General features: G+C 67.5%; 48 protein-coding genes and 2 pseudogenes. 31 read left to right on the top strand and 19 right to left on the bottom strand.

Features of this window, described 5'->3' with window-relative positions:
- Positions 1 to 76: 76 nt before the first annotated feature.
- The 8 genes from STRIP9103_RS16625 to STRIP9103_RS16655 all read left to right on the top strand — a co-directional run bounded on the left by STRIP9103_RS16625 (position 77) and on the right by STRIP9103_RS16655 (position 11,763).
- Positions 77 to 1,087, top strand: coding sequence for an SEC-C domain-containing protein (locus tag STRIP9103_RS16625; protein ID WP_048820412.1), 1,011 nt, complete (start codon positions 77 to 79; stop codon positions 1,085 to 1,087).
- Between the two features lie 318 nt (positions 1,088 to 1,405).
- Positions 1,406 to 2,968 carry an IS4 family transposase gene (locus tag STRIP9103_RS16630; RefSeq protein ID WP_009307315.1) on the top strand — a complete coding sequence of 521 codons (1,563 nt, stop codon included), beginning with the start codon at positions 1,406 to 1,408 and terminating at the stop codon, positions 2,966 to 2,968.
- A 309-nt stretch (positions 2,969 to 3,277) separates the two neighbouring features.
- A complete protein-coding gene (locus tag STRIP9103_RS16635) occupies positions 3,278 to 3,724 on the top strand; it encodes a very short patch repair endonuclease (RefSeq protein WP_408995642.1) in 447 nt (148 codons plus the stop codon).
- Between the two features lie 112 nt (positions 3,725 to 3,836).
- Positions 3,837 to 5,369 carry an ATP-binding protein gene (locus tag STRIP9103_RS16640; protein WP_009313237.1) on the top strand — a complete coding sequence of 511 codons (1,533 nt, stop codon included), beginning with the start codon at positions 3,837 to 3,839 and terminating at the stop codon, positions 5,367 to 5,369.
- Positions 5,362 to 6,336 carry a PD-(D/E)XK motif protein gene (locus STRIP9103_RS46545; RefSeq protein ID WP_078613934.1) on the top strand — a complete coding sequence of 325 codons (975 nt, stop codon included), beginning with the start codon at positions 5,362 to 5,364 and terminating at the stop codon, positions 6,334 to 6,336. Before STRIP9103_RS16640 ends, STRIP9103_RS46545 begins: the two co-directional genes overlap by 8 nt.
- Positions 6,337 to 6,354: 18 nt before the next feature.
- Entirely contained in the window at positions 6,355 to 9,300 is a 2,946-nt protein-coding gene (locus STRIP9103_RS16645; protein WP_009313265.1) for a Z1 domain-containing protein, read from the top strand.
- Between the two features lie 140 nt (positions 9,301 to 9,440).
- The gene (locus STRIP9103_RS16650; protein WP_009313244.1) at positions 9,441 to 10,439 is read left to right on the top strand and encodes a DNA cytosine methyltransferase; all 999 of its coding nucleotides are present in this window, start codon (positions 9,441 to 9,443) and stop codon (positions 10,437 to 10,439) included.
- Between the two features lie 82 nt (positions 10,440 to 10,521).
- The gene (locus STRIP9103_RS16655) at positions 10,522 to 11,763 is read left to right on the top strand and encodes a DNA cytosine methyltransferase (protein ID WP_009313230.1); all 1,242 of its coding nucleotides are present in this window, start codon (positions 10,522 to 10,524) and stop codon (positions 11,761 to 11,763) included.
- Here STRIP9103_RS16655 and STRIP9103_RS16660 read toward each other — a convergent pair.
- The 5 genes from STRIP9103_RS16660 to STRIP9103_RS16680 all read right to left on the bottom strand — a co-directional run bounded on the left by STRIP9103_RS16660 (position 11,752) and on the right by STRIP9103_RS16680 (position 18,213).
- A complete protein-coding gene (locus tag STRIP9103_RS16660; protein WP_048820414.1) occupies positions 11,752 to 12,675 on the bottom strand; it encodes a DUF6339 family protein in 924 nt (307 codons plus the stop codon). The two genes, STRIP9103_RS16655 and STRIP9103_RS16660, sit on opposite strands and share 12 nt — an antisense overlap.
- Positions 12,676 to 12,684: 9 nt before the next feature.
- A complete protein-coding gene (locus STRIP9103_RS16665) occupies positions 12,685 to 13,644 on the bottom strand; it encodes a hypothetical protein (RefSeq protein WP_009313229.1) in 960 nt (319 codons plus the stop codon).
- Complete coding sequence (locus STRIP9103_RS16670) at positions 13,641 to 15,743, bottom strand: helix-turn-helix domain-containing protein (protein ID WP_009313225.1); 2,103 nt, start codon at positions 15,741 to 15,743, stop codon at positions 13,641 to 13,643. The genes STRIP9103_RS16665 and STRIP9103_RS16670 overlap by 4 nt, the downstream gene beginning before the upstream one ends.
- A 324-nt stretch (positions 15,744 to 16,067) precedes the next feature.
- Complete coding sequence (locus tag STRIP9103_RS16675; protein ID WP_009302281.1) at positions 16,068 to 17,444, bottom strand: IS1380 family transposase; 1,377 nt, start codon at positions 17,442 to 17,444, stop codon at positions 16,068 to 16,070.
- 85 nt (positions 17,445 to 17,529) lie between these two features.
- Positions 17,530 to 18,213, bottom strand: coding sequence for an ATP-binding protein (locus STRIP9103_RS16680; RefSeq protein ID WP_009313239.1), 684 nt, complete (start codon positions 18,211 to 18,213; stop codon positions 17,530 to 17,532).
- 238 nt (positions 18,214 to 18,451) lie between these two features.
- Here STRIP9103_RS16680 and STRIP9103_RS16685 point away from each other — a divergent pair, with 238 nt between their 5' ends.
- The 5 genes from STRIP9103_RS16685 (at position 18,452) to STRIP9103_RS16700 (ending at position 21,437) form a co-directional block, all read left to right on the top strand.
- Entirely contained in the window at positions 18,452 to 19,300 is an 849-nt protein-coding gene (locus tag STRIP9103_RS16685; RefSeq protein WP_009313249.1) for a helix-turn-helix domain-containing protein, read from the top strand.
- A gap of 5 nt (positions 19,301 to 19,305) precedes the next feature.
- On the top strand, positions 19,306 to 19,515 hold the full coding sequence (locus tag STRIP9103_RS46550) for a DUF397 domain-containing protein (protein WP_086019276.1): 210 nt from the start codon (positions 19,306 to 19,308) through the stop codon (positions 19,513 to 19,515).
- Positions 19,516 to 19,840: 325 nt separating this feature from the next.
- Positions 19,841 to 20,068: a hypothetical protein gene (locus tag STRIP9103_RS16690; RefSeq protein ID WP_009313263.1), complete on the top strand. Its 228-nt coding sequence runs from the start codon at positions 19,841 to 19,843 to the stop codon at positions 20,066 to 20,068.
- Positions 20,046 to 20,558 (top strand): DUF6879 family protein, encoded by a 513-nt coding sequence (locus STRIP9103_RS16695; protein WP_009313223.1) that lies wholly within the window; start codon positions 20,046 to 20,048, stop codon positions 20,556 to 20,558. Before STRIP9103_RS16690 ends, STRIP9103_RS16695 begins: the two co-directional genes overlap by 23 nt.
- Before the next feature lie 30 nt (positions 20,559 to 20,588).
- Positions 20,589 to 21,437 carry a DUF5753 domain-containing protein gene (locus tag STRIP9103_RS16700; RefSeq protein ID WP_009313276.1) on the top strand — a complete coding sequence of 283 codons (849 nt, stop codon included), beginning with the start codon at positions 20,589 to 20,591 and terminating at the stop codon, positions 21,435 to 21,437.
- Positions 21,438 to 21,541: 104 nt separating this feature from the next.
- On the opposite strand, the pseudogene STRIP9103_RS16705 reads toward STRIP9103_RS16700, so the two are convergent.
- Positions 21,542 to 21,940, bottom strand: a pseudogene (locus STRIP9103_RS16705) (transposase); the annotation flags it as partial.
- A gap of 398 nt (positions 21,941 to 22,338) precedes the next feature.
- Here STRIP9103_RS16705 and STRIP9103_RS16710 point away from each other — a divergent pair.
- Positions 22,339 to 23,574, top strand: a complete 1,236-nt coding sequence (locus tag STRIP9103_RS16710) for an IS110 family RNA-guided transposase (protein ID WP_009313242.1) — start codon at positions 22,339 to 22,341, stop codon at positions 23,572 to 23,574.
- A gap of 33 nt (positions 23,575 to 23,607) precedes the next feature.
- Here STRIP9103_RS16710 and STRIP9103_RS16715 read toward each other — a convergent pair.
- A pseudogene (locus tag STRIP9103_RS16715) lies at positions 23,608 to 23,979 on the bottom strand (transposase family protein); the annotation flags it as partial.
- A gap of 318 nt (positions 23,980 to 24,297) precedes the next feature.
- Here STRIP9103_RS16715 and STRIP9103_RS49930 point away from each other — a divergent pair.
- The 5 genes from STRIP9103_RS49930 (at position 24,298) to STRIP9103_RS16730 (ending at position 27,704) form a co-directional block, all read left to right on the top strand.
- Positions 24,298 to 24,483 (top strand): hypothetical protein, encoded by a 186-nt coding sequence (locus tag STRIP9103_RS49930; protein WP_158696883.1) that lies wholly within the window; start codon positions 24,298 to 24,300, stop codon positions 24,481 to 24,483.
- A gap of 200 nt (positions 24,484 to 24,683) precedes the next feature.
- Positions 24,684 to 24,818, top strand: coding sequence for a hypothetical protein (locus STRIP9103_RS52780; RefSeq protein WP_267950628.1), 135 nt, complete (start codon positions 24,684 to 24,686; stop codon positions 24,816 to 24,818).
- Positions 24,819 to 24,833: 15 nt separating this feature from the next.
- A complete protein-coding gene (locus tag STRIP9103_RS16720) occupies positions 24,834 to 26,003 on the top strand; it encodes a cupin domain-containing protein (RefSeq protein WP_009313273.1) in 1,170 nt (389 codons plus the stop codon).
- Positions 26,000 to 26,884, top strand: a complete 885-nt coding sequence (locus STRIP9103_RS16725) for an aldo/keto reductase (protein ID WP_009313257.1) — start codon at positions 26,000 to 26,002, stop codon at positions 26,882 to 26,884. The genes STRIP9103_RS16720 and STRIP9103_RS16725 overlap by 4 nt, the downstream gene beginning before the upstream one ends.
- Positions 26,868 to 27,704 (top strand): hypothetical protein, encoded by an 837-nt coding sequence (locus tag STRIP9103_RS16730; RefSeq protein ID WP_009313226.1) that lies wholly within the window; start codon positions 26,868 to 26,870, stop codon positions 27,702 to 27,704. The genes STRIP9103_RS16725 and STRIP9103_RS16730 overlap by 17 nt, the downstream gene beginning before the upstream one ends.
- Positions 27,705 to 27,764: 60 nt before the next feature.
- On the opposite strand, the gene STRIP9103_RS16735 is transcribed toward STRIP9103_RS16730, so the two are convergent.
- The 3 genes from STRIP9103_RS16735 to STRIP9103_RS51530 form a co-directional block, all read right to left on the bottom strand.
- Positions 27,765 to 28,622: a hypothetical protein gene (locus STRIP9103_RS16735; RefSeq protein ID WP_009313258.1), complete on the bottom strand. Its 858-nt coding sequence runs from the start codon at positions 28,620 to 28,622 to the stop codon at positions 27,765 to 27,767.
- A 707-nt stretch (positions 28,623 to 29,329) separates the two neighbouring features.
- Positions 29,330 to 29,782 carry a hypothetical protein gene (locus STRIP9103_RS16740; protein WP_009313234.1) on the bottom strand — a complete coding sequence of 151 codons (453 nt, stop codon included), beginning with the start codon at positions 29,780 to 29,782 and terminating at the stop codon, positions 29,330 to 29,332.
- A 77-nt stretch (positions 29,783 to 29,859) separates the two neighbouring features.
- Positions 29,860 to 31,395 carry a restriction endonuclease fold toxin-2 domain-containing protein gene (locus tag STRIP9103_RS51530; RefSeq protein ID WP_234022220.1) on the bottom strand — a complete coding sequence of 512 codons (1,536 nt, stop codon included), beginning with the start codon at positions 31,393 to 31,395 and terminating at the stop codon, positions 29,860 to 29,862.
- A gap of 524 nt (positions 31,396 to 31,919) precedes the next feature.
- On the opposite strand from STRIP9103_RS51530, the gene STRIP9103_RS16750 reads away from it, so the two are divergent.
- From STRIP9103_RS16750 to STRIP9103_RS16770, 5 genes are all read left to right on the top strand, one after another.
- Positions 31,920 to 32,711, top strand: coding sequence for a class I SAM-dependent methyltransferase (locus STRIP9103_RS16750; protein WP_009313246.1), 792 nt, complete (start codon positions 31,920 to 31,922; stop codon positions 32,709 to 32,711).
- Positions 32,708 to 35,404, top strand: coding sequence for an SUMF1/EgtB/PvdO family nonheme iron enzyme (locus STRIP9103_RS16755; protein WP_048820416.1), 2,697 nt, complete (start codon positions 32,708 to 32,710; stop codon positions 35,402 to 35,404). The genes STRIP9103_RS16750 and STRIP9103_RS16755 overlap by 4 nt, the downstream gene beginning before the upstream one ends.
- A complete protein-coding gene (locus tag STRIP9103_RS16760) occupies positions 35,401 to 35,667 on the top strand; it encodes a hypothetical protein (RefSeq protein ID WP_009313259.1) in 267 nt (88 codons plus the stop codon). Before STRIP9103_RS16755 ends, STRIP9103_RS16760 begins: the two co-directional genes overlap by 4 nt.
- Positions 35,664 to 36,947 (top strand): hypothetical protein, encoded by a 1,284-nt coding sequence (locus tag STRIP9103_RS16765; protein WP_009313254.1) that lies wholly within the window; start codon positions 35,664 to 35,666, stop codon positions 36,945 to 36,947. The genes STRIP9103_RS16760 and STRIP9103_RS16765 overlap by 4 nt, the downstream gene beginning before the upstream one ends.
- Before the next feature lie 257 nt (positions 36,948 to 37,204).
- Complete coding sequence (locus tag STRIP9103_RS16770; RefSeq protein ID WP_009313227.1) at positions 37,205 to 38,230, top strand: PASTA domain-containing protein; 1,026 nt, start codon at positions 37,205 to 37,207, stop codon at positions 38,228 to 38,230.
- Positions 38,231 to 38,348: 118 nt separating this feature from the next.
- On the opposite strand, the gene STRIP9103_RS16775 is transcribed toward STRIP9103_RS16770, so the two are convergent.
- A complete protein-coding gene (locus STRIP9103_RS16775; protein WP_009313261.1) occupies positions 38,349 to 39,533 on the bottom strand; it encodes a winged helix DNA-binding domain-containing protein in 1,185 nt (394 codons plus the stop codon).
- Positions 39,534 to 39,762: 229 nt separating this feature from the next.
- Between STRIP9103_RS16775 and STRIP9103_RS16780 the strand changes: the two genes are divergently transcribed.
- A complete protein-coding gene (locus tag STRIP9103_RS16780) occupies positions 39,763 to 40,404 on the top strand; it encodes a S1 family peptidase (RefSeq protein ID WP_100243929.1) in 642 nt (213 codons plus the stop codon).
- A gap of 189 nt (positions 40,405 to 40,593) precedes the next feature.
- On the opposite strand, the gene STRIP9103_RS16785 is transcribed toward STRIP9103_RS16780, so the two are convergent.
- Positions 40,594 to 41,019 carry an Hsp20/alpha crystallin family protein gene (locus tag STRIP9103_RS16785; protein WP_048820417.1) on the bottom strand — a complete coding sequence of 142 codons (426 nt, stop codon included), beginning with the start codon at positions 41,017 to 41,019 and terminating at the stop codon, positions 40,594 to 40,596.
- Positions 41,020 to 41,270: 251 nt separating this feature from the next.
- Here STRIP9103_RS16785 and STRIP9103_RS16790 point away from each other — a divergent pair, with 251 nt between their 5' ends.
- Complete coding sequence (locus STRIP9103_RS16790) at positions 41,271 to 41,573, top strand: hypothetical protein (protein WP_009313236.1); 303 nt, start codon at positions 41,271 to 41,273, stop codon at positions 41,571 to 41,573.
- 96 nt (positions 41,574 to 41,669) lie between these two features.
- On the opposite strand, the gene STRIP9103_RS16795 is transcribed toward STRIP9103_RS16790, so the two are convergent.
- Positions 41,670 to 42,620: a GlxA family transcriptional regulator gene (locus STRIP9103_RS16795; protein ID WP_009313250.1), complete on the bottom strand. Its 951-nt coding sequence runs from the start codon at positions 42,618 to 42,620 to the stop codon at positions 41,670 to 41,672.
- Positions 42,621 to 42,850: 230 nt separating this feature from the next.
- Here STRIP9103_RS16795 and STRIP9103_RS16800 point away from each other — a divergent pair, with 230 nt between their 5' ends.
- The 3 genes from STRIP9103_RS16800 to STRIP9103_RS16810 all read left to right on the top strand — a co-directional run bounded on the left by STRIP9103_RS16800 (position 42,851) and on the right by STRIP9103_RS16810 (position 44,953).
- Positions 42,851 to 43,399 (top strand): hypothetical protein, encoded by a 549-nt coding sequence (locus STRIP9103_RS16800; RefSeq protein ID WP_009313253.1) that lies wholly within the window; start codon positions 42,851 to 42,853, stop codon positions 43,397 to 43,399.
- Positions 43,400 to 43,457: 58 nt separating this feature from the next.
- On the top strand, positions 43,458 to 43,976 hold the full coding sequence (locus STRIP9103_RS16805) for a hypothetical protein (protein WP_009313240.1): 519 nt from the start codon (positions 43,458 to 43,460) through the stop codon (positions 43,974 to 43,976).
- A gap of 182 nt (positions 43,977 to 44,158) precedes the next feature.
- Positions 44,159 to 44,953 carry a hypothetical protein gene (locus STRIP9103_RS16810; RefSeq protein WP_009313245.1) on the top strand — a complete coding sequence of 265 codons (795 nt, stop codon included), beginning with the start codon at positions 44,159 to 44,161 and terminating at the stop codon, positions 44,951 to 44,953.
- Between the two features lie 106 nt (positions 44,954 to 45,059).
- Here the strand turns inward: STRIP9103_RS16810 and STRIP9103_RS16815 are convergent, their stop codons facing one another.
- Together STRIP9103_RS16815 and STRIP9103_RS16820 are read right to left on the bottom strand one after the other, a co-directional pair.
- Entirely contained in the window at positions 45,060 to 46,529 is a 1,470-nt protein-coding gene (locus tag STRIP9103_RS16815; protein ID WP_009313235.1) for an MFS transporter, read from the bottom strand.
- A gap of 158 nt (positions 46,530 to 46,687) precedes the next feature.
- On the bottom strand, positions 46,688 to 48,028 hold the full coding sequence (locus STRIP9103_RS16820; RefSeq protein WP_078613936.1) for a DUF445 domain-containing protein: 1,341 nt from the start codon (positions 48,026 to 48,028) through the stop codon (positions 46,688 to 46,690).
- A 215-nt stretch (positions 48,029 to 48,243) separates the two neighbouring features.
- On the opposite strand from STRIP9103_RS16820, the gene STRIP9103_RS16825 reads away from it, so the two are divergent.
- The gene (locus STRIP9103_RS16825; protein WP_009313232.1) at positions 48,244 to 49,569 is read left to right on the top strand and encodes an SGNH/GDSL hydrolase family protein; all 1,326 of its coding nucleotides are present in this window, start codon (positions 48,244 to 48,246) and stop codon (positions 49,567 to 49,569) included.
- Between the two features lie 134 nt (positions 49,570 to 49,703).
- Here the strand turns inward: STRIP9103_RS16825 and STRIP9103_RS16830 are convergent, their stop codons facing one another.
- The 4 genes from STRIP9103_RS16830 to STRIP9103_RS16845 form a co-directional block, all read right to left on the bottom strand.
- On the bottom strand, positions 49,704 to 50,537 hold the full coding sequence (locus tag STRIP9103_RS16830; protein WP_009313241.1) for a DUF1707 SHOCT-like domain-containing protein: 834 nt from the start codon (positions 50,535 to 50,537) through the stop codon (positions 49,704 to 49,706).
- A gap of 112 nt (positions 50,538 to 50,649) precedes the next feature.
- Entirely contained in the window at positions 50,650 to 51,678 is a 1,029-nt protein-coding gene (locus tag STRIP9103_RS16835; RefSeq protein ID WP_009313274.1) for an ABC transporter ATP-binding protein, read from the bottom strand.
- Between the two features lie 6 nt (positions 51,679 to 51,684).
- Positions 51,685 to 52,500 (bottom strand): ABC transporter permease, encoded by an 816-nt coding sequence (locus STRIP9103_RS16840; protein ID WP_048820424.1) that lies wholly within the window; start codon positions 52,498 to 52,500, stop codon positions 51,685 to 51,687.
- 220 nt (positions 52,501 to 52,720) lie between these two features.
- Complete coding sequence (locus STRIP9103_RS16845) at positions 52,721 to 53,521, bottom strand: ABC transporter permease (protein WP_009313262.1); 801 nt, start codon at positions 53,519 to 53,521, stop codon at positions 52,721 to 52,723.
- Between the two features lie 1,092 nt (positions 53,522 to 54,613).
- Between STRIP9103_RS16845 and STRIP9103_RS16850 the strand changes: the two genes are divergently transcribed.
- On the top strand, positions 54,614 to 57,253 hold the full coding sequence (locus STRIP9103_RS16850) for a transglycosylase domain-containing protein (RefSeq protein ID WP_411572416.1): 2,640 nt from the start codon (positions 54,614 to 54,616) through the stop codon (positions 57,251 to 57,253).
- Positions 57,254 to 57,282 lie beyond the last annotated feature (29 nt).

Consider the following 57,282-nt stretch of genomic DNA (forward strand, 5'->3'; position numbering starts at 1 on the left):
CTCACAACCGGCACGAAGCGCAGCACGGCGAAAGCCCTCTCTCCCCCGCTCCCCCCTGGGCAGTACGGTGTCGTCCATGCGCCCCGACACTCCTGCCGAGAACGTCGACCACACCTCCGAAGCGGCCCGCCTGGAGCGGACCGCGGCCCTCTACCCGGAGGACGCCGAACACCTCCTCCTCCAGGCCGCCGCCCACCGGGAACTGTCCGGCGACCGCCCCACCGCGACGGCCCTCTACGACAGCCTCCTGTCGTCCTCCATCCCCCTGGAGAACCCCCACCTGGTACGAGCCCTGAAAGCCGCGAACCTCTGGGAGTACGGCCACGAGGCGGAGGCAAGGGCGATCATCGACGGAGTCCGCGCGGCGATCCCGAGGGACCCGGCCCCCTGGGTGATCGTCGCGGAGGCGTTGGAGGCCCACGACGAGCTGGAAGCAGCCCAGGACACCTTCACGACGGCCGTGACGTTGCTGCTGGCAGACGTCGAGGAACCCCCCTACGCCACCCGCCCCCTGCTCTTCGGCCGCCACCGGGTCCGCCGCATGCTGGGCGCCCCCCACGACAACTGGGACGCCCTGGCGGACACCCTCCACTCGTCCTCGATCTCCCTGGACGAACTCCACGACCCGAAACGCGTCTGGTCCCTGGGCTCGGACAACCCGGCGGAACTCCAGGCAGAAATCACCCGCCTACGAGCCGAACTGAACACCTACCGAGAGGCCCTCTCCCGCCCGTTCCCGGTAGCGGTCCTGCACTGGCCGGCGTCGGAACTGACGGAACTGCTGGGCACGTACCCGGGCCTGACCCCGGAATACCCGACCCACGAGGAACACCTGGCGACCATAGAGTCCTCCCTGAGGGAACTGGCCTCTTCAGGCACCCCGAACCTAGGCATCGTGACAGGCACGGTCCCCTCCTACGAGGCCTTCGCGGCGTCGGAGAGCTCGTCCCCGAACGACGCGACGCTGCTCCCCCAGTACGCGACGACGCTGGCCGCGCGGGGGCTGGCCGTGGCGTGGCCGCCGCAGAGGGGGAACGCATGCTGGTGCGGATCGGAGCAGCCGTACGAGTCCTGTCACGGCGCGTAGCGGCCCCTCAGTAGGGGCGGCACCGTCCCCCACCCCAAGCCGCTAAACCAACCCAGCGTGCCGGCGAGGCGAGACCGCGCCCCGCATCCCCGCCCCACAACCCAGCCGACCTCACCCCGCCCCCGGCCGGGCCACCCACCCTCCCGGGCCGCTCGCTCGCTTCTCTCCCGTCCTGGAGCGGCCCGGGTCAAGGGTCAATGCCGCGTAGTTAAGGGTCGGGAGGATGTGTCAAGCGGTTCGAGGAAAGTGGGGGCAAGGGGACGGGGCTCCGCGTAGGACAGGTGGTCTGCCAAGAACAGCCTGTCTCGGGGAGCCCCGTTGAGTGACGAGTCTGCCATCGTGTGTGCCCGGCGTGAGCGGGATCGGTTATTTGCCCCGGGTCATCTGGGAGAGCTGACCCGGTATGTGCCGGTGGAGCTGGTGGACGCGGTACTGGCAGAGCACGGCGGGGTGCAGAAGCGGCTGCGTCTGTTGCCCTCGCGGGTCGGGGTGTATCTGCTGCTGGCGATGGGACTGTTCGCGTCGCTGAGTGTGGTGGGTGTGTGGCACAGGCTGTGCGCGAACCTGCCCGGGAGACGGTGGGAGCCGTCGGAGAAGGCATTGCGTGATCTGCGGCGCCGGATCGGGCCCGCGCCGTTGAAGGCATTGTTCGAGGTGGTGGCAGGGCCCCTTGGATGGCCCACGGGGCCGGGGATGGGCTACGGCCGATGGCGGACGGTCGCCTTCGACGGCTGTTCGTCGATCAAGGTGGCGGACACAGCGGCGAACCGCGCCTGGCTGGGCAAGTCGGGGCACGTGCGAGGCGGACAGGCGGGATATCCCCAGCTGGGGCTGATGGCCCTGGTCGAGACCGGCACCCGTGCCCTGCTCGGGGCCTGCTTCGGCCGGATCCACCAGGGCGAGACCGTGCAGGCACGCAGCCTGTTGCACCTGCTCACACCCGACATGCTCGTGCTGGCCGACCGTGCCTTCGACGGCGCCGCGTTCCTCGCCGAGGTCGAAGCGACCGGGGCTCAGTTCCTTGTGCGGGTCAGCGCCGCGCGCCGCCGGCCGCAGCAGGCGGTGCTGTCCGACGGCGGCAGGCTGTGCCGGGCCGGGACACGGACCGTGCGGATGATCGACGCCGACCTGCACGTCCACCTGGCCGACGGCACCCGACTGCGGGAGCACTACCAGCTGGCCACCACTCTGACCGACCCCCGCCTGCACCGGGCAGAAGATCTCGTCCGGCTCTATCACGAACGCTGGGAAGCCGAGAGTGCCTTCCTTGCCCTGCGTCACACCCTGCTGGGCGGACGCGTGCTGCGTTCCGGCGACCCGGCCGGCCTCGCCCAGGAGATGTGGGCCCCGCTCACCCTCTACCAGGTCCTGCGCATGGCCATGGCCGATGCCGCCGGGCACCGCCTCGCCGACCCGGACCGGGCCGGGTTCACCATCGCTCTGAACACCGCCCGCGACCAGGTCGTCCTCGCCGCCCAGGGCGATCCGGCAGACCTCAAAGGCACGATCGGCCGGGCCGTTCTGGCTCATCTCCTGCCGCCCCGCCGCGCCAGGGTCAGCGCCCGCAAGGTCAAATCACCCATCTCCCGCTACCACGCCAACACCGCACCACGGCCCACCCCCAGCACTCCCGTCACCGCCATTCACATCCGCCTGACGCAGCCGCCCGGCAGGCCGCCCACGCTGCCCCAACGCATCCTCGATCTCTTGCAGACGGCCCCGGATCGCCACTGGCACCGCAACGAGATAGCCCGCGCCCTCGGCATCGAACGCACCGACCACCTACGCCAGCGACTCGCCGCCGCCACCCGCCACGGCTGGATCCGAAAGATCAAAGACGCCACCTACACCCTCCCCTTGACAACACCCAACACCCCTTAACTACGAGGCATTGGGTCAAGGGTCGGCCGCAGGCCGATCGCCGAAGGCGACGCGCAGCGCCCTTGACGCGGGGCGCGGAAGCACGACACTGCCGAAGAAGCGGGCGGCCCAACGGCAACCACAGCTGCAAACGAATTTGCGGCTCAACATGCTTCAGGCCTGCTGCACCCCTCTTCATATCTGCTCGGTTGCCCGTGGCAAGTTGGGCGTCCTGCAGTCGGGGCCTATGTACGTCCTGGCCAAGGCTCCGCAACGAGCATGTCCGGCCGACCGACAGCGCGCACCCAGCACATTCGAAGCGCCGGCAGAATGCCTTTTGTGTCTGGTGCCGTACCGTCCTCCCCCGGAGTGTCCGCTCGCATGAGCCGCCAAGGCTCACGCGATACGACCCCTGAACTCTCGGTCCGCCGTCTTCTGCACGCCGCCGGTCTCCGTTATCGAGTCAACGCGCCCGTGCCGGGCATGCCCCGCCGCACGATCGACATCGTGTTCCCCAAGGCCAGAATCGCCGTCTTCCTGGACGGCTGCTTCTGGCACGGCTGCCCCGAGCATGCGACGCAACCGAAAGCGAACGCAGAGTGGTGGCGCAACAAGCTGGACAAGAACATGGCTCGCGATCGCGAGACCACTGCACATCTGGAACAGACAGGTTGGACCGTGCTGCGCTTCTGGGAACACCAGCACCCCACCGACATCGCCCGCGTCGTGGCCGAGGCCAGGAAGGCGGCGGACGGGCCTCATCACCGTCACACGTAATGCCCACGCCCTCAGCGCCTACCGAAACTTCGGGCTTCAAGTATGTTGTCCGACCTCTACGCTACCGTCACCATTGATCGTATTAGATGGCTGTGACCCGCAAGGCGAGGAAATGATCACCGACTGGCAGTTCGATGTGCCCACCGCAGGGAGCAAGCACCTTCCGCCGGACGCGCGGTACATGGAGGCGCTCAGCAGCCAGGGATACGGCTTCGAGGTAGCCATCGCCGACCTGGTGGACAACTCCATCGACGCCGGCGCCAAGGACGTGGTGATCCACTTCCTCCGAGATGGTGACCAACTCGTCAGCCTCCTTGTCGTGGATGACGGCAAGGGCATGAGCGACGAGGACCTGGACATCGCCATGACCGTGGGTGGTCGCCGCGATTACGGCGACAAGGCTTTGGGCATGTTCGGCACCGGCCTGAAATCCGCATCGCTCAGCCACGCCTCCGCCGTCACTCTCGTCAGCACCACGAAACGTACTCGGGCAGCCGGACGCCGCTGGCTGATGGAACGGGCTGTGTCCGGATTCCAGTGCGACATCGTCGCGCCCGGCTACGCGCAGAACCTCATCGACCGATATGCAGACCGGCCCATCGTGTGGCAGGGAACTGTAGTGCGCTGGGACGGCGTGAAGGACTTCCCCAAACATGGCGGAGGCGGCCAAACCGACCGCTATCTCCAACGCACGATCAATAAGCTCGGCCTCCACTTGGGCCTCTACCTCCATCGCTTCCTCGTGAAGGATGACTTCAACATCACGATCGCTGTAGAGGATGTCCGCACCGGAACTGTCTATCTGGACTTCGGCGTTGAGCCATTGGACCCCTTCGGCTATCCGGTCAGCGGCAACCACGAGTACCCTCGCAGAATCACTGCATCCGTTCCTTCCTTGGGCGATGTAATGCTCGACGCCCACATCTGGACCCCGAAGTCAAATGTCGACGAGTACAAGGCCGTTGGATCCGTCATCGACCGACAGGGCTTCTACTTCTACCGAAATGACCGTCTAGTACAGGCCGGCGGCTGGAACAACTTCCGACAGCCGGAACAGCATCTCTCCCTGGCTCGCGTAGCAGTTGACCTGCCTGCCGAATCCAGTGATGTGTTCCGCCTCACCGTCAAGAAGTCCGGCGTCGAAGCATCGCCAGAATTCACGACAGCGCTGGAAAAGGCTACCGACCCCGACGGGCACTCTTTCCTCCAGTATCTCAACGATGCCGATGCCGTTTATCGCGACTCACGCAAGAGGTCCAGCACCGCACGGAAGCCAGTCATTCCACCCGGAAAGGGAATGGCCCCCACTGTTCGGGAGACAGTGATAGAAGAACTTCCGACGATCCCCAACATGGACCCCATCTCGATCCGATGGCAGAAGCTCGACAACGAGCTGTTCTTTCAGATTGATCGCGAGGACAGCACCATTATCCTCAACCAGCATTATCGATCAGCGATCCTGGGCGGCCGCCGCGGCGGCCTCAACGATGCACCACTCCTTAAATCCCTGATGTACATACTGCTCCACCAGGTTTTCGAGAAGGAGTACAGCGGAAGCAGAGAAAAGGACAACCTGCAACTGTGGCAGGCAATCCTCGTATCAGCGGCCCGCGCAGAAATCAACGGGATGGCCGACAGTGAGTGAGAGTAAGCACGTCCGTTGGACCGAGGTTGAATACTTTCTCGGAAAGGGTCAGGCGACGACGTTTCCTCTCTCCGCTCCCTCTGCCCACCCTGAGGTTTCATATGTGGTCGGCCACGGCGGTCGGGACATAGCCTTGCACGTCGAACTCGACCGCCGACATCGTCCGCCGCACTCCTCCATGCCCACGATCCGCATAGAGCAAATAGCAGAGCGCGGTATGCGCATGGCTCGGATCCGCACCACTCAAGTAACCTTGATGCGCGACTTCCACGACTTCCTGTCAGCAATCGCCGACAGGATCGTGGCGCACGGTCGCACCCTGGATCAAGCTTTTGAAGAGACGATACGGGCGTGGAGCGCACTGCTGAACCAACCTCGTGGCTTCAGCACGGAGAAACGTATCGGCCTCATGGGCGAACTGGCAGTTCTCCGCTCCCTTGCCCAAGGGTACGGCTGGGCGACTGCGGTCGATTCGTGGACTGGCCCTGAAGATGAAGAGCACGACTTCGGCCTCCCGGACTTCGATCTCGAAGTGAAGACAACTGCGTCTGAGCAGCGCCGCCACACGATCCACGGAATCAGACAGCTCGACCCCACACCCGGCCGCCCTCTATGGTTCGCCTCCTTGCAACTCACCCGAGGCGGAACCCACGGTCGCACACTGACCGACTGTGTACATGCCGTGCGTTCTTCTGTAGCCGACCACGCCCCGGCATCCATGAGTCGCCTGAACAGCAAGCTTGCCGCGGTGGGCTGGTCGAACGACCTTCCCGACGACGAACGTTGGACACCTCGATCTCAACCCCTTCTGCTCGACTCCTCAGCAGTGCCACGGCTGGATCCCTCCGTTCTTCAAACGTCCGTCGCGGAACGGATATCGAGCGTCCAGTACACGATCGACGTCACCGGCTTGTCCTCAACCATCGAGGCTCCGTCCACCGCACTCTCTGAATTTCAACTCCCGTAACGCCTTAGGACTCTCGTCATGACCGATGCAGAAACTGTACGGCTCACTCTCCACAAGTCGGCTCTCGCAGGTATGCAGGCCAACCGGCCGAAGAACCTGCAGCGCGCGCTTGAGTACCAGGCAGAGGACGAGGGACCTCGGGCGCAAGCCCACGCCACTGAGTCAGACTTTCAGGACAAGCTCCACTCGTCTCATTCCACGGATCAGTTGGTGGAGCTGTGGCGCAAGCAACTCACTCAGTGGGATTATGCCGAGAATCCTGCTTGGTCGGACACCGAGTCACGCACGGATGAACGAAGGACCGCGGTATTCGATCTACTTGGCCTCCAGGATGAAACACGTAAACTCCTGAGTGCACTCATCCCCGTACCCAAGGCCGCCGGCGCCGTGGTCATCAGCGATGAGTTCACTCCCTGGTACACGCCTCAGTCACAGCAGGGACGCAGCTGGTACTGGCCCGCATACAGGCGACTACTGGCCGAGAAAGGTTGGCCGGAGACAGCAGTTGCCGATCTCGACACAGCCTCGGACCGAGTCGTCGAAAGGCTGGCAAACCCGACCGACCCTGCGGCCTATCAGTCAAAGGGATTGGTGGTTGGCTACGTTCAGTCGGGCAAGACCGCGAACTTCACCGGCGTCATCGCCAAAGCCGTGGACGCGGGGTATCGCTTGATCATTGTTCTCGGCGGTACCCTCAACCTGCTGCGGGCACAGACGCAACGTCGTCTCGACATGGAACTCGTCGGACGCGAGAATATTCTGCGTGGAGCGGCCGAGTACGAATCCGACTATGCCGATGACCCCGCCTGGTCCAAGGGAAAGTTCCTGTCCCACAATGGCCTGCCGTCGGCTCTCGGCGCTTTCGACATCGTCCGGATGACCACCAGGGACAACGACTACAAAAGCCTGTTGCAGGGCATTGTGGCACTTGAGTTCGAGAAGCAGGAGCCGGCACTCCCCCTCCACGACCCACGAAACTTGCACCGCTCCTCGGCGCGCCTCATGGTCGTCAAGAAGAACAAGACCGTGCTTTCCAAGCTCGTCAAAGACCTCAACAAGATCAAGACCCCACTATCCGAGATCCCAGTCCTGATCATCGACGACGAGTCGGATGAGGCTTCCGTCAACACGTCCAACCTCAGCAAGCCGGATGCCGAACGCACTGCCATCAATCAGAAGATCTCAGAACTTCTGCAGATGCTCCCTCGCGCCCAATACGTCGGGTACACGGCCACTCCGTTTGCCAACGTATTCATCGATCCGAGCGACACCGAAGACATTTTCCCCAAGGACTTCATCGTCTCCCTGCCCCGTCCTGACGGATACATGGGTGTCCAGGACTTCCATGACCTGGACTCGGTGATCCCGCACGAGGAGCGTACATTCGCCAACTCCAACGAGAAGGCCCATGTGCGGGACATCGTCCTCGCCGACGACGAGGACGATACGGCTCTCCAACGAGCCATGGACATGTTCGTACTGACAGCGGCAATGAAGCTGTACCGAGAGGAAAACGGCCTCGGCGATCGGTACTTCCAACACCACACTATGCTCATCCACGAATCGGTCCGCACCGCGGATCACCGTGAACTCCTGGGCCGAGTGACACAGCTGTGGTGGAACTCCGGCTACACCAGTGCCACCGGACATGAGCGGTTGCGCGAACTCTTCGAAACCGATCTCGCTCCGGTTTCCCACGTCCGAGCCGAGGGGCAGGCCGTCCCTGACTCTTACGCCGAGCTCGCCCGCTACATCGGTGCTGCCGCGATGCGCATCGGCGGCGACGACCAGCCCATCATCGTCGTCAACGGTGACAAAGACATCGAAACGGGCGAGGCCGACTTCGACAAACGCTCCATCTGGAAGATCCTGATCGGAGGGCAGAAGCTCGCTCGCGGCTTCACGGTCGAGGGTCTGACCGTCACCTACTATCGCCGCCGTACGAACAACGCCTCCACGTTGATGCAGATGGGCCGTTGGTTCGGCTTCCGCAAGGGCTATCGGGATCTCGTCCGGCTGTACTTGGGCCGTGAGGAGACCATGGGCGCCAAGGACATCGACCTGTACGAGGCATTCGAAGCGATCTGCCGTGACGAAGAGACCTTCCGTAGGGAACTCCAGCAGTACGCCGAGGTGATCGACGGCCAACCGCAGGTCACACCTGCTCAGGTGCCCCCGTTGGTGTCGCAGCACTTGTCCTGGTTGCCGCCGACCAGCGCCAACAAGATGTTCAACGCGCAGTTGGTGGAGAAGCGTTCACCGGGGCAATGGGAAGAGCCGACCGCCTACCCGGTGTCCGCACCGGCAATTCGTCACAACACCGGATTGTGGATGCCGGTACTTGAGTCGTTGACAACCACCGCGACGGAGTTCGCCTACCACTTCGGCGCTGTGACGCATCGATTCAGTGCCCTGACCGGGTTGGTCACATCGAACGACCTTCTGCCCCTGCTGCGCTCCCTGAAGTGGGGAGCTGAGGCGCAATTCGCGCCCCATCTCCGATACTTGGAAGAAATCACCAAGTCATCGCCGGCCAAGGTCGAGGACTGGCTCGTCCTCGCGCCTCAGCACGCGTCGGGGAACAAGCACGTCTTGCTCGGTACTGCAAATCGGCCGTTCTCCTGGTTCAGCCGTACGCGTCGCCGAGGCCCACTTTTCGGTGCGGTCAGGGATCCCAAGCATGTTGCCGTTGCGCTGCGCATCGCAGGAGCGCTTCCTTCCAGCGATGACCCTGCCACCGAGCATTACGTCAGCGCACGCCGCGGAGTCATTGTTCTGTACCCCATCGTGGAGCCGCAGCACAAGGGAGAGTTGGAAGCATCTGGTCAGATCGATCCGAGCAAGCTCGTCATGGCCTTCGGCTTCGTCGCACCGTCTTCAGCACGAAGCAGTGATGGAAGGGTCGTAACATTCACCACGATCGACTCATCGGACGCGGCGATCATCACCAAGGGCTCGGAGTGAACCTCCGCCTGTCCTGAATTCTTCGCTGCGGTGCACGGCACAGGCCGCGCTCGGCCGTGCACCGCACCTCGTGACGTCCCTCCCCTACTCTGGACCCTGCGTGGGTCGGCCCCCGCGCAGGTGGAGAGGGGGAGCCGCACTTGTCCGATCAGAAATTCACTGTGATTGAACTTTGCGCAGGCGTTGGGGGGCAGGCCCTTGGGCTGGAGCAAGCGGGGTTCGACATAAGAGCGGCTGTCGACATCGACCAGGACAGTTGCGGGACCCTCTCCCACAACAGGCCTCACTGGCACACGATCCACGACGACCTCAAACGCATCGATCCGATGGACCATGTTGCGTTGGACCATGCGGACGTCCTGAGCTGCGGACTTCCGCGCTCCCCCTACACAGTCGCCGGAAAGCAGCTGGCCACGGAGGACAAGCGCGACACCCTGCAGGCCGTCCTGGACATGGCTTCCTTCGTCAGGCCTCGAGTTCTCCTGCTCGAGAACATCCCTACGTTCCTCAACGCCGCGAAGTTCGAAGGCGAGCGTCAGAAGGTCCGCGAGGCTGTGGAGGACCTGGGCTACGAGATGGTGTCCTCGGTGCTCACAGCCACGGACTTTGGCGTACCTCAGCACCGAGCCCACGGGTTCATGGTCGCGATGCACCCCGAAGACTTGGCCCATTTCGAATGGCCCGAACCCGCTGGGGCCCCCTGCGCGAGTCTGGGGGCCACTCTGTTCGAGTCAATGTCTTCGAGAGGATGGCCGGAAGCCGCGGACTGGGCAGCCCACGCATCGGAGCCGGCCCCGCTGATCATGGGTGGGGCAACCGGCCGTGGTGGCGCGGACCTCGGCGCAAGCCGCGCGAAGGCGATGTGGGCCCGATGGGGCATCTACGGTGGAAGTATCGGCGATGCGGTACCTGGCCCCGACTTCCGGCTGAATCGTGAGATCGAGCCACGTTTCGGCCTTCCGCGGCTCACTGTGGATCAGGTGGCCCTCCTCCAGGGCTTCTCACCTGAGTGGAAGATCCTTGGCCGCAAGACGTCCGCATACCGGCAGATCAGTCAGACAACGCCACCACCGATCGCTGCGGCTCTCGGACGTCGGATCGCCACCGCCTTGCGGGGGTCGCCCCGCACGCTGCCGTAACCGCATCAGGGCTTGACCTGCGGGGAGCGAGATACTGGACTCCAGCATGACATCTCGTTGATCAGCATTAGACTGCATCATCATGACCACCACTTCGACCGATCCAGCCACCGGCGCAGCGCCGGACGACTCTTCGATCAAGGTGGTTGATCTTTTTTCAGGTGCGGGGGGCTTCTCAGCAGGGTTCCGCGCTTACGAACCGGCCGGGCCGGGATCTTCACCGTTCGAGTCCGTTGCAGCTGTCGAGTACGACGAGGCAGCGGCAGCCACGTACGCGGTGAACTTCGGTGCGTCCCATGTCGCCAACGTCGACATCGCAACATGGGACCCCGAGCCATACAGGGACAAGGTGGACGTCATCATGGGCGGTCCGCCTTGCCAGGGCTTCTCGGCGCTACACCGAAACAACCCCGAGAAGCCCAAGGTCGATGACCCACGCAATCGCCTCTGGGTCGAGTACGTCCGTGTTGTCAGGGCGATCAATCCCAAGATCTTCGTTCTGGAGAACGTGGACCGCTTCCTGAAGTCACAGGAATTCGAGAGCCTCCAGGCGGCCACGTCCGACGGCGGGCCGCTCGCCAACTACACCCTGCGATGGAAAATCCTCAACGCAGCCGACTACGGCGTGCCGCAAGCTCGCCGGCGGGCCATCGTGATCGCGACACGGAACGACCTCGGTGAGCCCATGGAACATCCTCGCCCCACGCATGCCCGTGATGCCGGGCCCCAGCAGCCGAGCCTCAATGGACTCGACGGCCCAGAGCAGCAGCTCCTTCCATGGGTTCCTGTGTGGCAAGAGGTGTTCTCTCGCACACCCGAGGCAGCCCCTGAACTGAACCTCCCCGAGCGCACCGACAAGCCGCTGGGAGTGACTCTGCCGGGCCCGTACAAGACAACAGAACTCCACATCGGCCGCAATCCGACACCTTTGTCCCGAGCGCGGTACAGAGCCATTCCTCCAGGTGGCAACCGTCATGATCTCCGCGACCGGTGGGCCGAGATCGAAGGCGTCAACACCTACCTTTCGACGAAGAGCTGGGACAGCCACAACAGCGGATCCGGCGACGTCATGGGACGCATGCACGCCAATCGACCTTCTGTCACGATCCGCACGGAGTTCTACAAGCCTGAAAAGGGCCGCTATCTCCACCCGAAGGAAGATCGCCCCATCACCCACTATGAAGCCGCTCTGATCCAGGGGTTCCCTCTCGACTTCAAGTGGTTCGGCACCAAGGTGGAGATCGCGCGTCAGATCGGCAACGCTGTCCCGATCGGTCTGGGCCGTGCCCTTGCCCAGGCGATCCATGAGCGCCTAGAAGGGTGAGTAGGGCTTGTCGAGGCTGACACCCATCCTTGGCAACGGCACTTCCCCACTCGGCTCCTTTCCCCGCACAGGGGCCTCGGCGAAAAGTTCCTCGAAGCGCTGCACCAACACGTCCACCGAGGTCCGCGGAATCCTGCCGTCATCCGGACCGTCCGGCAAGCTGTCCATGGGGATGGGCCCGGCGTTCTCGGCTTCGGCAATCCAGTAACGCCGAGCCTCCGCATCCGGACCGTCATCCGGCGCCAGGACGTCGTACAGCAGCGTGCTCCCTGCGGCATTGATCGCGGTTCCAAGGCCGTTCACGTCGCGGCCGGTCCGCACCAGCCCGCGTTCGAGAAGGCGCACAACCGCACGCGCCGTGGGACGGTGATCAATGATTTCGTAGCGGAGCACGGTGTTCAGCACATCTTGAACCTTGCAGGCAAGAACGGCGGGCTCGTAGTCGTCCCCATCACGAAACATCTCGGCAGCCCACCAAAGGCGAGCAAATGTCTGCTTGTAGTGCACACCGACGAAGCGGTCCGCCGTGGCACGCTCGCCCTCTTTGGTGAACCCCTTGTGCCGCCATAGCACATAATCCGGCGCGACCACGAGTGCCAGGAAGTTCCACAGCCCGCTGTTCGCCGCCTCACGCCTGGTCATCCTCATCGTTGCGTGCAGTCGCGGAGCCAACCAGCTGTCAGCCGCTGCTCGATCGTCCTCGTATCTGCGTCGCGCCTCATTGAGCAGCTGCCGCACGGGGGCCACTCTCCAACGCGCTGCAGGAGGATCGACGGTTTGCCCAACCCTGAGCAGAGCCACTTTCGGAGGCTGTTCGCCCCCGGAGAGCACGCTGTGTGTCAAGTACTTGGCGGCAGCGACATCTGGCATCAGAGAGAAGTACTCAGGAAGATCCATGGAATAGCTACTCATCGGTCGCCCCTATTCTCCAGCCCTGCTCAGCGCCCGCAAGCCGTTGCCGAGGTTCCTGCCGACCTTCGCACGTCGTGCTGCTGCGTACTGGATTCGAGGCTGCAGATCCTGCCAGCCCCCCTCTGTCCGCCGCAGATGGATCTCCAACAGGGCATCCGCTGGCGAGAGTTCGGGAAGGACATCCGGGAGCATGGATCGCAGTACGCCGTCCTTCCACCCCGCCGGCCAATGAGGCGTACCGTCGTCATCCAACTCGACATCACCGACCGCCGCGTGGAACATCGCTATCCATGCCTCTGTCGCGATCTGTGCGGCAAGCATCCCTCTCACGGACTTCTCCATCGTCCCACCGCCTCCATTCAGGAACCCGGCAAGACCTTCGAAGCCCGTATTGAGGTGGACAGTCGGCATGTCCCCTGTGGTCTCCACCAGCCAAGGTGCGTCCTTGAAGGGGCGAAGCCATTCCTGTGGGCCATTGCGAAAGTCGATCTCCTGAATGTTCAGCTCTTGTTTGCGCGTCGGCGTACGTTCATTGATCTCAACGGACCATGTCCCCTCAGCCGCGCCGATGAGCCGTCCAGGTTCCCCATCTACAGTAGCGACGACACTGATCGCGAGCGATGCGCGAGCGTGGTGATCATCTCGCGCGAACCTCAGGCTGCCGATCCAACTACCTTCACCAGCCGGAGAGAGCTTGGTGGTTGCGCGAGCGTTGGTTGCCGGCTCAGTCAGCGTTGCGACACATGCGACATCGCTCCACGGCCCGGTCGCCAGTTCCTTTGCGGGCAATGTGGCTCGCAGGTCCAGTCGAGCCTCGTCCCATTGAGAGCGTTCAGCTTCGTGCAGTGCGACAACCCTCTGTTCACGCGAGATCATGCCTATGGGAAGAGCCCGACCGTCCAGTCTCGCCCCGGTTACCTCGAACGTGGTTTCACCACCCAGAGTGGGATAAGGGAACACGATGTTCACGCTTGTACGCTCTTCCCCTTCTGTAGATCTATGATCAGCCGCGCGTGGCGGGCTGTCACGGGGTGACTGGCCACGTCGGTAACCCCGCTGAAGGACGCGGTGGCCACGCCTGGTTCAAAGTGCAGAATGCCGTCTTCCACTCGACAGTTCTCTCCGGGGTTGAGCTTCGCCCATTCCACCGACGGCTTTCCTCCAGAACGGACATCGAACTTTGCGACCGGGACGAGCAGCCAGGGGTCCTCACGTCGTGGCAACTTGACCTCGACCCTGACGTTCCAGGCCCCGCGTGTGTCGACCTCACCTTCGACGTGCCGGACCACCGGATGCCGCTCAGGGCGTCGGACCTCTGTGGAGTACGCGTCGATACGTAGCAGCTCGCGTAGAACGGCAGGGCCGCCCTCAGGCCTCGTCTCACGACGGCCGACCAGTCCTCGCACCGCTGCCGTCATGGCCTTTCGGAACTCGTCAATTCGGGCTCGTGCCCCGCGGGCATAGGTCGTGACCAGGTCTTCGGTCTTGGTCCAGTCGTTGTGTTCCGGCGGTTCGGAGGCACGCAGGAACATCTCCGCCAATTCGACGTCCTCGCCCTTCCTCCCCGTCGCCCGCCCCGCCAGAAGGACCGCTTGAAAGGCATCGGTGCTCAATGGAAGGTCTACGACTCGGCGAGTCATGACCGTCATGCGGTTGCCCCTCATGCACACGAGCCGATTGGGCTCCAGGGCCTCGTCCTCTGCCGCCGTGACCAGAAGAACTGTCTTGTGTTCAACCCCGACTCCCGGACGACCTCTCACGTCCTTGCGTGGGGGTACCCACAATGAGACGTGGGTCATGGCCACTTGGGTTGTGTCGGTTCGCTGTTCGACGGTCTCGCCGTCAAGAAAGGCCTTGAGCGCGCGTGTCCGAGCAGGCTGATGCCGCGATGGATCCACCTTTTCTGCGGGTATGACGACTTGACCGTTGCGCAAGGTCGTCACAGAAGCCTCCAACACGGGACGGCCGTCCCGTCCGGATGTCATGGCAGCCCAGAAGTTGTCCGCCAGGGATCTGACCAACTTCTCGTGCATCTCCTGCAGGCTCTCCGCATCACCAGCGGCGTCGTGAGCGCCGACGATGAGAAACGAGGTACCTGGGTCACGGCTCTCGCGTTCCACGTAGAGGGATCTCGCCGTCTCTTCGTCCGCCCACCATGAGCGTGCGACACCTTCACGTCCCGGTTCAGTGTCCGCCTCACCAAGGCCGGCGAGCCCTGCGTAGGCACGTCCGCCAGTCTCGTGCCAGGGCAGTTCGAGACGGCCGAAGATGCGCCGTTCATGGCGTCCCTCATGCGCACGGGAAAGTGTGCTGTTGACAAGAACAAGCCCGATGCGGCTCGTGGCCCAGAGCGTGATCTTTCCCAAACCGTACGAGCCACCGGCCACGCCGCTGTCCTTGTGACTGTTGAGCTGATCGCGGAGCACCGCGGCGAACTTGCTGTCGTCGCCGTAGTCAGGCCCAGTCAGCCCCGTGCAGTTGTAGTCATCCACACGCAGCAGCAGCAAGGTGTCGGACTCCCGCATCTCGCGTAGTCCCTCGGCAATGACGCGGCCGACCTTGTGCTTCTGTGTGGCAGCTGCTTCAAGGTGCGGCTCGATCTCGTTCCAGCGCAACGCATCCTGGAAGGTCCTGAGGTGCTCACCCGACAGTTCGTTGAGGGTGTATCGCACGCGCACCGGCCGACTTGGATCAAGCTGTTCATCCAGGCTGTTCTGTGTTGCCTCCCGCGCCAGCACCGCGACATCGGCCTCGAACGCGAAAGCCGCGGCGTTGCCGAACTCTCGGCCACCATCCGCGTGCGCTGGTCGAGGAAGCCACTGGACAGGACGCCGTGTCACGACATCCAGTGTGCGGTTGTGGACGGTCGCCTCGTCCGTGCCCAGAGCAGCCGCGATCGCCCGTTTCCTGTCCTCGCGAGGTTCGGCTCGCCCGGTAACCCATGCGGAGACGGCTGCCGGAGTCACGTTGAGCATGTCCGCCAAGGCGGTCTGAGTCATGTTCTGTTTGCGCAGTTGTCGTTCGAGCCAGATGCCGAACTCTTGGGCGCGATTGGCCGCCTCTTCCACCGCATCTCCTTGATGGATCAAGCCGAAGGGAGATCGTATCAAGGGATATTTGAATAGATGGAGAACCCACAAAAGTTGGTTGTTTCCAGGTTCGAAGGGCGGCCCGCGCGCATCCGCCCTATCCTCTCCCGGCCACCCTGAAGGCTTCGTCCTCGCGAGAGCTAGCCTCGATCTTTCTTGAGGGTCCGCCGACGGAGTCGGTGGACCCTTTTGCTTTCCGGAGCTGATGCCGGGCAGGCCGGTGGCCCGGCTGTCGCGTCGGGTGGGCGCCGGGTTCCACTGCCCGGGGCGGGTGATGCTGTCGCAGGGACGGTGGGTTGCTGGTCAGCCGGGGTCGGGCAGGAGCGCGAGCCGTTCAAGGGCGGCGGTGATCTCGCCGGTCCAGGGCCAGTGCCGGGCGAGGCGGAGAATCCTGCGCCGACTGGTGGTGACGAGCTGGCCGGCTGCGGAAAACAGGCGGAACCGCAAGCGACGCGGTTCCCAGAGCCTCGCCCGGCCGGTCAGGGCGAGCATGGGCATCCAGGCCAGCAGGTCGAGCGCGATCTGGACGATCTCCATCCAGACCCGGTTCTGGGCGGTGTCGTGCAGGGGCAGGTTGCGCAGGCCGGTGGCCCGGGCAGCCCGGATCCGGTCCTCGGCCCGTGCCCGGAGCCGGTGACGGAGTTCGAGCTCGGCGATCGGCCGGCCGGTGGTGTTGGTCGCGAAGCACGTGATCCGCATGCCGTCCGCGTCCGTGATCCTCAACTGGGCGCCGGGATGGGGCCTTTCCTTGCGGACGATGAGCCGCATGCCCTTGGGCCAGCCGTTAAGGAGCTTGCCGGTGAGCTCGGCGACCCAGGCCCCGTCCCGGGCCTCACCGTCGGCCTCGACGGCCGGGGTCCAGGCCGAGGCGGGGACCTTCAGTACGTGTTCGTGGATCGCTTCGGTGACCGTCATGCCGACCGAGTAGGACAGCCATCGGCCCCGCTTCGCGAGCCAGGACACGAAGTCGTGGGTGCCGCCGGCGGAGTCCGTGCGGATCAGCGTCTGCCGCCCGCGCCGGTAGCGCTTGGGCAGTTGGGCCAGGGCGAGTTGGGCGGTGGTGATGTGGTCGGCGGCGGTGTTGGAGCCCGCGTTTCCCGGTCTGAGGAGGGTGGCGACGGGCTCTCCGGTTCCGCCCGGTCCGTGGTCGACGAAGGCCGTCAGCGGGTGATGGCCGTAGGTCTTCTTCCAGGTCGCGGCCGCGTCCTGCTTGTCGGAGTGGGCGATCACGAGGACGCCATCGAGGTCGACGGTGACCTGACCGTCGGCGTCCGGGGCGTTTTTGCCGGCCAACGACCAGGCACGATGACGGACTTCGGAGCGTGCGGACCGGACGGCCTGCAGGGCTTTCTCGCCGGATGCGGCGAGGGTGTCGATCAGGCGGGAGACGGTCGGGTCGGAGGCGACCGGGCCGAAGACGGCCGGCTCACACCGCAGCATGGCGACGTCCGCGAGGCAGTCCCCGCCCAGTGCGACCGCCATGGCGACGTCCAGGAGGATCTTGCCGGGATCGTGGACGGCCCGCGGCTTCCGCCACGGAGCCAGAGCTGCGGATATCGCCTGGTCAAGGCCCGTCTTGCGGACCGTCTCCATCAGCAGGACCGCACCGGCCTGCGAGACCACCTGCCGACCGTCTCCCTGGACACGGACACGTGGGTACGACGAGATAGGCTCTCTCACCTGGAAAGTGCTCTTTTCCTTGCAGCCAACAGGACCCTCAGCAAGTCCTATCGTTGCAGGTCAAGGGCACTTTCCGTGTTTCTGATCAACTCTTGGACAGCCCACCTCGTGAAAGCGCGAGGCTAGAAGGCAGATCTCCGATTCCGCCAGCCTCAGCCTCAAAGTGGGTCTGGGCGCGGTCGAGGACTTCGTCCCCGTCACAGCCGTGTGCCCGGAGCCAGTGGAGGAAGTCCGTGATGACGTCGATCACCGCTTCCTCGGCGACGGCCGTGCTCAACCGGCCCGCCTCTGAACCACGAGGTAGCTTCGTCGCGGCGTAGAGGCCGAGCAGCGCTTCGGCTCGGGTCACACCCGGACTTCCGACGTGACCCGTCGGTGAGGCGAGGCTCGTCGCCAGCTCGCACCAGGTCACCTTCCGGTCGTCGCGAAGCTGAACGCCCCAACGGTCGGCGACGGCGTCGATCAGGGCCATGCCCCGTCCGCCCTCGGCGTCGGAATCCGCAGCCATGAGCGTCGGCAGGGCTCGGGTGTCGGGATCGTGGACCTCGATGCGCAGGTACGTGCCACTCATGGAGACCGCGAGGGTGACCGGGGTGCCGTGGCCCACGTGTGTGACCACGTTGGACACGAGCTCGCTCACGCAGAGTTGAGCTGCGTCGGAGACCTCGTGCAAGCCCCAAACTCCCAGATGAAGTCGCATGATGCGCCGCAGGGCGGCCACTTCCTCGGGTTCGGCCCTGAAGGCCAAGTCCCACGGCTTTCGCGACATGCACGCTTCCTGGATCACAAGGGCCTCTCTCGTCGCACGTCGTCTCCACCGACCTCATGTCATCAGCGGAGCGTTACGCGCACTCACGATGAGTCGCGTTGCTGGCAAGAATGGCGCCGACACATCCCGATATGCAATGTGCACATCGGGATTCCCACTTCTGAGTGATTGGCAGGCACACCCCCTTGGCGTGAGACTGAACGCCCGTTATTCGACGGACCGTTGACAAGGGGTTGAGATGGCCGGTTCACCGACGGCGCGGCGTCGTCGTCTCTCGATCGAGCTGAAAAAGCTTCGTGAGACGAGCGGGTTCACCTGTGCCCAGGTCGGCGAGGCGCTGGACTGGAGCGGCTCCAAGGTCAACCGGATGGAGACGGGGAGCGGCCGGGTCCAGCCGTCCGACATCGATGCCTTGTGCCGCTTCTACGGCACGAGTAACGAGCTGCGGGAATTCCTCAAATCGCTCGCTCGACAGGCCAAGACGCGCGGTTGGTGGCAGGTGCACGGCGCGGGTGTTCCCCAGTGGTTCAACATCTACATCGGCCTGGAGCAGGACGCCTCGACGCTCCGCCAATACCAGTGCGAGCTGCTGCCCGGCCTCATGCAGATCGAGGCGTACGCCCGCGAACTCCACACGACGGGAGCGCACATGTCCACCGAGGACATCGACCGAGCCGTACGTGTTCGCATGGAGCGCCAGACCATGTTGACGCGGCCCGACGCTCCCGATGCCTGGTTCATCGTGAACGAAGGCGCTGTGCGCAACATCATTGGGGATCGAGCCCTGATGCGGGAGCAGCTCGAACGCGTTCTGGATTCAGCCGAGTCGCCGTCCGTGACCCTGCAGGTCCTTCCCTTCGACTCGGGTACCTGCCCGGCCACGGGCTCGTTCACGATGCTCGGATTCCCAGCCCCCGAAGACCCCGACCTCGTCTACCGGGACGGCATCACCGATGCCGTCTATCTGGAAGGCGAGCATCATGTTCGTGAGTACACGAGGGCGTTCGACGGCCTGCGAGCTGCCGCCCTGAGTCCTCAGCGTTCCGCCCAGTTGATCAAGTCTGTTCTGAAGGATTTCTCCAGGTGAGTATCATGGAGTCCGGCGGCGACGGCCGCCTTGTCTGGTTCACGTCGTCGTACAGCAACGGAGCGGGGGGCGAGTGCGTCGAGTGTGCGATAACCGACGACCGCACTCTCATACGTGATTCCAAGAGGTCGGAAGGCCCTTTCCTTGCTGTTGGCAGCAGCTCTTGGCGTCATTTTTTGCAGAATCTCAGACGCGCGAACCCGACGCATTCATAGTGGTCGCCGCGGTCTCGGGCCACGGCACCGCAAGCGACGCGAAGACCAACTCATAGACAGGATTTCGCGCACGCCGGCACCGATGCCGACGTCCGCGGTCTGTCGCGAATGAGATCTGCGACGCGTCGGGAGACGTTACTCGTCCCCCGGCAGTTGGCAGAGTTCTTTGCCCGACGAGGAGAGTGGCCGTGTGTGCAGTCTCCAGGGCCAACGGTGGCTCCCGCCTCTTCGTCGCATCTGGCAAGTTCTGGCAAGCTTGTAGCCCCCGCCGTGACTTCGCGGCAGGCTCTGGCAAACGGTCGTCATCTACGACGGAGGCGGACTCATGAGCCTGCGCAAACTCGGCAAGGATCCCGATAGCCCGAGCGGCGGTTCCCCGACGGTGTACCTGGACGAGGAGAAGGACACATACCTCGTGCAGGGCTGGAAGGTCCTGGACGACGAGCGATTGGGCCAGATGGACATCCCCGGGCATGAGTCCGTGGTGGAGATTCCGCGCCGCATGGTCCAGTTCTTCTTGGAGGTACAGCGTGACCACGGTTTCGACGTTTGAGGAACTGTTCCGCGACTGCCGTGAGTCGGCAGTCCACCTGGAGATGCGGGACTCCTACATGAAGTCGGACCCGGCCTACATCGACTGGGACGCCGGCGTCGGCATCGACCCTGCCGAGAGGTGGGCCGACTGGCTCGCTCTGATCTCCGAGGCGACAGGCCGGGGCGTGAGGGTCCGCCGCGCCCGTATCGTGTCCGAACCAGTGAGCAGGTACATCCGGTTCGAGCATGAGGTGACGAACGGCCTGAACATCGCCGCCGGCGAAGAGGTGCGTTGGCTGCCGCGCCGGAAGGCCACGGGCATCGCGTTGCCCGGCAACGACTTCTGGCTGTTCGACTCGTCGCTGTTGCTGGTGAACCACTTCGACGGCGACGGGGAGTGGCTGGATCCGTCCCTTAGTACGGACCCTCAGGAGATCAAACTGCGCGGGAATGCATTTGAAGCGGTATGGGAGCTGGGCATACCGCACGCGGAGTACAAGCTCACGTGATCGGCACGTCAAGAGTTCAGCACTGACACGATGTCGTCCCCTTCCTCCAGCGTCCAGGAAGCCCGCAGGGCTCTCGGCCAACGCCTGCGCGAAATCCGGCTCGACGCCGGACTGACCGCGCGGGCGTTGGCCGCGCTCGCGGGTTGGCATGAATCCAAGTGCTCCCGATACGAGAGCGGTGCCCGGAGCCCCTCCGAGGCGGATCTCCGGGCATGGGCGCTGCACTGTGGCGTGCCATACCTTGCCGCGGACCTCGTCACGACAGCGCGCGGCATCGACGGCATGTACGTGGAGTGGCGACGCATGGAGCGCTCCGGACTGCGGCGTGCTCAGGAGTCGGTGCTGCCCCTGTGGGAACGCACACGTCGCTTCCGTATCTACTCGTCATGGCTCATCCCGGGCCCCGTTCAGACAGCCCCCTACATCGAGGCTCTTCTGAGGTCGATCCGTGATCGTAGGCAGTTGATCGACGACGTGGAAGAAGCGGTACGTGTCCGCATCGCCAAGCAGCACGTCGTCCATGAGGGCGACCACAGTTTCGCAATCGTGCTGGAGGAAGCCGCCCTGCGCTACCGCATCGGCGGACCCGAGGTCATGGCAGGGCAACTCGGCCATCTGCTCACCGCTGCCTCCCTCCCCTCAGTGTCTCTCGGAATCATTCCGCTGACCGCCGATCGGTCGGGCATCTGGCCTGTGGAGGGCTTCTTCCTGTACGACGCCGAGGTGGCCAACGTGGAGTTGGTCTCAGCACACCTGACCGTCACGCAGTCTCACGAAATCAACCTGTACGCGCAGGCCTTCGCGGCACTCTCGGAGCTGGCTGTCCACGGATCCGAGGCCCGCGAGCTGATCACCTCGGCAATCGACTCGCTCGGGTGACTCCTGGCAAGTTCTGGCATATTCGTTGAGGTCGTGCTTGACCGATTCCTAAGGGCTGTCCCGTAAATGATCTACGGCATGCTGGTTGACCTGCTCGTTTCCCGTCACTCGGCGAGGGTGAGGTTGTGCAGGCGGGCGATACCGAGCATGGCGTGGTGGACGCCGTCGCCTTTCAGGCGGCAGTCGCGCAGGATCTTCCAGCTCTTCATCCGGGCGAATACGTGCTCGACGCGGGCGCGGACCTTGCGGTGGGAGGCGTTGTGCTCTTCCTGCCAGGCCGGGAGTTCGGCCTGGCCGCGTTCGCGGCGGTGCGGGATGACCAGGCCGGTGCCCCGGTAGCCGCCGTCCACGATCACGGTCGTCTTTCCGACGGCGTCCTTTGCGCCGGACAGTTCCCACGCCTTGCAATCGTCGCGGTTGCCCGGCAGTAGCCGGCCGACGGCGACGACGAGCCGGGTGTCGGCGTCGATGACGACCTGGTGGTTGGTGGAGTACCGGTAGTTCTAATAGGTCATCGGTGAGCCCGAGCGCGTGAGCGCAAGGGCCGCCAGGCGAGGCAGAAGGCTGCCGTTCTGGGACTGGATCCCCGTGCTCAGACCGGCCCTGCCTCGCCCGCGCCCTGCCGGGCGGAGACCTTCGGTAGTTCCGGGACCTTGATCTCTCGTCAAAGACCGGTCCCGCCCGGCAGAAGCCCAGAACCCACCGGTTTCATGTCCCCAGCCCGCCGACAGGGGCCGACCTCTCAGCAGTTCGCGAGCCCCAGAGCTCTCCAGCAGACCGAGGTCCCTGCCGGTCGCTGGAGACACGAACGGCTCATGAGATGGCGTGCCTTGAGCACTTCTATTAGAGCGCCGCGTGCTCCGCACAGGACCGATCTGCAGGTTGAAATGGAGGTACAAGGTTGAGCGCGATCTTCTGCGGCATCGACTGGGCGGAAGGGCACCACGACATAGCCCTGGTCGACCAAAACGGCGCCCAGGTGGCCAAGCTGCGCATCAGTGACGACAGCGCTGGTTTCCATGCGCTGATGGAACTACTGACCCGGCACGGTGACACTGCGGAGGATCCGATCCCGGTCGCCATCGAGACCCCGCGCGGCCTCCTTGTCGCCTCCTTGCGGGCAACCGGCCGCCAGATCTACGCGATCAACCCCCTGGCCGCCGCCCGCTATCGCGATCGCGCCAGCGTCTCCCGAGCCAAGTCCGACGCAGCCGACGCCCGGGTCCTGGCCAACATCCTGCGGACCGACCGGCACGCCCACCGGCCCCTGCCCGATGACAGCGAAGCCGGACAGGCCGTCGCTGTCCTGGCCCGTGCTCACCAGGACGCGATCTGGGACCGGCAGCAGATGATCAATCGGCTCCGCTCGCACCTGCGCGAGTACTATCCGGCCGCCCTCACGGCCTTCCACGGCCCCGGAAAACCCGGACTCGACTCGCCACGCGCCCGCCTGATCCTGGCTGCCGCACCGACGCCAGCCGACGCCGCCAGACTCACCCGCAGCCAGCTGCGCGCACTCCTCAAGCGCGGCGAGCGCCCACGCTGCGGAATCGAAGCCGAGGTCGAGCGGCTTCGGGACATCTTCCGCGCGGACCACCTCCGCCAGTTGCCCCAGGTCGAACAGGCCTTGGGACACCAAGCAACGGCGCTCATCCGGCAGGTCGACGCCGCTTGCATCAGCGTCGCCCAACTCGCAGCAGCAACGGAGAAGGCATTCCTCGCGCATCCGGATGCCGACATCATCACGAGCTTCCCGGGTCTGTCCGTACTGTCCGGAGCACGCGTCCTCGCCGAGATCGGAGATGACCGCGAACGTTTCGCGGACGCCCGAGCCATGAAGGCATACGCCGGCGCGGCCCCCATTACACGGGCCTCGGGCCGCAGCCACGTCGTCGTGGCCCGAACCGTCAAGAACCAACGACTGGCCTCGGCCGGGCACATGTGGGCCTTCGCGGCCCTCCGCACCCAGGCTCCACGCGCCCACTATGACCGACGACGAGCTGGCGGAGAACGCCACACCGCAGCTCTCAGAAACCTGTTCAACAAGCTTCTCGGCTGCCTCTACCACTGCCTACGGCGCCGCACGCTTTACGACCCCGATCGGGCCTTCGCAGCGGCCCTGGACCTTGCTGCCTGAGCCCTTACTTGACCTGCCAGCGACATGAGATGTCTTCGACTGCTCGGCGATGCTGTGGTCGCGGGTCGGCACCAGGGTTCCGTCCACGATCAGCACGGTGTCCTTGCGGAACCGTTTGCGCTGCTGGAGCGCGAGCGACGGCCCGAGGCGGTCGACGATGCGGTCGGCCGCCGACTTCGATACCCCGAACAACAGGGCGAGCTGGCGCAGGGTGAGGTTCGTGCGCCAGTACGCGGCGACCAGCAGGACCCGGTCCTCCAGCGGCAGGCTCCAGGGCCGGCCCTTACGGACCGGATCCGCGCCCTCCCGCCGCAAGGCGGTGATCAGCTTGCTGAACTGACGCGGACTCAGCCCGGTGAACGGGGCTATCCAAGACGGCTCCGACGCCGTGATCACACCAGCCACACCAAGATCATCTCACCCGTGACCAGCAGTTACGGGACAACCCTAGGGTGAATCACACAGGGGACGAGGCGGATTCGAGCGACTACGCGGAACAAGCAGCCTCGTCCGCCAGATACAGGCAGCCCTCGCAGCGGACGGCCCGATCCGACCGACTGCCGTGTGCGTGTCGGAGAGCCACCGTCCGCAGAAACGCACTCCACGCCGAGTAGGGCCACATGAGCACAGCTGCCGACGTAGGCGAGTTCATCTACGACACGACACGGGATCGAGAGGCGGCCAATCATGACAAGTAAGGCGAGAGCGAGCCTTGCCAAAGCAATGGAGCTCTTCGGAGATGACGGACGCCTTCGAGTGTTCAAGGACCCCGATGATCCGCTGGTCGTCGGCGCAGAAGGAAGCGACCTCGCCCCGCACTCCCCCGTGACAGCGCCGGTCGACGGCGACGCTCTGCTGCGTCACCGGGTGCGTGAGGCCAACGCTCGGAGTCGAGGGGAGTTGCTGTGACATCGCCGATGGTTACCGCTCGGGCACCCTGGGCCATGCGTCTGGTCACCGACCGGCTGCTGGTCGAACCGGCGTCGTACGCCTGGATGGTGATGGACGAGGCCACGCCCGGATCCACTGTCAGGAAGCGACCCAACCAATCTGCTCAAGACCGCTCGCGCCGACTGAGCGGGAGCAAACCGAGAGAACAGGAGTGCACGATGCCCGAGAACGTCGTCATGCAGCCCGTCGAGGACAGGTTGATCATCTCCCGGAAGTCCATCGCCGCCGCCCGCTCACGCGCCGAGCAGCCGTCCGACGGCGGCTCGACCGGTGTCTCCGACACCAACGACTGAGCGGAGCCGACAGAAATGACCGCCTTCTCGAAGGTGGTCGAAAGCCTCGGTGGGGACTTTCCCACCGGGGCCTTCGGCCGCACTCACCGGATCTGGCGCGGCGTCGCCGACTTCTCATCCGTCCTGACGTGGGACGACCTCAACACCGTCATCGGCCGGGGACGCCTTGAACCGCCTCGTCTCCGCTTGCACCGCGACGGGGAACTCATCCCGTGGCAGCGCTACGCCACCGCTGTCACCACCCGCAGAAACGTGGTGTGGCAGCGCATCCAACCCTCGCGGCTGCACGGCCAACTCCACGACGGAGCCTCGCTGGTCCTGGACGCCGTGGATGAACTCCACCAGCCTGCCGAACGCCTGGCGCAGGCCCTCGAAGGGGTCTTTCGGGGCCGGGTCCAGATCAACGTGTACGCCTCCTGGACCGCGACGGAGGGCTTCGGCACCCACTGGGACGATCACGACGTCATCGTGGTCCAACTCGAAGGGGCCAAGCGGTGGCGTCTGTACGGGCCCACCCGGCTCAACCCGCTCCACCGTGACACCGAAGCCCCGGAGCCTCCGGCAGACGAACCCATCGAAGAAGTCGTCCTGCGCGCCGGCGACATGCTGTACCTGCCCCGGGGCTGGTGGCACGCGGTGGCGGCCACCGAGGGTCGCTCCCTGCATCTGACGTGCGGACTGCAGACCACGACCGGTGCGGATCTGCTGGGCTGGCTCTCGGAGCGGTTGCGGACCTCGGAAACCGTGCGCGCGCACCTGCCCGTCTTCGCACCGCCACAGGAGCAAGCCGCCTACCTCGAACTCCTCCGCAAGGAGGTCACGGACGCCCTCCACGACGGTTCGATCGGAGACTTCCTCACCGCGCGGGACGGCATCGAACCCGGCCGCCCCATGCCGTCACTGCCGTTCCTCGACGCTGTACCAGCGCGCGACGACTTGGTGGTCCGGCTCACCACCGCCCGAGCCCAACTCCCCGACAGCGATCAGGGCCAGGTCACGCTCGTCGCCGGCGGCGAAGAGTGGACATTCGCGCCGCCCGTACGCGCTGTGCTGTCCCCGCTCCTCGACGGCTCCTCGGTGCCGTTGGGGTGGCTCGCGGAGACGAGCGGTCTCGCCATCGGACAGGTCACAGGGCTCATCACGGAACTGGTCAACGCGAACGTCGCTGTGGTGAGCGAGCCGTGAGCCCAGACCTCGCGCTGGGAACGTACCGGTGCCAGGACATCCCACGGGCGGTCGTCCACGCGGTCGCCTGCGGGGCATCCTGGATCGACACCGCCCCCAACTACCACCACGGCCGCGCCCAGACCCAGCTCCAGTCCGTGCTGACCGGGAATCCGGGTCTGCGGGTGTCGACGAAGGTCGGCTTCTTCACCCCCGACGTTGCTACGGCCGCCGGGGAGGCCGGAGTCCTCACGTCAGCTGAGGCCGCTTCGGGTCACTGTCTCACCGACCGCTACGTTGCCTGGCAGAGTCGCCGCAACGCCGCAGCGTTGGGCCGTACGCCGGACATCGTCTTCATCCACAACCCCGAACGAGCCGCCCGCCCGCACGACGCCATCATCAGCGCCTTCACCGCTCTCGAAGTCGAGGCCCGCGCCGAACGGATCGGAGGCTACGGCGTCGCCACCTGGACCGGCTTCGCAGGCGCGTTCACTGTCGCTGACCTACTCGACATCGCCAGCCGCTGCGGAGGTCCCGATCATCATCTGACCGCCGTCCAGTTTCCCGTCTCGCTGGTGATGCTCAAGCCGGTCGCGCAGGCCCTCGACGGCACCGGCCCTCTCATCGAGGCGACCGCAGCCGGCCTGGATACGTTCGTTTCCGCGCCTCTGCATGGCGGTGAACTCCCCACCATCGTCACCGACGAACTCGCCCAGCTCATCGACCCAGGCACCACCCCGGCCGAGGCCGCGCTGCGTGTCACCGCGTCCGCCCCAGGGGTGAAACACGTCATCCTGGGGTCCGAGCGTGCGCAACACTGGGAGGCCGCCCGGCGCGTCCTCGCTCTGCCTCCGCTCCCGGACAAGATCCTGCACGAGGTGATCGATGTTCTCGGCGCCTGACGACGCCACCGCCCAGCGCATGCGTACCGCCAGGGCTTTCGCGTGCGCCGCTCTCGCTCTGACCGACCTCGCGCAGGAGCCCGTCTGGGGCTACGCCGCCCGGACCCTCTCCGGCGCTGTGACCAGCGCGCAGGGCACCGGCTGGCTGCGCCTCGTCGCGGAGCACCCCGGCAAGGCGCACGGGAAGCTCTGGGAAGGCCCGAAGACCGCCCAGGAGGTGCTCCCGGTCGAGATCCCCCGTCCCGCCCTCCACCACGTCCGCGACTGGCAGACCGCCGACTGGGCGTACCGGGCGGAGCTGTATCAGTACGCGGACGCCTCTGTCTTCTCCCGCTCGCCGGTCCTCGAACACGATCCGGCGCTCCCCGCGGCTTGGTGGGTGGAGCTGCGAACCGCGCTCGACTCCCTTGCCGAAGCCCCCACCGAACGCATCGCCGTACGCGAGGAGTACATCCGCCGAGCCGTCCCCGAATACACCGGGCGTGATGTCGGTGAGATCGAATGGTCCACCGCGCACGGCGATTTCCACTGGTCGAACCTCGGCGGCCCCGACCTCACCATCCTCGACTGGGAAGGCTGGGGGCTGGCTCCGGTCGGCTTCGATGCCGCCCAGCTCTACCTCTACTCCCTCCACACCCCCGCCACGGCCGCCCGCGTCCGCCAGACCTTCGCCCACGTCCTCGACACCCCCGCCGCACGTGTCGCAGAGCTGACCGTCTGCGCCCAGGTGCTCCAGGCCGCCGATCGCACGCCGTTCTACAAGGAGCTGGCGGGTCCGGTGAAGCAGTACCTGGACGCGACATACGCGAGGACGGCGTGAGCGTTATCCCCTGGCCTCCGAATCGGTCAGCCTCACGCGTTCCCGCATGCATGAGCCAACTCAATCAAGCCCCAATTCCTTGATGACCTGCTCGGCCATGCGCCGCGCGGGCACCAGCCGGGGGTCCTCGGGGTGCGCGTACGGTCCGAGGATCTTCGAGCAGACGAACAGCGTCATCAACTTGCCGTCCCGGCTCTCGAAGTCGGACCGGCGCTCGTGCCATACGCGAGCGGCCAGAGCCGGGACAGCGAGGGAGCTCGCCCAGAGTGAGGCGGAGTCCAGTCCCAGCGGTGCGTTGCCCCAGTCCTCCCAGTCGAAGAGGCTGAACGTCGGCGCGGTCATGTTCGCCCAGTTCAGGTCCGCGTGGGCCGGAACCCAACGCTCGACGGTCGTATCGAAGTCGCCGGAGAAGACACCGCGGATGGACTTGGTGACGAGGGCCTGGGTGATGGTGACGGTGTCTGGTGTGGCGACGCGCCTCGTGTCCTGAGCCGCCAGCGCGTCCAGCGAGGCGTTCAACGCCTGCCACCACTCGTCCGGCAGGTCCGGGGCCACACTCAACACGGCCGTCCCGACGGGGGCTCCCGGCAGGAGCTCAGTTTCGTCGGCCCGCCACATCACCGGACCGTCCGCGTGCCGCCAGACCACGCATCCGTGCCATTCGGGCTGGGCGATGCCTCCCAGACGCGCGGCACATTCGGTGCCGTTCCACCCCTGATCGGGAATCTTGTCGAGCAAGCGCCGCTCGATCCGCACCCAGGTGTCGCGGTCCGTCCTGGCCCCCACAGATCGACGTTTGCGCACCACCGTGTCCGGGAGCAAGCGCACTTGCAGAGACCGCTCGACGCGATCAAGGACCTCGTCAACGGGCTGTGCTCGTAGATCAACAGTCTGACCGGCGGGGACCGAGAGCGTCATGCAGGCGACCGTAGCAGCGGTGCGGCGGGAAGTGCCCGTCGCCGAGACACTGGCGGCAACCGCCAGTCGGATCCAGCAGCGAAGATGGGGAAGGCGACGTCGTCGATGGACGCCCTCGGTTGATGTTCCGCAATTCTCCGCAATTTCGTTGAGGCACAACTCCGAGGTCTCTGTACGGTCGTTTGGCGTCGCCGGGCAGGTTCAGGCTCCCCTTCGGCGGCAGTGGAGGAGAGTCCCGCTCGTATCCCCCATCGCGGGCGGGACGCCCCCAGCCACAACACGGTCCCGAGCGGTACGGCGCCTGTTCGCCTTCCTGAAGCAGGCGGGCACCAACCTCGCCTCCGGGGTGCAGCAGTCGACAATCGTCATGTGGTTCGCCGGCGGGCCCGCCCCGCCGCCCACGATGACTTCGGCCTCCAGGCAAGCCGAAGGCGACCAGGAAGGCGTGGACCTGGTCGAGGGTGATGGCCGGGCCGGGGTCGTCCGGGCCGGCGTCCCCGGAGATGTTCGCTGTTGTGACCGCGAGAGGGACTTTCACCGCCGACGCGAGGTCCCCGAGGATTCCGGGTGCGATCGTGACCAAAGGCCGGTGATCCGACGGGCCGCGTGCCGGGCGGCGTCTTCCGGGTTCTTCCACGGCAGCAGCAGTGCCAGATCGCCGGGCCAGAAGGGTGCGGCGAGGCGCCTGGCGTACAGAGGGGCGGGCTTCAGTCCAGTCCGCCGGTCTGGACGACGTGGGCGAGGAACACTTCCACGAGCTCGGACTCGGAGACATCGGGCACCACGGCGTCCGGCAGTTCGCTCTCCGCGCCCCATGCCGTGTTGAAAGTGATGATGTGCCCCTTCGGGACGGCCCCAGAACACAGCAGCCACCGCACGAACTCGGCCGCCCGACCGGCAGTGCAATTCTGGACGGCGACGCCTTCCGGTTCACGCTTGGCCATGCCTTCGATGTCGTCGTCGCCGAGGGCGGCCTCGAAGAACATGAACGGGCCGCCGCCTGGGACTTCTTCCCGGGGGTCCTCGACCCGGAAGAACGCCTCCGGGTCGAGTTCGAGCAGGAGCTGCTTGAGCCGGGTGAAGGTCAGGCCCCAGGTGTCGCCGGGGGCGGGGGTGAAGATGTACAGGGTCTCCAGCTCTTCCAGCTCGGACCGTTCCACAGTGCATTGCTCCTTGCTCGACGTACATGAGGTACTGAGGTACATGAGCACGCGGGGCAGGGCGTGCCGGGCACGGATCAGGGTTCGTAGCGGGCGTATCCCTTGACCCCGTAGGCGGCCATCATCACGCGCCAGTAGGCCACCGAGTCCTGGTTGTTCGTGACGGTCTCCACGCCCCGCATCTCCGTGTTCCTGGGGTCCTTCAGCGCGGCGGCATACTTCTGCAGTTCGTTGCGGTCCGGGCCGTAGAGGAAGTCCTTCTTGCCGGTGTTGTGGCTCGTGCGCAGTTCGTCCAGGGTGCGGTAGCACTTCTTCTCGTCGTTGACGTACTTGGCCTCGATGGCCATGCCGTCGGCGTCGCGGAAGCCGTCGACCATGAGGGTGCTGTTCTTACTCAGCCCCTGGGGTATCGGCACCTCGTACTCGGGATAGCCCGCGACCCGCCGCTGATAGGCGACCTCGGCGGGTTTGCCGCCGGAGATGTCGCCCTCGCGCAGGGAGTTCAGCCAGGTCTGGAAGTTGGTCTGTTCGCTGCTGGTCAGGAGCGGGAAGCGCGGGTCCGGAGGCGTCGGCGGCGGGATCGGCTGGACTCGTGGGCCGTTGGCAGGGCGGTAGGCCACCGGAACAATCAAGGGTGTGCGGATGAGTGGCGGGAAGACCGGCGGAAGGGATGGGAAGAGCCCTCCCCCCTCGTCGGGCTGTGGGATCTTCACCTGGGCCTTGGACTGGTCCAGAGCGTGGGGAATGTTGCCGAGGCTCGAAATACGCATGTCGCCCGCGACCAGCTCGTGCAGGCCGCCGTCGTGGCCGTTCCCGCCGAAGAATGGTTCCTCCCAGCCCCACAGGGGCTCGCCGAACAACGGGTCCGATTCCTCGGGGATACGTTTCAGCGCGGTCTCGATATGGTCAGCGTAGGCGTCGCAGGCATTGGCGAGCATCTTGCAGGCGGCGTACAGGTTCGCGATGAGCGTGTCGTCGTCGCCAACCTCGTCCGGCGGAACCTTCTTTCCGATGAACACCTTGAACCAGCCCTGGACCGCGTCGGCGGTCTCCCCGACCTGATCGAGCGTGGCCGTCTGCCATGCGGCATCGGAGTCCCAGTACGCGTCGCTCACGATGCCGGCCGCTGCGCGCCAGCTCTTGGCGACGTTGCGCAGCTTGGTCTGCTGACCGCGGAAGCGCTGACTGAGCAGGTACTGATCGGTCCAGCTGGTCTCCCCGACGACCTCCGGCAGGTCTTCGGCGTGATGGCTGGCTCGCTGGTTGCAGTCCGGACGGGACGGCTGGGACCCGATGCCCGGAGCCATGCTCTGTCCCAGCAGCTCGGCTGCGATCTTGTTCTCCTGCTTCAGGAAGTCCTCGGCGCTCTTCAGAAGGGCACTCGCGCCGCTGGCCATGGCCTGGTGCGCGTGCCCGGCCGACTCGTAGACCGTCTTCACCGCAGCCTTGTACACAGTCGCGAAGGCACGACCCGCGTCGTCGTCGCCTGCCATGCCCGCCTGCTCGGCGAGTTCGATGGAGAGCACACTCACCATGTCGAAGATCAGATCCCGCAGATCCACCAGAGACCATGACGCGTTGACGAAGTTCGCGGTCTGATGCCGAAGATCCAACGCTCCCCCTGTCCGCCGTACGAAGTCGCCCTGGGAACCTATCTGTTGGCACGGACAAGCCACCGAGTGGGGCCCTGGTCCACCGAGTCGGCAAAGCCAGCCCAAGAGCCGTCCGCTCCTGCGTCGGGACTCGCTGTCAGTCGCGCGTCGTAGGCTTCCTTGTCACAGCGTGTGAGTTGACGTTGATGAGCCTGGGATTGCTTCTGCCCTGCAAAGCCGACCATGCCAGATCTCCTGGGCGGGGCCGAGGGGCACTGGTGCTCTACGCAGCCGACGACCACAGCGAGAAAGTCGAGCTGACACCCGGAGCAATGGCACGTTGCCCGTTATGCGAGTCCTCTGTGCGAGGCCCCTTGCGGGCAGGCCAACGCCCGGCACTGGGTCCACGTTCAAGGCGGGGACTGCACCCCAACCCCCGCCCGATGGTGCCCTGTTGTAGTGCAGAAACCCGCGATAGCCTGCACAACGGTCCTGTGCGGCACAACAGGCAGCGAGACCAGTGAAGTCGAGACGCGAGGAGAATCGTGGAGCGGCGCGGCGACGTGCGGGGGCATTACGACGAGTTGGCGGCCGAGTACGACGAGCACTGGGTCTACGGTCCGGACTACATTCCCTGGATGTCCGCGCGGATCGCTGAGGCACTGCGGCTCAGCCCCGCGGACCGGATCGCAGACATCGGCTCCGGGACGGGCCTGTTCGCGAAGGAAGTCGCCGGGCAACTTCAGCCACATCAGCCGATCCTGTGCGTCGATCCGTCGGAGGCGATGCTCCGCCAGCTCGGCGACCCGCCACCCTCCGCCCTGACGCCGATCGTCGCGTCCGCCGAGGACATCGCCGAAGGACGTGCCGATCTTCCGTACGAGCGGCTCGACGCGATGTGGCTCAAGGAGTCGGTGCATCATGTGGCCGATCAGGCCGGGACGCTTCGGGGTCTGGCCGACCGGCTCGCGCCCGGAGGGCGACTGCTGGTGGTGATGCTCCCGGCCACGATCCAGTACCCGCTGTTCCAGGCGGCCCTCGACCGCTTCGAAGAGCTGCAGCCGGACCCTGTGCACATCGAGAGGCACTTGCGCGCGGCCGGGCTCGAAGCCGGGCTCACCCACGTCGAGCACGAGCTGCGCATCGACCGGGACAAGTACTTCGCCATGGTGCGCGGCCGATACATGTCGCTGCTGTCCACCTTCAGCGACAGCGAGATCGAGAAGGGCATCGAGGAGATGCGGGACGCTCATCCGGAGCCCGTCCTGGTGTTTCCCGACCGCTTCGCGTTCGTGCTGGGGCAGCGACGTGGACAGCTACGAGGGGATGACGCGTGAGCACCGTGGTCGACGAACGACTGCGGCGCTTGCGGAGGGAGCTCGACGACCACTCGCGGATCGCCGATCGGCTGGGGCTCGATCTGGCGCGGCCGTTACGGTCCCTGAACGACGGTTACCCGGAGAACGCCGTCGCGTTGGTCGGCAAGCTGGCCGAGAAATTGCTCAAGGAGTTGTGGCGCCACCACGACATCGAGGGCGATCCTTCGACGAAGGCCTTGAACGACCTCGTCAAGCGCTGCCGACCGTACATCCGCAGCAGCACGGTCCTGGACGCCCTGGAGGACATCCGACGGCTCCGCAACCGGTCCACGCACGACGGGTACGACATCAGCGACGAGGACGGACTGCTGGCGGTACGCAGGCTCGTCGACGTACTGGTCTGGTTCACCGACACCGGCAGCGTCGCGCTGCTCGGCGGCGAGCCGGACATGGCTCCCGAGGTGGCGCACCGCTGCGAGTTCCTCGCGGGGCTGTATCTCACGCTCGGCTACCGGCAGGCCAAGCGGTTCGTCCTCAGCCGGGACACCGTGTACCAGTTGTTCTGCCGCGAGTCGGGGGTGCGACTCGAATACGTGGAGCTGATGCTCTCCCAGGACGCCGACGACCTGAGTACGGTCCTCGCCTCCAACGACGGCGAACTGTTGCGTACCCAGCTCCCCAAGCTCACCCGGTTCGTCGTCCTGGACGACGACGGTGACAGCGACGACCGTGGTGGCGGAGCGGCTTCCAACCCCCTCCATCAGCTGCTGGGCGAGGACTTCCGCATCGTGCGGTACGACGGCTTCCTCGACACCATCATCGACCTCGACAGCCACCTCGCCCGTCTCGCCCCCACAGCCGCGCCGACCGAGCCCCGGGCCACCGTCGCCGCGGTGACCCTGACCACCGACCAGCGCACCGGCGAGTCGTGGGTGGCACGGTCCGGGGACGCGGCGGAACTGCTGGCGCAGCTTGCGCGAAGCAGCGCGAACGTGCTGGTCACCGGGCGTCCCGGAAGCGGAAAGAGCACGCTCCTGCGCTCACTCGCGGCCGACGCCGGGATCCGCCGCTTTCGCTTCTACTTCGACCTCGGGCTCAAGCCCAAGGACGAACCCTTCTCGGAGTACGCCGCCCGTCTCCTGGCGCCGGCCATGACGCCGTCGGACCGCTCCCGCGCCTTCGACCTCTTCCTCTACCTGATCCGGTCCGGGACCGCGCTGTGCGTGCTCGACGCCGTCGACGAAGGCGTCGAGGAGCCAAGCCCTGCGGGCTTCCTGCGGCTCTTCACCGATCTCGCAGCCGTCCTGTCCGCCGAATCCGCGGTGGTCATGAGTTCACGGGTGTCCTTCCTCGCGGACTCGCCCCAGGTACGTCAGCTGTTGGACAGCGGCGCCGGCCGCTCCGAGCAACTGGTCGAGCAGATGTACGCGAACGGCCTCGACCCGTCGCGCGTTCCGCACTTCCACGTCGTACGTCTGGCCGAGCCCGAAGCCACCCCGCTGGAGAAGCGTCTCACCGCAGCGCTGGACCTTCCGTCCGGGCAGCCGCTCGCGGACATCCTCGGCGCGCACATCACGCGGACGCTGGCCGAGCGGGGACGGCCCGACCTCGAACGGCTGCTGCCCGCCGCGTTCGGGCGCGCTTTCCTCACCGACCGAACCGTCTTCTCCCTCCTCGACCTGCTCCGGCAGTTGGGGGCCGACGCCTTCACGGACGGGCGCCTCGATCTCGACGCCTGCGTCCTTGAACCGCTGCTGCGCCCCGCCGGGCCTGATCACGTCGCTTTCGTACACAGTGCGTACCAGGAACTGCTGGCCGCCCGGTATCTCACCGACCCGGCACACCGAGACGAGGCAGCGAGCCTTCCCGGCGGTGCTTTCCTCACCGAGCAGGTGCGCGCCTTCCTGGCCGGAATGCCCAACCGGCCGCAGACCGACGACTGTGTGCTGCCCAGCGGGGCATACCTGGTCGGTCCGGCCGAACGGCTGCTGATCCGCCGTGTCCCGCGGCCCGTGCGCTTCGACCGCCACGTCGTGACCGTCGCACGCTACCGCCGCTTCCTCGACGCCCTGGAAGCGGACGGCACCTCGCGGTGGGACCACCCGGACCAGCCCGCCGACATCACACACCACCCCTGGAACAACCGGCTGCGGCAGCCCGACCACTACGAGAATCCGCGCTACGACGCCCACCCGGCCGTCTGTGTCAGCTGGTGGAGCGCGTACGCCTTCGCCGCCTTCGAAGGCAAGCGGCTCCCGACCGCTCTCGAGTGGGAGGCTGCCGCGCGAGGCACCGACGGTCGGCTGTTCCCATGGGGTGACGCGCCTGATGGGGCGCGTATCAACTGCGCCGACTCATGGGTCGGCCGACCCGTCGTGACGTACCAGGCGTGGTACCGGGACTTCGCGGGCGACGCCCTTCGCCGAGCCGGGGTGACATCTGTCGAAGAGCGGCCGGGCAACCGTTCCCCGTTCGGTGTGCTCGACATGGTGGGCAACTGCTGGGAATGGACCTCCAGCAGCCTGGCCGACCCCGGTGAGGCCGTCATCTGCGGTGGCAGCTACGACAACCCGATGCGCGCGGTGCAGACCAGCACCAAGGGGGTCTACAGAAAGAACGGCGCAAGCAACGCGGTCGGCTTCCGGTGCGTGCGAGACGTCGACACCGGTGGCGCGGCAGACACCAGTGGAACAGAGGAGAGGACGACATGAGCGGCGGTCTGCCGCGGTACGGGACCATCGTCGACACCCGGCTGAGCGGCGGGGGCCCGACCGGTGTACTCAGCTCCTACATCATTCGGGACGACGAGGACGAGCGGTACTACAGCTTCGACTACCGGCAGATCGTGACCGAAGGATTCCGGACCATCCGGGCGGGGGAACACGTGCGTTTCCACATCAGTGCCGAAAGCCCCGACCGGGCCGAGTTCGTGATCCGGCTCACCCAGCCCGACCCAGCCGAGTACTACCGATGACCGACGACGGTGTTCCGCTCCTCGATACGGTCACCGGGGTGCGTCAGGAGTTGACCGTCGTGCTGCCCGTGCAGCTCACGCGCGTTCCCGGCTGGGCCGAAGGTCCTTTCCCGTTCGAGCTGGGCAGCCGCCGTACCGACACCGAGACGCGGTCGACCTACTTCGCGCCCGCGTCTGCCCGGGTCCTGTACGGGGCGCCTGGGCGGCCCCGGCGCTGGCACCTGCCGACGGACGTCAAACACGACGGCCTGCACCTGCTCGGCATGGAACTTCTCCATGCCGCCACCGGCCGCAACCCCGACCACGCGCTCGGAGTCCTGCACTTCAGCGTGGAGAGGCCGTTGCTGCCCGTGCTCCGGGCTGTGGCCGGGCGGCGGCCGGCCGGTGGTGAGGAACCGCTCGCCGGGCCGTTCGACCCGGCCGTGCTTCTGGCCGGTGTCGCGGATGTCAGGGCCTCCGGCGTACCGTTCGCGATCTCGCGGCCCTACACGATCGCCTTCATGACTCCGACGGCACACCACACCCCGGCCCTGCGTACGGGTCCGGAGAGGGAACTGCCCGCCGACGCCGACCGGTGGCTGTGGCAACTGGCGTCGCGCTCCACTCCGGAGGACTTTCCGCTCGCGCCGGAGACCGCCCACGAACAGCTCAAGGACGCGGTGCGCATCTCGGCGGACTGGAGCGCCCTGGTGCTTCGGCAGGGGGCTGCCTTTCTCGGTCATCGGCCCGACACCGGTCAGGGTGACTTCTTCGAGTTCGGCGCCCTTCACTCCCGTACCGTCTATCTCGACGCGCTGCTCCTCGGCGTTCTCCAGCGCGATCACATCGACGAGCTCACCGACGAGCTCTCCGGGGTGTTCGACTCCTCACGGCTCACGCGGCGCGTCGCCACGCTGGAGCGGAGCATCGCCGTCTTTCGCAGCACGTACTGGCGACAGCACCTCACCGCCCACGGCCCGGCGAACGAGCTGCTGCTCGCCTTCCAGAACCAGCACCGGCTCCCCGCCCGCTTCAACGAGATCCTCGCCGAAGCGGGCGACTACAGCAGGCTCGTACAGACTCAGGAAAGTCAGCAGATCAGCGGTGCGCTGGGCCTTCTCACCATTCTCGGTCTGCCGCTCGGCACCGCCCTCGGCATTCTGCAGGTGCTCGACGACCAGTCCGTGGCGCATCTCCTCATCGCGCTCGGTCTGTCGGTGGCCGCCACGGCGGCTGCCCTGACGACGCGGTACGGGCGCCTTGTCCTGTCGTCGCTGCGGGGCGGGATCGGTAAGGGGTAACGCCCGTGCGTGGCACGGCCGTTGGCTGACTCGGGCCTCGTCCGGTCGGCGTCGGCCGGGAGCGGGCGCGGAGAAGTGTCCGAGTGCGGTGGGTCTGCCGACCTGTACCCGAGTCGAGAGCTTTTCCGGTGTTCTGTACGATGCGGTCGCTCGACAGACGGCGGATGACCGTGCGGGCCAGTCATGACGTCCCATCAGAAAGGGGCACAGCCATGTCCCGCCCGCCCGTCACTCCGGTAGGGCCGCCGCGCCTCCCCATGCCTCCCCGCACTCGGTGGTGGCAGACCACCCCGGCCCGTATCGGCTGCGTGCTCGCGGTACCCCTGCTCGGGCTGATCAGCGAGTTTCTGGGTTTCTTCATGCTGATCGCCGCGATCGTACTGATCTGGAAGGACAGCTCGTGGCAGAAGGGCGTGAACGTGGCCGCCACCATCGGGGCCATGGCTCTGCTCGGCGCGGTCCTACCGGATCCGCCCGATGCCGACACCTCCGACACCGTGGCGCGGGTGGACGCGAAGGGTACCGGCGACGGCCGTACGGCCAGTCCCTCGGCGTCCGCGACGCAGGCTTCGCCGGAACCCGCGCCGAAGGCTCCCGACTACCGGGGGCTGCGGCTGGACAAGGCACGGGAGCGGGCCGAGGACGAGGGGTTCACGGTCGGCGACCATGACGCGTCCGACCAGAACAAGGACGTCTGGATGCAGTCCAACTGGACCGTGTGCTTCCAGAAGACCGGCAGGACCTTCACCGGCAGGAAGACGATCGACTTCGGCGTGGTGCAGACGGGCGCCCCGTGCCCGGAGGAGGACGGCGGGGCCATCCCGTGGCCGACGATGCCGGATCTGGTCTGGAAGACATGGAAGACGGCACGCAAGGAGGTCGTCGGTCTCGGTGTGCCGGCCGACCATGTCCGGGCCGACGAGGCCTACTTCAACGACGTGTTGCCCGACGACGGCGAGTACGACGACTGGCGTGTGTGCGCCCACGATCCCGCCGAGGGCGAGGACGTCCCCAACAGCGCCTGGGTGACCCTGGAGTTGACCGATCCGGACAACGGCTGCCCCGAGCCCGACCGGGAGGACGGCGACAGGGCGAGTCTGCCGGATCGGGACGAGGACGGCGATCCCGACTATCGCGATCCGTTCCCCGGCGACAGGAACCGCAACAGCACCTTCCCGAACGGGTTTCCCGACGGCTCGGGCAGCTCCGGTGGTTCGGGGGGTTCGTCCGGGGGCTCGTCCGGTGGGGGCGACTGGAACTGCCCCCGCACCCGCTGGTGTTGACGCAGGGACGTAGGGACGCAGGGACGTAGGGACGCAGGGACGCAGGGACGCAGGGACGTAGGGCGGTTCTTGAACGCCGCCCTGACGGCGGCCGGGTGGCCACCGTTCGCTCAACCACTCAACCGCCGGGGAGCAGACGGGTTGTTCCGGACGTGTCCGGGAGGGGCTTGGTCCACCAGTGGTCGTAGCGGCGGTAGGGCGTGGGGTCACGGTCGGCGAGGAACGTGTGCAGGGCGGCGGCCTCCGCGGCCAGGGCTTCCCAGACGGGGGCGGGCAGGGGACGGAAGGGCGTGACCTCGACGCCTTCGGCGAGCGGGCGCCAGATGCCGGCCACGTAGCCGTCCACCAGGACGGTGGGGAGTACGTCGCCGTTCACGCGGGTGACGTACTTGCGGTACTCGGGTGGGAGGAAGCGGCTGCGGTCGGCGTGGGCGAGGAGAGTGCTGTCCCACATGGGGAGGAGGCGGGGTGGGGCGGGGACGTCCGACGGTGGGCGGGGGGCGTCGGGGAGGTCGTACAGGACCGACTTGCCGTCCGGAGCCGGTAGTTGCACGAGCTTGTCGGCTTCCGTGAGTGCCTGCACGGCCGCCTTTGTGCGGGGGCGGTGGACCAGGGCGAACTGGGCCATGTCCGCCGCCGTCGCCGGGCCGAAGCCTTCCAGGTAGCGGAGGATCAGGGTTTGCAGGCCGGTGGCCGCGGCGTCCGGGTCGGTGAGGGTGGGGCGGGGGGTCGCGGTCACGTACGACTGGCGGGTGTCGGGGAGGAAGGACCAGGGGGCGCCGGTCGGTACGTGCCACAAGGGGGCGTACTGGCGGAGCAAGCGGTGGGCGCTCGTCTCCAGGTGTACGTCCGGGCGGTCGCTCACGTACTCCTCCAGCCACGTCTTCAGTTCGGCGGCGGAGCGCGGCTGCCGGGCCGCGTGCTCCAGCAGGGCGGGGAGGAGTGTGTCGGCGTCGGTCGGGGTCAGGCCGGTGGTGGTGAAGCGGCGGTCGTGCAGTCGGGAGCCTCGGAGGGTGGGCTCCATCGCCTCGCGGAAGGGGGTGTAGTCGTCGGCGTGGACCGTGTGGAGGGTGATCCGCATCAGGGTGGATCTCACCAGGACGCGGGTGGACAGGGCCTCGTCCAGGGTCGTCGGGTCGAAGTCGGTGAGGCGGTTCCACAGGGCGATGTACGGGGAGACCGGCTGTTGGGCCTGGAGGGCCACGACTCGGCGTACCGCTTGGACGGTGTCCAACGACTCGCGGTCCAGCAGGAGTTGGCGGGCGAGTGTGGCGCGGTTGAGGGCGCGGTCGGTGATCCTCATGGCGGGATTCTCTCGGGTCGGGGGGAGGTTCGTCGGCGCCCGGGGAAGGTTCGTCGGTGCTTCATGGCGACCGAAAGGTTCATCGAAATATCCCTTTTGCCACGCATGGGCGGCTTCGGGGGGCTCCGGAATGGCCTCATGGGGGAAGTGACCCGGTCCCGCTCTCCGCGAGAGTCGGTGTTCGTCAGGACATGTGAGGGCTCATGAGGGCTGAGGAGTGTGGTTCGTCGTGGGGCAGCGGCAGGGGATTGTGGTGGCTGCGGCCGTCGTCGCGTTGGGGGCGTCGTTCGCGGTGCCTTCGGCCGCGCATGCGATCGGGGGCGGGCAGGCCGTCGAGGTGGCGCCCTGGGCCGTGCAGGTCTACAACAACGGGCAGTTCGCCTGTACGGGGACGATGTTGACCGATCGGTGGGTGCTGACCGCCGCGCACTGCTACCAGGACCGGCCGGGGAAGATGACCGTGCGGGTCGGTGACGTACGGATCGGGCACGGGGTCAAGGTCGCGGTGGCGAAGACGCGGTGGAAGGACGACGTGGCGCTGTTCCGGCTGGGCCGGGCCGTCAAGGCGCCGCATGTACGGCTCGGCCGTACCGACCCGCCGAAGGGGGCCGTGGTCGGCATCTACGGGTACGGCGACTGGAAGAAGCCGAAGAACCTGCGTACGGCGACCAACCGGGTCACCTCCGTCAAGGCCGATCCGATCATCGGGCGGTCCATCTGGACGAAGAGGCTCAGCGGGGTGGTCGAGCCCGGTGACTCCGGGGGGCCGGCGTTCTACCGGGGCAGGCAGGTCGGGGTGCTGTTCGGGCCGGATCAGTACAGCAGTGTCGCCTCGCATCGGGGGTGGATCAGGAGTGTGAGCGGGGTTTGACGGCGCGGGGCCCTGTCCCACCCCCTGAACCAGGGGCTGCCGCTGAACCAGGGGCTGCCGCCCCTTCGACCCCGCTTCCCTTGGGGCTGCCGCCCTCAGCCCCCCGCCGGGATGAGCGGGGGGCTGGGTGAGTTGGTGCGTGCGGGTTGCGTGTGGTTGCTCGCGCGGTTCCCCGCGCCCCTGAGCGGCTCAGCGGTTGAGTTGCTTCTGGTCGCCGGGGCCGCCGGTGATCTGGATCTTGCGGGGCTTGGCCTGCTCGGCGACGGGGATGCGGAGAGTGAGGACGCCGGCCTCGTAGGAGGCGTCGACGCGGTCGACGTCGAGGGTGTCGCCGAGGAAGAGCTGGCGGGTGAACGTACCCGTGGGGCGCTCGGCGGCGATCAGTTCGGCGCCGTCGGGGGCCGGGGAACGGCGCTCCGCGCGGACGTTCAGCACGTTCCGCTCGACGTCCAGGTCGATGCTCTCCGGGTCCACGCCGGGGAGGTCGAAGTGGACGATGAAGTCGTCACCGGACCGATAGGCGTCCATCGGCATGACGGCCGGCCGGGCGCTGGAGCCGAACACCTGCTGCGCGAGTCGGTCGAACTCGCGGAAGGGGTCGGTACGCATGAGCATCACGGGTCACTCCTCTCATCAGACGCTGGATGCGATGCCCTGTGATTCCGATGGGATGCCTGGGGTGCCCTTCCAAGGTCCAGGGTTCCTCTCCGGGGTTCCTCCCCAGGTTTCCCTACGGCTTCTTATATAACTCGCCGGAGGAAACTTGACAAGCCCCGGCTCATGTTTGGGGAGCAGCTGCGCCGAAGGTAAGGATTGGGCTCGGGCCCGGCAGTCACGGACGGGCCGGTACTGGCAAGGAGGCAGCGATGGCGAAGGTTCCCACGGCGGCGGTGGCCGCGAGCGGGCTCATCGGTGGGTACGGCGTGGCCCGCTGGACCAAGAAGCGGCAGCTCGGCGGGGTCGTGTTGGCCGCCGCCGGGGCCGCGGCGGCTCAGCAGTGGCAGCGCGCCGCCGGCGGGAAGGCCGCGGGGGCACTGACCGCCGGGTATGTGGCCGCGTTCGCCGGGTCGCATCCGCTGGCCAAGAAGGTGGGGGCGTGGCCTGCGGTGTTCGGGGTGGCCGGGGCGGTCGCGCTGGCGTCCTGGGTGGTGGCGGACCGTAGGGGGTGATGCTCCCGCGCCGGGTGCCGGGTGCGGGCAATGCCGGATGCGCCGGGTGCGAGGGGGCGCCGGGTGCGTGGGGCGACGCGGTGCGCCAGGTACCCCCTACACCCCCCGAAACGCCCTCCGGTACGCGTGTGGGCTCGTGCCCACCACCCTCTTGAAGCGGTCGCGGAACGCCGTCGGGGAGCCGAAGCCCGCCTGGGTCGCGATGCGTTCGACCGTGTGGTCGGTGGACTCCAGGAGGTGTTGGGCCCGGCGGACACGGGCACGGTGCAGCCACTGGAGAGGGGTCGTGCCCGTCTGCTCGCGGAAGCGGCGGTTCAGCGTGCGGGCGCTGGTGCCCGCCTGGGCGGCGATGTCGTCCAGGGTCAGGTCCCGCTCGACGTTCTCCTCCAGCCAGCGCAGCAGGGGCTCCATCGTGGCGCCGGCGGGAGCCGGTGGCTGGTCCTGGACGATGAACTGGGCCTGGCCGCCCTCCCGTTCCAGCGGCATCACACACATCCGCGCGGTGAACGCCGCCACCGCAGAGCCATGGTCCTTGCGGATCATGTGCAGGCACATGTCCATCGCCGCGGCGGCGCCCGCCGAGGTCAGGAACTGGCCGTTGTCGACGTAGAGGACGTTCGGGTCGACCGTCACCCTCGGGTGTCTCGCGGCCAGATCCGGCGCGGCGATCCAGTGGGTCGTGGCGCGCAACCCGTCCAGCAGCCCGGTGGCCGCGAAGATGAACGCGCCTACGCAGATCGAGGCGATCCGCGTACCGTTCGCCGCCGCCGCGTGCAGCGCCTCCGCCACGCCCGGCGGCAACGGGAGGGTCGGGTCGGCCGTCCCCGGCAGGATGATCGTGTCCGCCTCGGCCAGCGCCTCCAGCCCGTACGGCGCCCGTACGCTGAACGGCCCCGCCCGCACCTCCCCCTCCCCCGCCGCCGAGCACACCCGCACCCGGTACGCCTCCCGCCCGTCCGGCAGCCGGGCCCACCCGAAGGTGTCGATGGGGGCCGACATGTCGAAGGGGATCACGTCGTCGAGCGCCAATACGGCCACGGTGTGCATGGCGAGAGCGTAGGGCTACGCCGGGTTCCCGCCAAGCAGACACCGGGTTCCCGCCGGCCGACGCCACGTCCACGCACGCCGCCTCGATCCACGTACGTCGCCTCGATCCACGTACGTCGCCTCGGTCCATGTACGCCGTCTCACCAGCCGCGGGAATCTGGCGACAATCCGTTGCCCCTTGGCAATCCCGCCACTCCCGCGCCCCCTCCCCACCCCCCTACCGTCCCACCGTGACCAAGTTGCTCCTTTCCCTTCACGTCCTCGCCGCGATCGTCGCCGTCGGGCCCATCACCGTCGCGGCCAGCATGTTCCCGCCGAGCGCGCGCAAGGCGTTGGCCGAGCCCGGTAGTGAGCGGGCGGTGTCGGCCGTACGGCTGCTGCACCGGATCTGCCGGGTGTACGGCGGTGTCGGCATCGCCGTACCGGTTCTCGGGTTCGCCACGGCGATGAGCATGGGGGTACTGAACGACGCCTGGCTGATCGTGTCGATGCTGCTCACCGCACTGGCCGCCATCGTCCTGCTGGCCCTCGTGCTGCCCCGGCAGGAGGAGATCCTGGAGGGCGTCGGCAGCGCTTCCCTCAGCGCTTCCCTTAGCGCCTCCCCAGCCGGGGCGTCTCCGGTCGGCGGCTCCTCAACCGATGGCTCCCCAGCCGCCGCCTCTTCCGTCAACCCCAAGGTCACCGTCCAACTCGCCATGTTCACCGGCGTGTTCAACCTCCTGTGGGCGACCGTCACGGTGCTGATGATCGTTCGGCCCGGTTCCACCACGGGGGCCTGACCTCCCACAACGGGGGGCTGCCTTCCCTCGGGTGTCCGGGTGGGTGCATGATCCGGCCATGTATGAACAGCAGCCGCCCTCGCAGGCCTCCCCGGCCGCCCAGGCCTATCTCGCCTCCGTGGCCGCCCGTCTCGCCGCCGACGAATGCCGTACCTGGTGGGAGGACTGGGCCGGAGTGCCCGTGCTCGTCGGGCGCCGGGCCGACTTCAAGTGGAAATGGATGGCGACGAAGCTGCACCTGTTCACGGTGGCGGCGGCCCTCCCCGAGATAACCATCCCGACGATCGAGGCCTTCACCGACCAGGTGCTGACGTACGCGAAGAAGACCAAGGGCGGTATGCCGGCCGGGCTGCAGAGCGGCATCGCCGCGTTCCCCGTGCTGGTCAGCGACCGGGTGGACCCGGCGGCCGTACGGTGGGCGGAGGCCCAGCAGCGCCAGAAGTGGGCCTGTATGGCCCGTCCCGTCGTGGTCGACAGCGCTCAGCAGTACGTCGGCACCTATCGCGGCACCCCGGCCATCGGCCTCATCTACTCCTCGTACTTCGAACAGAAGGCCATGCGCTACTTCTACGGCTGACCCCGGAGGGCGGCACTCCGGTACGGCCGGCCCCGGGGCCGCACCACCAGGGCGGCGCTACCGGGGCTGCGCTACCGGGGCTGCGCTCCGGCCGGACCATGACCTGCGGCCGTATTCCGTGAACCGGCCTCCGGCGGGACACTGCTGGCGGCGCGCCAGTGGTCGGTCGGGGAGGACGAGCGGTGGAGAGTGTTGTTGTCCTGTCGTTGCTGCCGGTCGCGGTCGTCGCGGCCGTCGTGATCAGACAGTTGTTGCTGTACCCCGTCCGATGGGGTGACTGGCGCTACGCCTTCGGCTCCGAACACGCCGAGAAGCGGCGGGAGTTGCACGAGGTCCGGCTGCGCAGGCGTGACGTGGAGCGGAACAGCCGCCGGAAGATCGCCCAGGCCAAGACCCGCGTCACCGGCGTCGAGCAGGAGGGGCGGCAGCAGGTTCAGGCGCTGGAGCGGGAACGGAAGGAACTGCTGCGCGAGGTCATCGGCGAACAGCGCGGCAGGCTGGGCGAGCTGGTGCTGTACGAACACGCGCTGCATTTCATGGGCACGACGCAGGACGGGCAGGAGGTCCTTGAGGAGCCCCGTCTGAAACTGCCGCTGCAGGGGCTCAAGGCCAAGGCCGTCCTGAGCGGCGATCCCAGTTTCATCCGGGTGACCTGGCCGAAGGGCAGGCAGAGCGCCGAGTATCCACGGCACGACAAGAGGGAGGTCGAGAGCTTCGCCAACCAGATCTACACCGAGGTCCTGCGCGACGCCGAGTACCGCGAGAACCGGGAACGGCAGGCCGCGGACATCGAGGCCCGGATCCAGAAGATCCAGACGGAGACGGCCCAGCGCAAGGCGGAGCGGGAACGCGAGCGCGACGAACTGATCAAGGCCCTGCACCCCAACCGCCGGCAGGCCGAGGCGGACTGGACGGCCGCCTGCGCCGTCTGGCAGGGGCACACGCGCCGACGCCCCGGGTGGCTATGGCGCTGGTGACGCCACCGGGGCTCGTGACCCGCACCGCCCGCGACCGCCCCACTCGTACGACCGTCCCACTGGTACTCGTACTCCTGCTCGTACTCGTACTCGTACTCGGCGATACCTACGTGGCCGCCTTCGCCGACAGCGGCTGGGCGATGTCCTCCAGCGAGCGGCGCTCCGCCCGTACCGCGAGGAACGCCGCCACGAGGCCCGCCGCGCACATCAGCGACGCGCCGATCTGGAAGGCGAGGACGGTGTCGGCGACGACGCCCGACTCGGTGAGGTCGGCGAAGATCAGGGGGCCGCTGATGCCGCCGGCGGCGGTGCCGAGGGCGTAGAAGAAGGCGATGGCCATTGCCCTGGTCTCCATGGGGAAGACCTCCGAGACGGTGAGATACGCGCTGGACGCCCCGGCCGAGGCGAAGAACAGCACCACGCACCAGCAGGCCGTGAGCGTCACGGCGTCGAGCGAACCCCGGTCGAACAGATAGGCGGTCCCGAAGAGCAGCACACCCGACAGCAGATACGTCGACGAGATCATCACCCGGCGGCCGACCGTGTCGAAGAGCTTGCCGAGCAGGAGCGGGCCGAGGAAGTTGCCGGCGGCGATGAAGGCGAAGTAGTAGCCGGTGTCGGAGGTCGGGACGTCGTAGAACGTGGTGAGGATCGCGCCGAAGCCGAAGGTGATCGCGTTGTAGAGGAAGGCCTGGCCGATGAAGAGGGAGAAGCCGAGGACCGCGCGGGGGCGGTAGTGGGAGAAGACGGTACGGGCGATGGCGCCGAAGCCGACGCTCTCGCGCTGGTGGATGGTGATCTCATGGGTGGCGGGCGGCAGTCGGCGGCCCGTCTCCGTCCCGACCTGTTCCTCCACGTCCGCCACCAGCCGTTCGGCCTCCTGTTCCCTGCCGTGGATCAGCAGCCAGCGGGGGCTCTCGGGGACGTTCCGGCGGACGAGAAGGATCACCAGACCCAGGACGACACCGAGGGCGAAGGTCAGCCGCCAGCCGACGTTCACCGGGAAGATGTCCGTGTTCAACGCGACGATCGACAGCAGCGAGCCGCCGATCGCGCCGAGCCAGAAGCTGCCGTTGATGACGATGTCGACGCGGCCCCGGTACCTGGCCGGGATCAGCTCGTCGATCGCGGAGTTGATGGCCGCGTACTCGCCGCCGATGCCCAAGCCGGTGAGGAAACGGAAGAGGAAGAACCACCAGGAGGATAAGGAGACGGCGGTCAGGGCGGTGGCCCCGAGATAGACGGCCAGCGTCACCATGAACAGCTTCTTGCGGCCGAAGCGGTCGGTGAGATGGCCGAAGAAGAGGGCGCCCGCGCAGGCGCCGGCCACATACAGCGCCGCCGCGAGGCCGGTGACCTGGGCGGAGCTGATCGACAGCCCGCTGCCCTCCTCGGCGAGCCGTCCGGCGATGTTGCCGACGACGGTCACTTCCAGACCGTCGAGGATCCATACCGTGCCGAGTCCGATCACCACCGTCCAGTGCCAGCGTGACCAGGGAAGACGGTCCAGTCGTGCGGGTACGGCGGTGGTGACGGCCCCGGGCGGCCGGGGGGACTTGCGGGCGGTGACGGACATGGGCTGCGGCTCCCTCCTCGTCGAGCTCACCGAGCGAACCCGATCCGGGTGCCCGCACGAGCGGGGAGTACGCCCGGCGCCGGCCGAACCACCCGTATGCCCTACGCCCGCATCACTCCCCCGCGCCAAGCCCGGGGCCGACCCCGGGGACCGCCGCCCTACCCCCCGAGCGCCCGCGACACCGTGTAGATCAGCAACCCGGCCAGCGAACCCACCACCGTGCCGTTGATGCGGATGAACTGGAGGTCGCGGCCGATGTTGGCCTCGATCTTCCTCGTCGTGTGCTCGGGGTCCCAGCTCGCGACCGTCTCGGTGATGAGGGAGGTGATCTCCTTGCGGTACGTGGTGACGACGTGGACGGCGGCGCCCTCCAGCCACCGGTCGACCTTGGCCTGGGTGATCGGCTCGTCGGCCATGCGGGCGCCCAGGGACAGCAGGGAGGAACGGACGCGCAGCCGCAGCTCGCTGCGCTCGTCCTCGGCGGCGGCCACGATCATGGAGCGTACGGCCGTCCAGGCGGAGGCGATGAGGTCCTGGACCTCACCGCGACCGAGGACCTCACCCTTCAGCCGCTCCACACGCGCGCGGGTGTCGGTGTCGGACTGGAGGTCGGTGGCGAAGTCGGTGAGGAAGCGGTCGAGGGCGCCACGAGCCGGATGGGTCGGCGAGTCGCGCATCTCGGTGACGAAACGGAGCAGCTCCTTGTAGACCCGCTCGCCGATCCTCCGGTCGACGAAACGGGGGGTCCAGCCGGGGGCGCCGCCCTCGACGGCGTCCATGACCTGGTCGTCGTGGAGGATCAGCCAGTTCTGGGCGCGGGCGCAGATCAGATCCACGGCCCGGGTGTGGCCGCCGTCCTGGACGACCTTCTCCAGCATCTTGCCGATGCCGGGCGCGATCTCCTGGCTGCCCGCCCGCCGGGTGATCGCCTCCCCGACGACGGCCTGGACGTCCGAGTCGCGCAGCACCGTCAGGGCGCCGCGCAGCGCCGTCGCCAGTTCGGCCGTCACCCGGTCGGCGTTCTGCGGCTCGGCGAGCCAGACGCCGAGCCGGCTGCCGATGCCGACGGCACGCAGCCGCATGCGTACGACGTCCTCGGAGAGGAAGTTCTCACCGACGAACTCACCCAGTGTGACTCCGAGCTGGTCCTTCTTGTTGGGGATGATCGCGGTGTGCGGGATCGGCAGCCCGAGCGGGTGCCGGAACAGCGCGGTCACGGCGAACCAGTCGGCCAGCGCGCCCACCATGCCCGCCTCCGCCGCCGCCGCGACATACTCCGCCCATGCCCCGGCGCCCGCGTGCGAGGCCGACTTGGCCAGCACGTACACCACCGCCACGAAGAGCAACAGGGCCGCCGCGGTCAGCTTCATCCGCCGTACGCCCCGCTGCTTCTCCTCGTCGGCGGGGCTGAAGGAGGTCATGGTGCGGTGCGACACCTGAGGGGCGGTCGGGGCGGGCCGCCCGTGCGCGCCGCCCTCTTCCAGTTCAGTCCGGTCCATTCACTCCATCCGTTCCTGTCCCCCGTACACATTGTCCCTTTCTCCGTCTTCTTCATCTCTCAGTGACCTACTCCTGGAACGGAACAGGAGTTCCCCGCGTCTGTCCGGGCGGGGGAACCAATGGGGGTTCTCACCAGCAACCCCCATCCCATGCCGCATCATGGGGTGATCACGTCGGAGCCCCGGGCTCCATTGCCCGAGGAGCTGCACACCGCATGACCAAGCATCACGGTTATGCACTGTTGGCGGCGATCGTCACCCTTGTCGTGGCCATCTCGGCCGCCATATACATCGGCGTCGGCATCGACGACGGCACCCAGCGGCAGGAGACGTTCACCCGGGCGCCCCGCAACAGCGCCGCTCCCGCCTCCGCCGGTGTCTGGGTGAGCGCCTGGTCGGCCTCGCCGAGCGGGTCGGAGGCGGGCACCGAGCGCAACGGGTTCGCGGGCCGCTCCATCCGCAACGTCGTGCACACCTCGGTGGGCGGGACGAGCGCGCGCGTCACCCTCTCCAACCTCTACGGCCAGCAGCCGCTGACCATCACCCACGCCTCCCTCGCGGTCGCCGCCACGGCGAACACCCCGGCCGCCGCGGCCGACACCATGCGCCGCCTCACCTTCGGCGGCCGGACGAGCGTGGTCATCGCCGCGGGGCAGCAGGTGGTCAGCGACGCCGTACGGGTGAGCATTCCGCACGACGGCGACGTCCTCGTCACCACCTACTCCCCCACCCCCTCCGGCCCCGCCACGTACCACGCGCACGCCCGGCAGATCTCGTACACCGCCGAGGGCGACCGGACCACCGACGTCACCGGGACGCCGTACACCACGCAGTCCCTGCACTGGCGCTACGTCACCGCCCTGGACGTGCTGAGCAACGAGTCCGACGGCACGGTCGTCGTCCTCGGCGACTCCCTCACCGACGGCATCACCTCGACCGTCGGCGAGAACAGACGCTGGACGGACGTCCTGTCCGACCGCCTCCGCTCCGCCGCCGGCTCCTCCGACACGCCCCGCTACAGCGTCGTCAACCAGGGCATCAGCGGCAACCAGGTCCTCGCCGGCGGCCGGGGCCGGCCCGCCGACAACCCCAGCGGCCTCTCCCGCTTCGACCGCGACGTGCTCTCGCGTACGGGCGTCAAGGCCGTCGTCATCGACCTCGGCGTCAACGACATCCTCAAGAACCGCGGCCAGGCCGACCCCGACGCCATCGTCACCGGCCTGCGCGAACTCGTCACCCGCGCCCACGCCCGCGGCCTCCGCGTCGTCGGCACCACCCTCATGCCGTTCTACGGCCACCGCGGCTACTCCGACCAGCGCGAATCCGTCCGCCAGGCCATCAACACCCGCATACGCTCGGGCCAGGTCTTCGACGCCTACGCCGACTTCGACAAGGCCCTACGGGACCCGTACGACCCCCGCCGTCTGCGCGCCGACTACGACTCGGGGGACCATCTGCACCCGAGCGACAGGGGGTACGCGCGGATGGGGGAGGTCTTTGACCCAAGCGCGTTGAAGGGCGCGGCTCCGGCGGAACTGTAGGGAGGCGGCTCCGACAGAGCTGTGGGCAAACGGCTTTCGCGGAGCTGTAGGCAAACGGCTCCCGGGAGCTGTGGGGAGCTTGGCTCCGGCAGAGCCGTGGGGAGGCGGCTCCGGCGGCGCTGCTGGGAGCGGCCTCATTGCTCCCGCCGCCGTCCCCGCTCCTCCCGCATGGCCTCCCGATGCTCCCGCATCGCGTCACGGTGCGCGTCATGCAGTTCGTGCAGATGGCCCCGGCGGGACGCGTGCAGTTCCCGGCGCGCCTCACGACGCTCCAGCCTCTCCTGCCGCCGGGCCTCCTTGAGCCGTTGCCGCTCCGCCTTCGGCATCTTCCGTTCGACGCCGACGCCGCCCCAGAACGCGAAGCCGGTGATGATGACGCGCGGGGCCCCGGGATCGCCCGGCACACCCTCCTCGCTGTGGTCGAAGCCGCCCATGATGCCGATCCCCCGGACGACGACCTCGACGCCGGGCGGCACGATGACGTTCACGCCGCCCATGATGGCCACGCAGTTGATGGTGACCTCGCGTTCGGCGAAGTACGCGTCCCGCAGGTCCAGTTCGCCGCCGCCCCAGAACGCGAAGCAGTCGAACCGCTTGGGCACGGTCCAGCGCCCCTTGCGTTCGAAGCCGGACATGACGGCGACGCCCCACGTGGACGTGCCCTCGCCGCCGACGATCCGCTCGGGCCAACTCGCGTTCCCCTCGGGCCGCTTCACCAGGGAGACGGACGGGGACGGCACGACGGACGGTGGAGCGACGGCCCCGGCGCCCGGCAAGTCCCGGGTGATGGGCGCGAGTTCGCCGTACGTCCGCGACTTGTACGTCGCCTCCAGCCGCTCCTCGAACTCCTCCATGTCGAGCCGCCCCTCGGCGAGGGCGTCCCGCAGTTGCTCGGCGACTCGCTCACGATCGGCGTCCGAGGCCCGAAGATCCGCGGCGGCCGGAAGGTCCGGAAGGTCGTCCGTCATACGAATCAGCGTACGAGGAACACCCGCGCCGGGCTACGAGACGGCCGGACTCGCCCCGACGAGTTGCCCCGGCTACGGGACGGCCCTGCCCCGTCCCGGCGACACTCCCCGGCTACGGGACGGCCTGCCCCGGCTCCTCCACCCGCTCCGACTGCTGGGCGTACATCTGCGCGATCACGGCCTCGATGTCCGGCTCCCGCACCGACAGGTCCACCAGCGGATACTCCGACGCGATCCGCGCCACCAGCGGCGCCGCCGACTCCGACGCGGGGAACGCCAGCCACTGCCGGGGCCCCTCGACCCGTACGACACGGGCGGGCGCGGCCTCGATCGGCGGCAGCTCCCGCTCCAGGTCGACGACGAGGGTCCGCTCGCTCTCGCCCACCTCGTGCAGCCCGGTCAGCGGACCGTCGTACATCAGGCGGCCGTGGTCGATGACCATCACCCGGCGGCACAGTTGCTCGATGTCCTGGAGGTCGTGGGTGGTGAGCAACACAGTCGTGCCGCGTTCGGTGTTGAGGTCCTTGAGGAACGCACGGACCTTGGCCTTGCTGATGACGTCGAGCCCGATCGTCGGCTCGTCCAGATACAGCACCTCGGGGTCGTGCAGCAGGGCCGCGGCGATGTCGCCGCGCATGCGCTGGCCGAGCGACAGCTGCCGTACGGGGACGTCCAGCAGGGCGTCCAGTTCGAGGAGTTCGACGCAGCGGTCGAGGTTCTCGCGGTAACGGGCGTCGGGGATGCGGTACATGCGGTGCATCAGCCGGTAGGAGTCGATGAGGGGGAGGTCCCACCACAGCGTCGTACGTTGCCCGAAGACGACGCCGATGCGGCGGGCGAGCCGGGTCCGCTCGCGGGACGGGTCGATGCCGGCGACCCGCAGCCGGCCCCCGCTGGGCGTCAGGATGCCGGTCAGCATCTTGATGGTGGTGGACTTCCCGGCGCCGTTCGGCCCGATGTAGCCGACCATCTCGCCGCGCGGCACGGTGAAGGAGATCGAGTCGACGGCCCGCACCTCGCGCCGCTCCCGCCGCAGGAATCCGGTCTTCTTTCGGACGTCGAAGACCTTCTCCACGCGGTCGAGTTCGATGAACCGGTCGTTCATGTCTCCAGGAGGGTTGTTCCCCGGACGGTTGTTCATGGCTTCCTAACTCCCCGTACTCCGATACGAACGCAGCCCCGCCCGCCACGCCAGCCCCGCCAACGCGCAGCAGGCGATGGCCACCAGAGGTGGTGCGAAGGCGACCCAGGTCGGCAGGTCGAGGGGGTAGGGGCGGCCCAGGACGTACAGGCCGGGCACCCAGTTGACGAAGGCGAGCGGCAGGACGAAGGTGACGCCGCGCAGCAGGTCCTTGGCGAAGAGGCCCGGCGGATACTGCAGGAGGGTGGCGCCGCCGTACGTGAAGGCGTTCTGCACCTCGGAGGCGTCCTGGGCGACGAACTGGAAGGCGGCGCCGCCGACGAAGACCGCCGCGAAGATGAGGCCGCCGCCGGCCACCATCAGCGGGAGCATCAGCATCTTGGCCGGGGTCCAGGTGAGGTCGAGCGTGGCCAGGGCGTAGCCGAGGACCAGCAGCCCCTGGGTGACGCGGCCGAGGCGGCGCAGGGCGAACTTGTCGGCGGCGACCTGGGCGAGGACCGGGACGGGGCGGACGAGGAGGGTGTCGAGTGTGCCGTCGCGGACCCGGCGGCCGAGCCGGTCCATGGAGCCGATCATCAGGTCCGCGAGGCCGAAGGCGATGGCGGAGGTGCCGTACAGGAGGGCGATCTCGGGGAGGGCGTAGCCGCCGAGTTCGTCGACCTGGGAGAACATCAGCAGGATCGCGAGGAAGTCGAAGGAGGTCGCCGCGAAGTTGCCGAAGGCGGTCATGGCGAAGGAGGCGCGGTAGGCCATCGTGGAGCGGATCCACATGGCGGCGATCATGCGGTAGGCGCGCAGACCGTCCCGTACGCGGCTGTACACGCCGTACTCGCCGAACGGGTCCTCGGCGGCCGTGGCCGTGGCCTGGGTGGGCCGGGGGGCCGGAGTGGTCCGGGTCGCCGGTACGGCCGGGCTTGCGTCGCGTGCGTCGCGCGCGCCGCGTTCATCGGCTTGGTCGCGTTCGTCACATTCATCGCGTCCGCCGCGTTCAATGCGTTCATCGCGCGCGCTGCGTTCATCGCGTTCGTTGCGTTCGTTGAGGTCAACCACCCTGCACCACGACCTTTCGTGTCGCCGCCGACTGGATCAGCCGGCCGACCGCCAGCAGCGCCACCGCCCAGCCGGCCTGGAAGGCGAACGTGCCCAACGGGTCGGCCTCGCCGAGGAGTACGTCGGCGGGGGCCTGGAGCAGCGCGGACCAGGGCAGGACGCGGGCGAGGTCGCCGAGGGCGCCGGGGAAGACGTTCAGCGGCAGGAGCATCCCGGAGAAGAAGACGCCGGTGAGCCACGTGATCTGCATCGCTCCGGCGCCGTCGAGGAGCCAGAACGCCCACAGGGCGACGATGTATCGGATCGCGAAGCTGACCAGGGCCCCCAGGGCGACGGCGACGAGGCAGGCGAGCCAGGGCAGCGGGCCGGAGGGCAGGGCCAGGTCGAAGAAGAGGGCGCCGCACACCATGGGGACCACGCCGCGTCCGAGCAGTTGGAACAGGGCGCGGCCCATGTCGGCGGCGAGCCACCAGAGCTGGAGGTCGGCGGGGCGGTACAGGTCGACCGCGATGTCGCCGGTGCGGATGCGCTCGATCAGCTCCTCCTCGAAGCCGACGCTTCCCAGCACCATGACCGCGAACATCGCCTGGCCGACCCAGACATAGGTGAGCGCCTGCGCCTGGTCGTAACCGCCGAGGTGAGGCTTCTCGTGCCAGAGGGCCATGTAGGTGTATGCGAGGATGAAGCCGAAGACGGTGTTGGTGAACACCCCCGCCGCGGTGGCCACCCGATATGTCGCGTACCGCCTGAAACCACCGGCGGCGACGGCGGCGTACAACCGCCCTGTGCCCACGAGGAAACCCCCATCCGCTGCGAAGAATTAGGCGAGAGGCCGAGGTCGAGCCCGTTCCGGGCCGAAGCACACGAGCCTAGTCCGCGGCCGGATCGGTGTGCCATGTGTTTTCGGGTGGGGTGGAGGGGGCTCACGGGGGCATGCGGGGCGCGTGCCCCGACCCGGGAACGGATCGGCCGGTACGAGAGTCTTTAGTCAGGGGTGTCAGAACCTGCCCGGAGCAGGCGCAAAGCGTACGAGGCCGTACGGAAATGAACGTACGACGCGAAACAGGAGCACGGCAGCACGATGAGCGACGAGCCGCAGCCGAAGCGGAACAGCCCGGGCTGGGCACCGAGAGATCCGGAGCCCCCTGCTCCGGGCGCAACCCCGGAACCCGGCACCCACGCCACCACGGGAAAGCCCGACGGAACCCCTGAGGCGACCCCCGACGGAACGCCCGACGGCCAGACCAACTCGGCGCCCGGCAATCCCGGCTCGGCGAGCGGGGGAAGGCCCGGCGGAACGCCTGAGGCGGCGCCCGGCGGGGAGCCCGGTGGAAAGCCGAGCTCGACGCCCGGCCCGGCGACCGGCGGAACGCCCGGCTCGGCAGCCGGAGAGAGGCCCGGCGGAGCGCCCAGTTCAACGACTGGCGAGCCCGGCACGGCGAGCGGCGGGGAGCCTGGCGGGAAGCCCGGCTCGGCGCCCAGCGGAAGGCCCGGCTCGGCGGCCGGAGAGAGGCCCGGCGGTGCGCCCAGTTCGACGACCGGCGAGCCCGGCTCGATGACCGGAGGGAGGCCCGGCGGAACGCCCGGCTCGGCGAGCGGGGGGAGGCCCGGCGGAACGCCTGAGGCGGCGTCCGGCGGGGAGGCCGGTGGGAAGCCCGGCTCGGCGGCCAGCGGAGCGCCCGGCTCGACGACCGGCGGAACGCCTAGCTCGGCGGTCCGTGGGAAGCCTGAGGCGGCGTCCGGGGGAAGGCCCGGCGGGGCGCCCGGTTCGGCTGCCGGGGGAACGCCCGGCTCGGTACCCGGCGCGAGGGCCGGTGGGCCCGGCTCGGCGGCTGCCCGGACGTCCGGCGCGGCAGCCGCCCCCATGCACGACGCGGAGCACACCATGACGCTTGGTGTCACGCGCGCCGGGAAGCCCGGTTCGGCGGGCGGTGGGAAGCCCCACGCGGGACCCTCCCGAACGCCTGGCGGGGCGCCCGGCGCGGCCGGGGGTGGGGCTTCGGCCGCCGTGCCCGGCGCGGCGGCCCGTGGCGTGCGTGACGTCGAGCACACCATGACGCTTGGTGTCACACGCCCCGGGGCGGGCGGTGGGAAGGCCGGCCGGGTGGCCGGTGGCGCCCCCGCCGGGGAGGCCGGTGGCGCATCGGGCGCCGCCGCTGCCGTTGTGCCCGATGTCACTCCCGAACCGGCTGTCGCGGGGCGCAAGGGGAAGAAGGGGAAGCGGCCCAAACGGACCGGGTGGAGGCGGCTGATTCCCACCTGGCGCATGGTGCTCGGTGCCTTCGTCATCGGGATCATGTTGGTGATGGGCGCCTTCGCCCTCGGCTACAACCTGGTCCACATCCCCAAGCCGCAGGACGCCGCGACCAAGCAGTCCAACGTGTACCTGTACGCCGACGGCACCCAGATCGCCCGTGACGGCGAGGTCAACCGCGAGAACGTACCGCTGTCGAAGGTCTCCAAGGCCGCCCAGCACGCCGTACTGGCCGCCGAGGACCGCGACTTCTACACCGAGTCCGCCGTCGACCCCAAGGCCATGATCCGCGCCGCCTGGAACACCGCGACCGGCAAGGGCAAGCAGTCCGGCTCGACGATCACCCAGCAGTACGTGAAGAACTACTACCTGGCCCAGGACCAGACCGTCACCCGCAAGGTGAAGGAGTTCTTCATCGCCATCAAGCTGGACCGCGAGGTCACCAAGGACGAGATCCTGGAGGGCTACCTCAACACCAGCTTCTTCGGCCGCAACGCGTACGGCATCCAGGCCGCCGCCCAGGCCTACTACGGCGTCGACGCCGATGAACTCACCGCCCAGCAGGGCGCCTACCTCGCCGCACTGGTCAACGCGCCGAGCATGTACGACGTCGTCGCCCACCCCGAGAACAAGGCCGCGGCCGTCGCCCGCTGGAACTACGTCCTCGACGGCATGGTCAAGGAGGGCTGGCTCACGCAGTCCGAGCGCTCCGGCATGAAGTTCCCGACGCCGAAGCAGACCACCACGTCCTCCGCCTACTCCGGCCAGCGCGGCTACCTGGTCGAGGCCATCAAGTCGTACCTCTACGACCACAAGATCATCGACGAGGAGGCGCTGGAGAACGGCGGTGGCTACCGCATCACCACCACCATCCAGCCCAAGATGCAGAAGGCGTTCATCAAGGCCGTCAACGACAACCTGATGGACAAGCTGGACAAGAAGAACCGCAAGGCCGACAACTACGTCCGCGCGGGCGGCGCCTCCATCGACCCCAAGACCGGCAAGGTCATCGCGATGTACGGCGGCATCGACTACACCAAGCAGTACGTCAACAACGCCACCCGCCGCGACTACCAGGTCGGCTCCACCTTCAAGCCCTTCGTGTTCACCGCCGCCGTGGAGAACAACTCCAACACCCAGAGCGGCCAGGCCATCACCCCGAACACCATCTACGACGGCACCAACGAGCGCCCGGTGGTCGGCTGGCCCGGCGAGACGTACGCCCCCGAGAACGAGGACTACGTCAACTACGGCAACATCACCGTCCGCCAGGCCACCGACAAGTCCGTCAACTCGGTGTACGCGCAGATGGCCGTGGACGTCGGCCCCGAGAAGGTCGAGAAGACCGCGATCGACCTCGGCGTGCCCAAGAGCACCCCGGACATGAACCCGTACCCGTCCATCGCCCTCGGCACCGCCACCGCCAGCGTCCTCGACATGGCGGAGGCGTACGCCACCCTCGCCAACCACGGCGAGCACGGCACGTACACCATGATCGAGAAGATCTCGAAGGACGGCGAGGCCATCAAGCTGCCCTCCACGGAGCCGCAGCAAGCCGTCAGCCGCCAGGCCGCCGACACCACCACCTCCGTCCTGCAGAGCGTCGTCGAGGGCGGCACCGCCACCGCCGCCCAGGCCTCCGGCCACCCGGCCGCCGGCAAGACCGGTACCGCCGAGGAGGACCAGGCCGCCTGGTTCGCCGGCTACACCCCCGACCTCGCCACCGTCGTCTCCGTCATGGGCCAGGACCCCAAGACCGGCGCCCACAAGCCCCTGTACGGCGCCATGGGCCTGCCCCGCATCAACGGCGGCGGCGCGCCCACGGAGATCTGGGCCCAGTTCACCAAGGACGCCCTGAAGGGCAAGAAGGTCAAGGACTTCGACCTGGAGCTCCAGGAGGGCGCCGACGTGGTCGTCGTCCCGCCGAGCACCCCCGCCGAGGAGCCCGGCGCCACCGGCGACGAGGAGGACGACGCCACCACCACCGGCGGCACCCCCACCGACGGCGCGACGGACGGCGGCACGGACGACAGCACGACCACCGGCGGCACCCCGACCGACTCGGGCGGCACGACCACCGGCGGTACGACGACGGACGGCGGCACCACGTCGACGGGCGGTACGACGACCGACGGCGGAACGTCGTCGACCGGCGGCACGACGACCGACGGCGGCGCCACCTCGACCGGAGGTGCGACAGCCGACGGCGGAACGGCGGACGGCGGCGGAGCCGCGACAGGAGGCGGGGGGTCGGCGGGGACGTTCCCCTAGCACCCTGAGCGCGCGGCGGCCGATCACTC

The sequence above is a fragment of the Streptomyces ipomoeae 91-03 genome, from assembly GCF_000317595.1.
GTDB classification, from domain to species: domain Bacteria; phylum Actinomycetota; class Actinomycetes; order Streptomycetales; family Streptomycetaceae; genus Streptomyces; species Streptomyces ipomoeae.

Coding starts and splice junctions, on each gene's coding strand:
- STRIP9103_RS16625 (WP_048820412.1), top strand. CDS start 77: ATGCGCCCCGACACTCCTGCCGAGAACGTCGACCACACCTCCGAAGCG.
- STRIP9103_RS16635 (WP_408995642.1), top strand. CDS start 3,278: ATGCCTTTTGTGTCTGGTGCCGTACCGTCCTCCCCCGGAGTGTCCGCT.
- STRIP9103_RS16640 (WP_009313237.1), top strand. CDS start 3,837: ATGATCACCGACTGGCAGTTCGATGTGCCCACCGCAGGGAGCAAGCAC.
- STRIP9103_RS16645 (WP_009313265.1), top strand. CDS start 6,355: ATGACCGATGCAGAAACTGTACGGCTCACTCTCCACAAGTCGGCTCTC.
- STRIP9103_RS16655 (WP_009313230.1), top strand. CDS start 10,522: ATGACCACCACTTCGACCGATCCAGCCACCGGCGCAGCGCCGGACGAC.
- STRIP9103_RS16660 (WP_048820414.1), bottom strand. CDS start 12,675: ATGAGTAGCTATTCCATGGATCTTCCTGAGTACTTCTCTCTGATGCCA.
- STRIP9103_RS16680 (WP_009313239.1), bottom strand. CDS start 18,213: ATGTCGCGAAAGCCGTGGGACTTGGCCTTCAGGGCCGAACCCGAGGAA.
- STRIP9103_RS16685 (WP_009313249.1), top strand. CDS start 18,452: ATGGCCGGTTCACCGACGGCGCGGCGTCGTCGTCTCTCGATCGAGCTG.
- STRIP9103_RS46550 (WP_086019276.1), top strand. CDS start 19,306: ATGGAGTCCGGCGGCGACGGCCGCCTTGTCTGGTTCACGTCGTCGTAC.
- STRIP9103_RS16690 (WP_009313263.1), top strand. CDS start 19,841: ATGAGCCTGCGCAAACTCGGCAAGGATCCCGATAGCCCGAGCGGCGGT.
- STRIP9103_RS16700 (WP_009313276.1), top strand. CDS start 20,589: ATGTCGTCCCCTTCCTCCAGCGTCCAGGAAGCCCGCAGGGCTCTCGGC.
- STRIP9103_RS49930 (WP_158696883.1), top strand. CDS start 24,298: ATGGAGCTCTTCGGAGATGACGGACGCCTTCGAGTGTTCAAGGACCCC.
- STRIP9103_RS52780 (WP_267950628.1), top strand. CDS start 24,684: ATGCCCGAGAACGTCGTCATGCAGCCCGTCGAGGACAGGTTGATCATC.
- STRIP9103_RS16720 (WP_009313273.1), top strand. CDS start 24,834: ATGACCGCCTTCTCGAAGGTGGTCGAAAGCCTCGGTGGGGACTTTCCC.
- STRIP9103_RS16730 (WP_009313226.1), top strand. CDS start 26,868: ATGTTCTCGGCGCCTGACGACGCCACCGCCCAGCGCATGCGTACCGCC.
- STRIP9103_RS16735 (WP_009313258.1), bottom strand. CDS start 28,622: ATGACGCTCTCGGTCCCCGCCGGTCAGACTGTTGATCTACGAGCACAG.
- STRIP9103_RS16760 (WP_009313259.1), top strand. CDS start 35,401: ATGAGCGGCGGTCTGCCGCGGTACGGGACCATCGTCGACACCCGGCTG.
- STRIP9103_RS16765 (WP_009313254.1), top strand. CDS start 35,664: ATGACCGACGACGGTGTTCCGCTCCTCGATACGGTCACCGGGGTGCGT.
- STRIP9103_RS16770 (WP_009313227.1), top strand. CDS start 37,205: ATGCCTCCCCGCACTCGGTGGTGGCAGACCACCCCGGCCCGTATCGGC.
- STRIP9103_RS16775 (WP_009313261.1), bottom strand. CDS start 39,533: ATGAGGATCACCGACCGCGCCCTCAACCGCGCCACACTCGCCCGCCAA.
- STRIP9103_RS16785 (WP_048820417.1), bottom strand. CDS start 41,019: ATGCTCATGCGTACCGACCCCTTCCGCGAGTTCGACCGACTCGCGCAG.
- STRIP9103_RS16790 (WP_009313236.1), top strand. CDS start 41,271: ATGGCGAAGGTTCCCACGGCGGCGGTGGCCGCGAGCGGGCTCATCGGT.
- STRIP9103_RS16795 (WP_009313250.1), bottom strand. CDS start 42,620: ATGCACACCGTGGCCGTATTGGCGCTCGACGACGTGATCCCCTTCGAC.
- STRIP9103_RS16805 (WP_009313240.1), top strand. CDS start 43,458: ATGTATGAACAGCAGCCGCCCTCGCAGGCCTCCCCGGCCGCCCAGGCC.
- STRIP9103_RS16815 (WP_009313235.1), bottom strand. CDS start 46,529: ATGTCCGTCACCGCCCGCAAGTCCCCCCGGCCGCCCGGGGCCGTCACC.
- STRIP9103_RS16820 (WP_078613936.1), bottom strand. CDS start 48,028: ATGGACCGGACTGAACTGGAAGAGGGCGGCGCGCACGGGCGGCCCGCC.
- STRIP9103_RS16825 (WP_009313232.1), top strand. CDS start 48,244: ATGACCAAGCATCACGGTTATGCACTGTTGGCGGCGATCGTCACCCTT.
- STRIP9103_RS16830 (WP_009313241.1), bottom strand. CDS start 50,537: ATGACGGACGACCTTCCGGACCTTCCGGCCGCCGCGGATCTTCGGGCC.
- STRIP9103_RS16835 (WP_009313274.1), bottom strand. CDS start 51,678: ATGAACAACCGTCCGGGGAACAACCCTCCTGGAGACATGAACGACCGG.
- STRIP9103_RS16850 (WP_411572416.1), top strand. CDS start 54,614: ATGACGCTTGGTGTCACGCGCGCCGGGAAGCCCGGTTCGGCGGGCGGT.